We start from the raw sequence: 40,375 nt of genomic DNA, 5'->3' as shown, positions 1-40,375 counted from the left end.
CCAAATACAAACCCCCGAAGGGGGGCGAATACACGCCTAGGTGGTGGTTTTTGGGGGGGTTTTTTGCCAGGTGGGCAACTTGGGTGCCCCCCCCCCCCCCCCCGCCCTCCCCCCCCCCCCCCGCTTCGTGTCCTTGTGCGTGCTGACCTTCTTGTCGGCCTCCGTCCCGTCGGCCGTGGCCTTCTCCGCTGCGGCGGTCAGTGGCTGCTCGCCGCTGTTGTCGGCCACGTCGACGGCAGCCGTGCTCCGTTCCGCCACCGTCGTTCCTGCCTCCCCATCCGTTGCACGCTGTCCAGAGCCAAGACCAATTGTGCCCACAGTCCGGCGTAATGCACGACACACGGCGGCGGGCGATGGTTGTGCTCCGGTCAGCGGCCGAGCCGACCGCGCACCATACCGACCATGGCGGTCAGCTCCTCGATCCGCATCCGCTTCGCGGCGATGTAGAAGACGGCGATCAGGATCAGTCCACCGCCGGTCAGGGAGGCGAGCGATCCGAGGACGCCGTTGCCCAGAACCTGACCGATTCCGTAGGCGACGGCACCACTGATCAGGGCCGCGGGGATGCTGGCGCCGATCAGCCGGGTGTAGGTGCGGACGACGCGGGCGCCGTCCAGGTCGCCGCCGAGACGGCTGCGCAGGCGGCGCCAGGCGACACCGACGCCGACGGCGTAGGCCAGGCCGTAGGAGGCGGCCATGCCGGCGACGGCCCAGCGCGCGGGCAGGACGAAATAGCTGACGACGGAGGCCGCCGCGTTGACGGCGGCGACGATGACGGTGTTGTAGAAGGGGGTCCGGGTGTCCTCGTAGGCGTAGAAGCCCCGCAGGATGACGTACTGCGCGGAGAACGGGATCAGGCCGAGGCCGAAGGCCATCAGGACGAAACCGATGTTGGTGGCCGCGGCGCTGCCCGAGCCGCCGCCGAACATCAGGGTCGACATCGGGACGCCCAGCGCCAGGAAGGCGAACGCGCACGGCACGATCGCGACGGCGGAGGTGCGCAGGCCGTGCGAGAGGTCGTCGCGGACGGCCGAGATCTCGCCGTCGTGGGCGGCGCGCGAGATCCGGGGCAGCACCGCGGTCATCACCGAGACGGTGATGATGGCCTGCGGCATCTGCCAGAGCTGGAGCGCGAAGTTGTAGGCGGTGATGCCGGTGCCCTCGTGGCCCGCCTTGTCGGCCAGAGCGCCCGCCTTGGTGGCGAGCTGGTTGACGACGATCAGGCCGATCTGGTTGGCCAGGACGAAGAAGAACGTCCACTTGGCCAGGCCGGCGGCCTTGCCCAGGCCCTGACCGCGCCAGTCGAAGCGGGGACGGATCCGGAAGCCGGCGTCGCGCAGGTAGGGGAGCATCGCCAGGGCCTGCACCACGAGGCCCAGCAGGGTGCCGATGCCCAGCAGGCGGACGCCCTCGGGGGTGATGGTGCCGGCGTTGACCTGGCTCTGACTGAAGGGACCGAAGGCCCAGATGAAGGAACCGAAGGTGGCGATGATGATGATGTTGTTGAGGACCGGGGTCCACATCATCGCGCCGAACCGGCCGCGCGAGTTCAGGATCTGTCCCAGGACGACGTGGACGCCCATGAAGAACATGGTGGGCAGGCAGTAGCGCGCGAAGGCGACCGCCACGTCCATCTGGGACTGATCGGCGGCGATGGTGGGCGACATCATCGTGATGAAGAGCGGAGCCCCCAGCACACAGACCGTGGTGACGCCCGCCATCAGCACGACGACCAGGGTGAGGAGCCGGTTGGCGTAGGCCTCGCCGCCGTCGTCGTCGTTCTTCATCGCGCGCACGAGCTGCGGGATGAAGACGGAGTTCAGGGCACCGCCGCCGACGAGGATGTAGATCATCGTCGGCAGGGTGTTGGCGATCTGGTAGTTGTCGCTGAGCGTGCCGACGCCGATCGCGGCCGCCATGACGAGGTTCCGGCCGAAGCCCAGGATGCGGGACACCATCGTGCCCGCGGCCATCAGCGCGCTCGACTTCAGCATGCTCGCGGCGCGACCGCCGCCCGTCGCGGTGGGGGCCGGGGCGGGCTCGGACTCCGGGGCGGGCTCGGGGGCCGCCGGCTGGGCCGGCGGCGGGACGAACTGACCCGGGGGCGGCGGCACCTGCGGGCCGGCCGGTCGCTGGGGCTCGTACGGCTGCTGCTGGTCGCGGTAGAGGTGTGTGAAGGCGTCGCGCCGCGGGGGAGCGCCCGCGGGCGCGGGTGCTCCCTGGTCGACGAAGGCCATCGCCTGGGTCGCCGCGGCGTCGTCCACGTACGGGCGGCCCGGGGCCGGGGGCTGCGGCGGCTGCGGCTGGGACCACATCCGGGCGTCGGAGGCGTGCGGAGGCACGCCCGGCTGCTGGTAGCCGCCCGGCGGGGGCGGGGGCGCGCCGTGGTCGTACCGCGCCTCGGTCACCGGGTCCTGGGCGGACGGGTCGTGGCCGGAGTACGGGTCCGGGGCGTAGGCGTCCCGGAGGTAGGGGTCACGGGCGTACGGACCCTGGTGCGCCGGGCCGGGGTGGCCGGGGGCCGGCGCGGGCGGGTTCGGCGCAGGCGGTGCCGGCGGGTACGGATCCCGCTGGTCACCGCCCATGCCCTGGCCGCGGTCACCGTCGTACGGCGCGCTCATCGCTACCCCACCTCATCGTCCGCGGCCGCATGGCCCCACAACACGTCAATGTTCCACTTTCTCACCTGAGCCGGACCGGTCACCGTTTCGCGCTCCGGTTTCCGCCGCGGGATCACCCGGCTGCTCGGGCTCGCCGTCGCCGGATCCGCCGTCGCCGCCCGAGTCTCCCCCGGTTCCGTCGTCCGGCTCGCCACCTGCGGCGTTACGGGCCGCTGCCCGCTTGCGCTGCAAGTAGATGCGGAGCCCCGCGAGGACCAGGAGGAGGACGCCACCGGCGATGACCAGCAGCACCATAGGGGTGATGGACGTGACATGCACAGTGAAGGTCATCGGCTCGCCGTAGGGCTGGCCGTCGTCGGCGTACAGCCGGGCCGTCACCTGGACCGGACCGTTGGCGTTCGCCCGGGTCTCGAACTTCACCGACTGGCTGCGTCCGCCCTCGACGTGGATCTGCTGGGACTCGTCGTCGATCTTGAGGCGGTTGGGCTGGCTCGAGCTGAGGACGAGCCGGAGTCCCCGTACGCCCTGGAGCAGGCCGTTCTGCACGGTCACCGGGATCGTCGCGCTGCGTCCGGAAAGCGTCGCGTCGGACTTCTTGATCAGGTGCACCTGGCGGGTGAGCTGGTCCAGGTAGGACTGGACGGCGTTCCGGAAGTCGGCGGCGCCGCGCTCGTTGCCGCGCCACGACGTGGACATCGCCCGCATGATCGCGCTGCCGAAGGGCGTCACCACCCGGTCCTGGGAGGTGAGGATCACCTTGAAGCCGTCCAGGGTGTTCTGGGTCCGCTGGATCGCCTCGAAGGCCTCGGTCGGCAGCTCCTGGTCGCGCAGGGAGTCCGGGTAGGAGCCGGAGCCGGGCACCTGCTGGTTGGCGGAGGGGTCGGGCTTGGCCTTGGCCGCGTCCCCGAGGTCCAGCGGCTGGGTCCAGCGGCCGTCGGAGAGGCCCTTGAGCGCCGCCGCCATGGCCTGTGCCTGGCTCGCCGTCGGCATGCGCTGCGGGGCCACGACGATGCTGCGCTCGTTCTCCGGGGCCTGCTTGTTGACCACGAGGCTCTGCGCGAGGAACCGCTGGACGGCGAGCGAGGCGTCGTCGGCCTTGAGCATGTCGCCCTCGAAGGCCGTGGAGAGCCGCGCGTCGGCGACGATCGCCGTGTTGCCGCCGCCGATCTGGCGGGCCGCGGTGGGCGCGTACGGCGAGCCGCCGCCCTCGCGGAGGCTGTCGCTGCGGGCGATCACGTTGTGGGCGCCGGCCGAGGTGGCGACGTCCACGATCGAGGAGTCGATCGCGCCGTCGACGGGCCAGGCGAAGTCCGTGCGGGGCTTCACACCGAGGATGGTGTCCACGGTGGTCGAGGCGAGCTCCGTGGCCGACTGCAGGTGGCTCAGGGAGCCGGAGACGTCCTTGCCGTGGTGGGCGAGCGAGGCCAGGTCGGGGTCCCCGAACGGCAGCGCCACCACCTGGTGGTCCTTGACCGCGTCCTGGAGCTGGAAGAGCCACTGCTTGGCGACCGCCTGGCCCCGGCCGGGCGTGTTCTGCCCGCTCTGACCGGCGACCCGGTAGCTCTTGGTCATGGCCTCGACCGTGGCGAGGAGGTCCGGGTCGATCACCCAGGTGATCGGCAGGCCCTTGCCCAGCGTCACGAGCTGCTGGAGCCGCCCTCCGGGGGCCAGCTCGGCCGCCAGGTCGTCGTTGGGGAAGATCGGGGTCTGCTGCTGGTCCGACTCCGTCCGGGCGGTGAGGTGGGTCGCGGAGATCAGCGGCCACAACACCGTCAGCTGGGTCTTCTTGCCGTCGGTGCCGGAGGGCTGCCAGGGCAGCAGCGTCCGGCGGATGCCGAGCACCCGGTCGGCCTGGCCGCCGGACTGCCCGGAGAGGGTGACGCCGAGCTGGTAGACGCCGTCCTTGCCGAGGTTCAGGTCCTTGGCCGGGACGGTCAGGGTGAAGTCACGGCTGACGCCCGGGGCCAGCGGCTGGAGCTTCTGGCTGTGGTTCCCCCCGACCTCGGAGCCGTCCGAGCCCGGGGAGAAGGCGCTCCGGTCGCCGATGTCGTCGATGTCGCTGCGCGTGGTGATCTGCTGGCCCACCCGCAGGTCCACATGGGCGCCGGTGATCGTCGACTTCCCGTTGTTGGTGACCGTGCCCGTGATGGTCAGCGTGTCGTCCTGCTTGGGCGCGACGGGGGCCAGCGAGGTCACGGCGACCGTCACGGCGCGGGAGACGGAGTCGGCGCGCGCGCCGGGCGCGGCCGGCAGCTGCACCAGGCCGAGGAACATCAGCACCCCGGCGAGGAGCACCGCGACGTGCCGGGACCACCGGCAGGCAGAAGCGGGCGCTGTCCCTTGGAAGGCCTCCTGGACCTCTGCCGCCTCGGCCACGCTCGCCCGTCCCTCGTCGTTTCAGTGGTCGTCGGATGGTGCGTCCGTGAATGGTAACGAGGCCCGCTGTGGCGAAGTGCTGCGGACCGCATTACAAGATCGCTACCAGGGCCCGTTGTCCGGGCTGCGCCTGCTTTGGGTGGCCCGGTGGGGAGCGGCGCACAACAAGGAGGCCGCCGGCCGTGCGGACACGTACCCTTTCCTGTTGTGCCGAACGCCAACAATGACAGCCATACCCCCTCGTCGACGAACGAGCTCAGCCAGGTGCAGCGCCGTGCTGTGAGCGAGCTCCTGCGGGTGTCCCCCGTGGCCGACGACCTCGCCCGCCGCTTCCAGGAGGCCGGGTTCACGCTCGCCCTGGTCGGCGGTTCGGTACGGGACGCGCTGCTCGGCCGCCTCGGCAACGACCTGGACTTCACCACGGACGCCCGTCCGGAGGACGTGCTGAAGATCGTCCGTCCGTGGGCGGACGCGGTCTGGGAGGTCGGCATCGCCTTCGGCACGGTGGGATGCCGCAAAGCGAACTTCGACATTGAAGTCACGACATACCGGTCGGAAGCGTACGACCGGACCTCGCGGAAGCCGGAGGTCTCCTACGGCGACTCCATCGAGGAGGACCTCGTCCGTCGTGACTTCACCGTCAACGCGATGGCCGTCGCGCTGCCGGAGAAGGAGTTCATCGACCCGCACAACGGTCTGGAGGACCTGGCCGCGCGCGTCCTGCGCACTCCCGGGACCCCCGAGGAGTCCTTCTCCGACGACCCGCTGCGCATGATGCGTGCCGCGCGCTTCGCCGCCCAGCTGGACTTCACGGTGGCCCCCGAGGTCGTCACCGCGATGACCGACATGGCCGACCGGCTGGAGATCGTCTCGGCCGAGCGCGTCCGTGACGAGCTGAACAAGCTCATCCTGTCCGGCCACCCGCGTGAGGGCCTCAAGCTCCTCGTCGACACCGGCCTCGCCCGCCTGGTGCTGCCGGAGCTGCCCGCGCTGCGTCTGGAGCGGGACGAGCACCACCGGCACAAGGACGTCTACGAGCACACCCTGATCGTCCTGGAGCAGGCCATCGACCTGGAGACGGACGGCCCGGACCTGGTGCTGCGGCTGGCCGCCCTGCTGCACGACATCGGCAAGCCGAAGACGCGCCGCTTCGAGAAGGACGGCCGGGTCTCCTTCCACCACCACGAGGTGGTGGGCGCCAAGATGACCAAGGCGCGGATGACCAAGCTCAAGTACTCGAACGACCTGGTCAAGGACGTCTCGAAGCTGGTCGAGCTGCACCTGCGCTTCCATGGCTACGGCACCGGTGAGTGGACCGACTCGGCCGTGCGCCGCTATGTGCGCGACGCCGGCCCGCTGCTGGAGCGGCTGCACAAGCTCACCCGCTCCGACTGCACGACCCGGAACAAGCGCAAGGCCAACGCCCTCTCCCGGGCCTACGACGGCCTCGAGGAGCGCATCGCGCGGCTCCAGGAGCAGGAGGAACTGGACGCGATCCGGCCCGACCTGGACGGCAACGAGATCATGGAGATCCTCGGCATCGGCCCGGGTCCCCAGATCGGCAAGGCCTACAAGCACATGCTGGAGATGCGCCTGGAGTACGGCCCGATGGACCGGGAGGCCGCCGTCGCCGCGCTCAAGGAGTGGTGGGCGACCCAGCAGGGCTGACGTGCCGCACCGGTGGTGTTTCACGTGAAACACCACCGGTGACGGAAGGGTGAGGGGCGGTGTTTCACGTGAAACACCGCCCCTCGTCGTTGTGCGCGCCGGCCGTCTACGGCTTGTTCGAGGCCAGGCAGAGCACGAAGGAGTCGCTGCGCTCCCGCCAGGTCACCGCGGCGGCGACGCCCTCGACGCCCTCGCAGGCCGTATAGGCGGAGGACGTGCCCTTGACCTTCTTCAGCACCTTGTGGGTGGCGTTCGAGGCCGTGCAGTCGCGCTTCTCGATGGTCGGCTTGGAGCTGGTCCCGGTGTTCTGCAGGCAGTCACCGACCGCCAGCTTCTGGGTGTCGTCGCTCTTGCCGAAGAGCCACGCGGCGACGGCCACGATGAGGCCGAGGATCGGCAGCACGACCTTGCGCACGATCTTCATGGCCGAGCGGCGCGGCGGAGCCGGCGGCATCGGCGCACCCGGGAAGCCGCCGGGCTGGGGGTACGGGCCGGCGGGCATCTGGCCGTACGGAGCCGGCGGCTGCTGACCGTAAGGGGTGCCGGGCTGACCGTACGGACCGGGCTGACCGTACGCCGGCGGCTGCTGGCCGTACGGGCCGCCCTGAGGGGCGTGCGGATGGGGCGGGGGCGGCGGTGTGGTCACGGGAAGTCCTTATGAGGGGCGAGATCCAGTCGGCGGACGCAGCCCGTAAGTTATCCGGTGTCCATGACATTTCCGCTGTTCAGAATGGGTCTGTGGCCTTCATGTGACACTTATCGACGGCGGAATCCCGCCATAGCGGCAGCAATCGCCGCGTAGATCGCGGCCACCATCACCACCAGTGCGGCGGACCGGCCGTCCGGCGGCAGCATCAGGGAAGCGACCGCGGCCGCGCCGACGAAGGCGACGTTGAACAGGACGTCGTAGAGGGAGAAGACCCGCCCCCGGAAGGCGTCGTCGATCGACGCCTGGAGCACCGTGTCCGTCGTGATCTTGGCGCCCTGGGTGACGATGCCCAGGACGAAGGCCCCGGCGAGCGTGGGAACCGGCCTGAAGGGCAGGCCCAGGGCGAGTTCGGCGACCGCCGCCGTCGCCGCGCAGGCCGTCATCCAGCCCAGCCGCCCCAGCCGCTCGACCGCCCAGGGGGTGATCAGGGCCGCCGCGAAGAACCCCGCGCCCGAGACGGCCACCGCGAGACCGAGCAGGGCCAGCCCGCCGGAGTCGTCGTCGGACCACGCGTACCGGCAGAGCATCAGCAGAGTGACCGTCAGCGCGCCGTAGCAGAAGCGCATCAGCGCCATCGCGGCCAGCGCGCCCGCCGCGACCCGGCGTTCTGCCAGATGACGCAGTCCCCCGGCCAGACCGCGCGCGGTGACGGCCAGGGCCGTGCGCAGCCGCGTCCGGGTCACCGCGGCGTCCGGGCCCAGCAGCCCGGGCGCCATGCGCAGCGAGGCCAGTCCGGCGCACAGGTACAGCGCGGCCCCCAGCAGGACGACCGAGGCGTCGGACACGGTGCCGTGGGGCCCGGCGAGACGCACGGCGAAGGCGAGGCCGCCGCCGGCGGTGGCGGCGAGGGTGCCGGCGGTCGGGGAGAGGGAGTTGGCCATCACCAGGCGCTCGGGGGAGTCGAGGACGCGGGGGAGGGCGGCCGAGAGGCCGGAGAGGACGAAGCGGTTGACGGCCGTCACCGACAGCGCCGAGGCGTAGAAGAGCCAGTCGGGGACGCGGCCGACGATGAGCAGGGCGGTCCCGGTGGCCAGGACGGCCCGCAGCAGGTTGCCGTGGAGCAGCACCTGACGCCGGCTCCAGCGGTCGAGCAGGACGCCGGCGAAGGGGCCGAGGAGCGAGTAGGGCAGGAGGAGCACCGCCATGGCGGAGGCGATGGCCGCGGGGGAGGTCTGCTTCTCGGGGGAGAAGACCACATAGGACGCGAGGGCGACCTGGTAGGCCCCGTCGGCGGCCTGGGACAGCAGCCGGACTGCCAGCAGGTGGCGGAAATCGCGCAGATGGAGCAGGACGCGAAGATCACGCACAACAGGCATGCTCCACAGCCTCACACAACACACAGGTCCCCGGGTGGATTACCCGGGGACCTGTGATCAGGCGTTCTGCCGTGTGGCCGCGCTCAGCGCTCGGCTCAGCGCTCGACCTCGCCCTTGATGAACTTCTCGACGTTCTCGCGGGCCTCGTCGTCGAAGTACTGGACCGGCGGGGACTTCATGAAGTACGAGGAGGCGGAGAGGATCGGGCCGCCGATGCCGCGGTCCTTGGCGATCTTCGCGGCGCGCAGGGCGTCGATGATGACACCGGCGGAGTTCGGGGAGTCCCAGACCTCGAGCTTGTACTCCAGGTTCAGCGGGACGTCGCCGAACGCGCGGCCCTCCAGGCGCACGTAGGCCCACTTGCGGTCGTCGAGCCAGGCGACGTAGTCGGACGGGCCGATGTGGACGTTCTTCTCGCCCAGGTCGCGGTCGGGGATCTGGGAGGTGACGGCCTGCGTCTTGGAGATCTTCTTGGACTCCAGGCGCTCGCGCTCGAGCATGTTCTTGAAGTCCATGTTGCCGCCGACGTTCAGCTGCATCGTGCGGTCCAGGATGACGCCCCGGTCCTCGAAGAGCTTGGCCATCACGCGGTGCGTGATGGTGGCGCCGACCTGCGACTTGATGTCGTCACCGACGATCGGGACACCGGCCTCGGTGAACTTGTCGGCCCACTCCTTGGTGCCGGCGATGAAGACCGGGAGGGCGTTGACGAAGCCGACCTTGGCGTCGATGGCGCACTGCGCGTAGTACTTGGCGGCGTCCTCGGAGCCGACCGGCAGGTAGCAGACCAGGACGTCGACCTGACGGTCCTTGAGGATCTGGACGACGTCGACGGGGGCCTCGGCGGACTCCTCGATGGTCTGGCGGTAGTACTTGCCGAGACCGTCGAGGGTGTGGCCGCGCTGGACGGTGACACCGGTCTGCGGAACGTCGCAGATCTTGATGGTGTTGTTCTCGCTGGCACCGATGGCGTCCGCGAGGTCCAGGCCGACCTTCTTGGCGTCCACGTCGAAGGCCGCGACGAACTCGACGTCACGCACGTGGTAGTCGCCGAACTGCACGTGCATCAGACCCGGCACGCGGCCGTTCGGGTCGGCGTCCTTGTAGTACTCGACGCCCTGCACCAGCGAGGCGGCGCAGTTGCCCACACCGACGATCGCTACGCGAACCGAACCCATTCCGGTTGCTCCCTGTTTGTACTCGACGAAGTCCTGCGGAGTGCAGGACTCACTGGTCCGGGCCGTTGCGCTTGTCACGCCCGGCCCGCTCGCTCTCGATCAGCTCGTTCAGCCAGCGGACCTCTCGCTCCACGGACTCCATGCCGTGTCGCTGAAGCTCGAGGGTGTAGTCGTCCAGCCGCTCCCGGGTGCGGGCGAAGGAGGCGCGCATCTTCTCCAGGCGCTCCTCCAGACGGCTGCGGCGGCCTTCCAGCACCCGCATCCGTACGTCCCGCGAGGTCTGTCCGAAGAACGCGAAGCGGGCGGCGAAGTGCTCGTCCTCCCACGCGTCCGGACCGGTGTGGGCGAGCAGCTCCTCGAAGTGCTCCTTGCCCTCCGCCGTCAGGCGGTAGACAATCTTCGCCCGCCGTCCGGCCAGTGACGCCGCACGGGCGTCCTCCGGAGCGCTCCCCGGCTCCTCGACCAGCCAGCCGCTCGCCACCAGGGACTTGAGGCAGGGGTAGAGGGTGCCGTAGCTGAACGCGCGGAACACCCCGAGGGAGGTGTTCAGGCGTTTCCGCAGCTCGTAGCCGTGCATAGGGGACTCGCGGAGCAGGCCGAGGACGGCGAACTCGAGGATGCCGGAGCGTCTGCTCATGTTTCGCCTCCTTGTCCCCCACAGCCTAGTCCTTGTGATCCCTAATCCTTATTGGTCCCTTATGCCGACCTGATGTGTCGTGCTGATGTTCCGAGCTGATGTATCGACTCGATACATCCAGACGATAGAACGAGCGTCCTGCGGCGACAAGAGGGGGCACGGTGAACGAGGTCACATCACCGATTCGTGGGACACAACAGGCCTGATTTGGAGTGAACATCCGCAGTGGGTGGGATTTGGCCGTGCGTAGTCTGTGCGCCATGCAGACCACTGGGAACCGGGTGACGTCGTCAGACGTCCTCGTCCAGTACGCAGTGCGGCCCGTCGCTCAGGGGGACAGCCGGATCGCACATCGGGGGGAATGCAAGCCACCTGCCGCTGTCAGGCGATAGTGCCTGCCCGAGGAGTAACCGTTCGATGAGCGAGCACCGCCGCAAGCCGCCGCCGCCTCAGGGCGGCGGACGCGCCCCGGCCCGTCGCACGGCCCCGCAGCCGGCGTCCGGCCGTCGCGCCGTACCACCCAGCAACTCCCGCGCGCCCCAGCGCGGCTCCGCCACGAACGGGCGCAGACGCTCCCCGGACGCCGGATCCGGCGGCGGTGGCCGGGGGCGCAGGGACAACGGGCGTCCGCCCGTCAAGCGCTTCATCGACTATCCCCGCGCGGGAAAGAGCGGTGTCCGGCGCTGGATCCCGTCCTGGAAGCTCACGATCGGCATGGTCGTCACCTTCGCCGGCCTGGTCGTCGGCATCGTGGGTGTGGCCCTCGCCCTCGTGCAGGTGCCCAGCGCCCAGAAGGCCTCGGTCGTCCAGAAGAACGTCTACTACTGGTCCGACGGCAAGCAGATGGTCGTCGCCGGCGGTGGCAGTCTCAACCGGCAGATCGTGCCGATCGCCCAGATCCCGAAGTCGATGCAGAACGCGGTCATCTCCGCGGAGAACGCGAGCTTCGAGAAGGACTGGGGCGTCGACCCGATGGGCATCGCACGCGCCGTCGTGAAGATGGCGCAGGGCGGTGAGACGCAGAGTGGTTCGACGATCACCCAGCAGTTCGTGAAGAACACGTACCTGAGCCAGGAGCAGACGCTCAAGCGCAAGGCCACCGAGCTGCTCATCTCCGTGAAGGTGGGTGCCACCAAGGACAAGCCGTTCATCCTGGCGGGCTACCTCAACACGGCCTACTACGGGCGCGGCGCCTACGGCATCCAGGCCGCGGCGCGGGCGTACTTCGACAAGGACTGCGCCGACCTCACGCCCAGCGAGAGCGCCTTCCTGTCGGCCACGCTGAACGGTCCGAACCTCTACGACCCGTACGGCGGGCAGGGGCCGGCGGCCACGCCCGAGAAGAACACCAAGCGGGCCACGGACCGCTGGAAGTGGACGCTGGACCGTGAGGTCCAGGTGGGCCGGATGCAGGCCCTGGAGCGGGACAAGTGGGTCTCGCAGGGCTTCCCGAAGGTCCAGAAGCCGAAGCCCGCGACCAACCGCGCCGGCCAGATCGGCTACCTGACCGACCTGGCGGACAACTACATCGTCGCCCATTCCAGGATCAGCAAGGCGGAACTGGACAAGGGCGGCTATCAGATCTACACCACCTTCGACCGGGACAAGGTCAACGCGCTGTCCCAGTCGGTCGAGGAGGTGCGCAAGGCGAACATCAAGCCGAAGGCGCGCGATGTCGACCAGTTCGTGCAGTTCGGCGGCGCCTCGGTGGAGCCCAAGACCGGCAAGATCGTCGCCATCTACGGCGGCGAGAACGCCCTGGAGCACTTCACCAACAACTCCGACTACACCGGTGTCCAGGTGGGCTCGACCTTCAAGCCCTTCGTTCTGGCCGCCGCGATGACGCACGGCAAGCGCAACCCGAACCTGGGCCCGCAGCAGAGCGACAGCCAGCGCACACTCGTGTCGCCGGAGAGCGTCTACAACGGCAACAACAAGGTGACCCTGCGCGAGTACAACGGACGCGTCTGGCACGACCAGAACGGCGGGGAGTGGCACCAGCCGAACGACGGTGACGAGGACAAGGGCCTGGTCACCCTGCGCACCGCCATGCAGTTCTCGGTCAACACGCCCTTCATCCAGCTGGGCATGGACGTCGGCACCGACCTGGTGCAGGAGTCCGCTCTCAAGGCGGGCCTGGACAAGGACCAGCTGGCCTCGCTGACGCCCACCTTCTCGCTGGGCACCTCGGCGCCCAGCGCGATCCGCCTGGCGGGCGCCTACGGCACGTTCGCGGCCGGCGGCAAGCAGACCGACCCCTACTCGGTCGAGAAGGTCGAGAAGAACGGCCGGCCGGTCTACGAGCACGAGAAGAAGAGCGCTCAGGCCTTCGACTCGAACGTGGCCAACAACGTCACCGACGTGCTGAAGACCGTCGTGGAGTCGGGCACCGGCACCGCCGCGAAGCTCGGCGACCGCCCGGTGGCGGGCAAGACGGGTACGACCGACGGCAACCGCTCGGCCTGGTTCGCGGGCTACACCCCGCAGCTGTCGACGGCGATCGGCATGTACCGCGTCGACCCCAACGCCAAGAAGCAGGAGTTCCTGTCGATGCGCGGTGTGGGCGGCAAGGCCACCATCCACGGCGCGTCCTTCCCGGCGGAGATCTGGGCGGACTACATGGGCAAGGCCCTCAAGGGACAGCCCGTCCTGCCGTTCGACGCGCCGCAGCCGATCGGCGAGAAGGTCTACGGCGACGGGGCCAGCCCCTCCCCCAGCATGATGCCGTCGACGCAGCCCTCCACCTCGGCGTCCCCGCCGGCCTCCGCGTCGCCGTCGAAGTCCCCGTCCGCCTCGCCGTCCCCGAGCCGGGCCTGCAACCCGCTCGACCCCAAGTGCAAGCACGGCGGCCACGGAGGGAAGAGCGGCGGCACCACCAGTGGCGACACCGTGACGGGAGGCACCGGGGGCACCCCGTCACCGGATCAGACCGGACGCACGACGAGCGGTGGAGGTCTCTTCGGCGGCCCCGGGGGCTGAGCCGAGGCCGTTTATCTGATGAATCGAGCACGACCCTGCTGAGCAGGTCTTTTCGAGGGCCGTCCCGCGCCGACGCGGGGCGGCCCTCGACTTGTCCACAGGCTCCGCCGGGCCCCCGGCGGGTACGGCAGGATGTGGGCATGAGGAGCGCGCGGGACGACCAGCTTGTACGGCCCACCGTCGAGGACGAGGTGGCCGCCGCCGGTAGCGAGCTCATCGGCGGGCCGGTGGGGCGGCGGGCGCTGCTCGGCGCCGGCTGGTGGTCGCCGGTGCGGGTGATCGCGCTGCTGGCGATCGGGATGTTCGCGCTGGGGATGGTGCAGAAGCTCCCGTGCTACGACCACGGCTGGTTCTTCGGCGCCACCACGCAGTACACCCACGCCTGCTACTCCGACATCCCGCACCTGTTCAACGGCCGTGGCTTCGACCAGGGCCTGCTGCCGTACTTCGACCGCATCCCGGAGTCCCTCTCCGGCGGCATGGACTATCTGGAGTATCCGGTCCTGACGGGCCTGTTCATGGAGATCGCGGCCCTGTTCACGCCGGGCGGCGGCACCCTCCAGGACCGCGAGCGGATGTACTGGTTCATCAACGCCGGGATGCTGATGGTCTGCGCGGCCGTCATCGTGGTCTGCGCGGCCCGTACCCACCGGCGGCGCCCCTGGGACGCGCTGCTGATCGCCCTGGCACCGGCCTTCGCACTCACCGCCACCATCAACTGGGACCTGTTCGCGGTGGCCCTCACCGCGGCCGCGATGCTGATGTGGTCCCGCGGCCGGGCGGTCGCGGCCGGCGTGCTGATCGGCCTGGCGGCCGCCGCGAAGCTGTATCCGGCGCTGCTGCTGGGGCCTCTGTTCGTGCTGTGCTGGCGGGCCGGCCGGCTGCGGGCCTTTTTCGCCGCCGCCGCGGCCGCCGTGGCGGCGTGGCTGGTGGTGAACCTGCCGGTGATGTTCACATACGGCGGCGACGGTGTCCGGATCCGCGCGGGCTGGGCGAAGTTCTACACCTTCAGTCAGGAGCGGCCGGTGGACTTCGGCTCCGTCTGGCTCTTCATCTCCCAGCGCACGGGCGACCCGCTGAACGACGCCAACACCTACGCCACGCTGCTCATGGTCCTGGGCTGCCTGGCCATAGGGGCGCTGGGGCTGTGCGCCCCGAGGCGGCCGCGCTTCGCGCAGCTGGCCTTCCTGGTGGTGGCGCTGTTCGTCCTCGTCAACAAGGTCTACTCGCCGCAGTACGTGCTGTGGCTGGTGCCGCTGGCCGCGCTGGCCCGCCCGAAGTGGCGCGACTTCCTGATCTGGCAGGCCTGTGAGGTCCTGTACTTCCTGGGCATCTGGTTCTACCTGGCGTACACCGGCAGCGGCGACAAGCACCAGGGCCTGCCGGCCGAGGGCTACCAGCTCGCGATCGTCGTGCACCTGCTGGGCACGCTGTATCTCTGCGCGCTGGTCGTGCGCGACATCTGGATGCCGGAGCGGGACGTCGTCCGGCGCGACGGCTCGGACGACCCCTCCGGGGGCGTCCTGGACGGGGCGCCCGACATAGTCGTCCTCGGCTCCGCCCGCCGCGAGCGGCACGCGGAGCACGCCGGCAGCGCACGTGTCCAGTGGGGCACGGGGAGCCGCGAGCTGTAGCAGCGGCGACTCCCCGGCCCCGGATCACCGGGGGGTGGGATCAGTGGTCGAGGATCCGGTCGAACTGCGTCGTGGTGTGCCGCAGGTGGGCCACCAGCTCATCGCCGACCTGCGGCGCCGGGGCGTCGTTCGGCACGAAGAGGATGGAGACCTGCATGTGCGGGGGCTCCGCGAACCAGCGCTGCTTGCCCGCCCAGACGAACGGCGACAGGTTGCGGTTCATGGTCGCCAGGCCCGCGCGGGCCACGCCCTTGGCGCGCGGCATCATGCCGTGCAGCGCCTTGGGCGCCTCCAGCCCGACGCCGTGCGAGGTGCCGCCCGCCACCACGACGAGGTAGCCGTCGCCGGCCGCCTTCTGCTGGCGGTAGCCGAAGCGGTCGCCCTTGGCGACGGGCGTGACGTCCAGGACCGCGCCGCGGTACTGGGTGGCATCGTGGTCGCCCAGCCACAGCCGGGTGCCGATGCGGGCCCGGAAGCGGGTCTGGGGGAACCGCTGCTGCAGCTCGCGCAGCTCGTCGGACTTCAGGTGGCTGACGAACATGGTGTGCAGCGGCAGGTGCGCGCCGCGCAGCCGCTCCATCCAGGCGCTGACCTCGTCGACGCCGGTCGTGCCGTCGCCGCGGTCCAGCGGGAGGTGTATCGCGAAGCCCTCCAGGCGCACGTCCTCGATGGCCGCGTGCAGCTTGGGCAGGTCCTCCTCGCTGATGCCGTGCCGCTTCATGCTGCTCATGACCTCGATGACGACGCGCGCGCCCACCAGGCCGCGCACGCCCTCCACCGAGGAGACCGAGCGGATGGCGCGGTCCGGCAGGGGCACCGGCTCCTCGCCGAGCCGGAACGGGGTCAGCACCAGCAGGTCGCCGCCGAAGTAGTCCTTCATGCGGGCCGCCTCGTAGGTGGTGCCCACGGCGAGCGTGTCGGCACCCCAGCGCGCCACCTCCTCGGCGAGCCGCTCGTGGCCGAAGCCGTAGCCGTTGCCCTTGCAGACCGGGATGATCCCCGGAAACTGCTGGATAACGGACTGCTGGTGTGCCCGCCAGCGCGCGGTGTCGACGTAGAGCGTGAGCGCCATGGCCGGTCCCGGAACCTTTCCCTGTGTCTGCTGAGTGCGGTGGTCGTACCGCCCGCGGAACGGTTCCGCGGGCGGACTGGAGGATCAGCGGCGCGACATGTACATGTCGAGGGCCTTGTGGAGGAGCTTGTTGAGCGGGAAGTCCCACTCGCCGAGGTACTCCGCCGCCTGGCCGCCGGTGCCGACCTTGAACTGGATGAGACCGAAGAGGTGGTCGTTCTCGTCGAGCGAGTCGCCGATGCCCCGCAGGTCGTAGACGCTCGCGCCCAGCGCGTAGGAGTCGCGCAGCATCCGCCACTGCATGGCGTTGGACGGCCGGACCTCGCGCTTGTGGTTGGCGGAGGCGCCGTAGGAGTACCAGACGTGCCCGCCGACGATCAGCATGGTCGCGGCGGCGACGGCCTCGCCCTCGTGGACGGCGAAGTACAGCCGCATGCGGTTGGGGTCCTCGGAGTTGAGGGCCGTCCACATGCGCTGGAAGTAGCTCAGCGGGCGCGGGCGGAACTTGTCGCGCTCGGCCGTGATCTCGTACAGGTGCTGCCAGGTCGGCAGGTCCTCGTAGCCGCCCTGGACGACCTCGACGCCGGCCTTCTCGGCCTTCTTGATGTTGCGCCGCCACAGCTGGTTGAAGCCCTTGTGGACGTCCTCCAGGGAGCGGCCCTCCAGCGGCACCTGGAAGACGTAGCGCGGCTGGACGTCGCCGAAGCCGGCGCCCTCCTCCTCGCCCTGCTGCCAGCCCATCCGGCGCAGCTGGTCGGCCACCTCGAAGGCGCGCGGCTCGATGAAGGTGGCCTCGACGTCGCGCAGGCGCTTGGCGTCCGGGTCGGCGATGCCCTTCTTGATCGCGTCGGCGTCCCAGCGGCGGATCACCACCGGCGGGCCCATCTTCACGGAGAAGGCGCCCTGCTGCTTGAGGTGGGCCAGCATGGGCTCCAGCCAGTCGCGCAGGTTCGGGGCGTACCAGTTGATGACCGGGCCCTCGGGCAGGTAGGCCAGGTAGCGCTTGATCTTGGGGAGCTGGCGGTAGAGGACCAGACCGGCGCCGACCATCTGGCCGGTCTTGTCGAACCAGCCCAGGTTCTCGGAGCGCCACTCGCTCTTCACATCGGCCCACCCCGGCACCTGCATGTGACTGGCCGCGGGCAGGCTCTGGATGTATGCCAGATGCTGCTCTCGGCTGATTGTCCTCAGGGTCAGGCTCATGCGGGGCGCTCCTCGGCAGGTGTGTCCCCATGGTCGGGGCTCCGGCTCTCGCGCCGAAGCCTACTGCGACAGGGGAGCGCCCCGATTGGGCGTACTGCCCGCTATCCGATCACGCCCCCGAAGAGCCCCCCGTGCGCCATCCCCAGAAAGAAGCCCAAAGCGGACGCTCCGAGTCCGATGATCAGCAGGAATCGCTCGCCGGTGGTGGCCGAGATGAACTGTCCCCAGGCCCCGGTGAGGATGCCCACCAGCCCGCTCCAGGAGGTGAGCAGATGCAGCTCGGTCCACAGGGCGGAGACGGCGGAGAGCACGCCCAGGACGAGCGTCACGGCCGCGAGGGTGTTCTCGACGGGATGGGGCTTGCCGTCGCTGTTGAGGACGGCGAGCAGGGACCGGGGTCCGTGCTGCTGCCGAACCGCCTGTGTCATGGGGCCACCTCCTGATGGCGAGCGCGGTGTTGCGCCGGTCACACCTGGTGCGTCCAGATTGCGGGGCCCGGACGATCGATTTCAACCCGACACCCGTATGCGGGTACTCTGTACGGTCTGCACCGGTGTCTGCCCGGACCCAGCTGCGGTCCCCGGGGGCAACCCAGGGACTTCCGCTGATTGTCAGTGTCCGCCGATACCGTTGCTTACGCATCACGACCCTCCTGCCACGGATCGACCGTGGCCGCTGAGTCCAAAGGAGGTGGGTTCCACATGCGTCACTACGAGGTGATGGTCATCCTCGACCCCGATCTCGAGGAGCGCGCTGTCTCCCCGCTGATCGAGAACTTCCTCTCCGTCGTCCGTGAGGGCAACGGAAAGGTCGAGAAGGTCGACACCTGGGGCCGTCGTCGTCTCGCTTACGAGATCAAGAAGAAGCCCGAGGGCATCTACTCGGTCATCGACCTGCAGGCCGAGCCTGCGGTCGTCAAGGAGCTCGACCGCCAGATGAACCTGAACGAGTCGGTCCTCCGGACCAAGGTCCTCCGTCCCGACACCCACTGAGCCTGACGGTTCAGAGGTAATCGGGCTGCAACTCCACGAGTAGCAAAAAGCAGCCAGCAGCACACCCGCCGAGAGGTTCATTCCATGGCAGGCGAGACCGTCATCACGGTCGTCGGCAATCTCGTCGACGACCCCGAGCTGCGCTTCACCCCGTCCGGTGCGGCGGTCGCGAAGTTCCGTGTCGCGTCCACCCCCCGCACCTTCGACCGCCAGACCAACGAGTGGAAGGACGGCGAAAGCCTCTTCCTCACGTGCTCGGTGTGGCGGCAGGCGGCGGAGAACGTCGCCGAGTCGCTCCAGCGCGGCATGCGCGTCGTCGTGCAGGGCCGTCTGAAGCAGCGGTCCTACGAGGACCGCGAGGGCGTCAAGCGCACGGTCTTCGAGCTCGACGTCGAAGAGGTCGGGCCCAGCCTGAAGAACGCCACGGCGAAGGTCACCAAGACCACGGGTCGCGGTGGCCAGGGTGGCTTCGGCGGTGGCGGCAACGGTGGCGGCCAGGGTGGCGGCTGGGGCTCCGGTCCCGGCGGCCAGCAGGGCGGCGGCGGGGCTCCCGCCGACGACCCCTGGGCCACCGGCGCTCCGTCCGGCAACCAGCAGGGCGGCGGCGGAGGCGGCTGGGGCGGCGGCTCCGGCAACTCCGGCGGCGGCTACTCGGACGAGCCGCCCTTCTAGGCCCGCTCCGGCGAGCCCGGGCCGCCTCGCGGCCCGAGGGCGAAGCACAAAACTTCTTGATTCACAGGAGAGAGACAATGGCGAAGCCGCCCCCGCGCAAGCCCAAGAAGAAGGTCTGCGCGTTCTGCAAGGACAAGACCGCTTACGTGGACTACAAGGACACGAACATGCTGCGGAAGTTCATTTCCGACCGCGGCAAGATCCGTGCCCGCCGCGTGACCGGTAACTGCACTCAGCACCAGCGTGACGTCGCCACGGCCGTGAAGAACAGCCGTGAGATGGCGCTGCTGCCCTACACCTCGTCCGCGCGATAAGGGAAGGGTGACCAACTAATGAAGATCATCCTCACCCACGAGGTCTCCGGCCTCGGCATCGCCGGTGACGTCGTCGACGTCAAGGACGGCTACGCCCGCAACTACCTGGTCCCGCGCGGTTTCGCGATCCGCTGGACCAAGGGTGGCGAGCAGGACGTCGCGCAGATCCGTCGCGCTCGCAAGATCCGCGAGATCGCCACGATCGAGCAGGCCAACGAGGTCAAGGGCCAGCTCGAGGGCGTCAAGGTCCGCCTTGCCGTCCGCGCCGGCGAGGCCGGCCGCCTGTTCGGCTCCGTGACCCAGGCCGACGTCGCTTCGGCGATCAAGGCTTCCGGTGGTCCCGAGGTCGACAAGCGCCGCGTCGAGCTGGGCTCGCCCATCAAGACCCTGGGCGCCCACCAGGTGTCCGTGCGTCTGCACGCCGACGTCGTCGCCAAGCTCGGCGTCGAGGTCATCGCTGCCTGATCGCAGCTTGAGCGAGTCGGCTGAGCCGGCCCGCTGAGAGAGGGCCGCACCCCACGGGGTGCGGCCCTTTCGCGTATGCGGCCAGGCCGCGGTCGTTCAAGATCCCAGGTGTCCGCTGCCCACGTGTCCGCTGCCCACGTGCCCGCTGCCCACGTGCCCGCTGCCCACGTGCCCGTGGGCTCAGCCGCGTACCGCTCCCGTGACCAGCCAGCGGCCGGAGCGGGCCCGCAGCCACAGGGTGGCCATCCGGGCCGCCATCATCAGCGCCATCGCCCACCACAGCGCCGTCAGCGCGCCGCCCAGAGGGACGACGAGCAGCGCCACGGGCGCGAAGACGGTCAGCACCAGCAGCATCGCCTTGGCGAGGTACGGTCCGTCGCCGGCGCCCATCAGCACGCCGTCCAGGACGAACACCACGCCCGCCACGGGCTGGCACAGCGCCACCACCAGCAGGGCGGGCAGCATCGCGTCCCGTACGGCCGGGTCGGTGGTGAACAGCGGCACGAACACCGGCCGTGCCACCGCCACCAGCGAGCCCAGCACCACCCCGGAGGCGATGCCCCACTGGACCATGCGCCGGCAGGCCGCGCGGGCGCCGTCGGCGTCGTCGGCGCCCAGATGGCGCCCGATGATCGCCTGCCCCGCGATGGCGATGGCGTCCAGCGCGAAGGCCAGCAGGTTCCACAGGGTCAGCACGATCTGGTGCCCGGCGATGTCGGTGTCGCCGAGCCGGGCCGCGACGGACGTGGCGATCATCATCACGGCCTGGAGCGAGAGGGTGCGGACCAGGAGCGGGCCGCCGACCCGGGCGCAGGCGCGGATGCCGGCCGCGTCGGGGCGCAGGGAGGCGCCGTGCCGGCGGGCGCCGCGGACGACGACGGTGAGGTAGGCGGCGGCCATGGCCCACTGGGCGAGGACGGTGCCCCAGGCGGAGCCGGCGACGCCCAGGCCGGCGCCGTAGACGAGGGAGAGGTTGAGGGCCGCGTTGGCGGCGAAGCCGGCGACGGCGACGTAGAGCGGGGTGCGGGTGTCCTGGAGGCCGCGCAGCACCCCGGTGGCGGCGAGGACGACGAGCATGGCGGGGATGCCCAGTGCGCTGATCCGCAGGTAGGTGACGGCGTGCGGGGCGGCGGTCGGCGAGGCGCCCAGGAGGTCGGCGAGGGCGGGGGCGGTGGTCAGGGTGGTGGCCGTGACCGCCGCCCCGAGTATGAGGGCCAGCCAGACGCCGTCCATGCCCTGCCGGATCGCGGCCCGGGTGTCGCCGGCGCCGACCCTGCGGGCGACCGCGGCGGTGGTGGCGTAGGCGAGGAAGACGAAGATGCCGACGGCGCCGGTGAGCAGGGGCGCGGCGATGCCGAAGCCGGCGAGTTCGGGGGTACCGAGGTGGCCGACGATGGCGCTGTCGGCCATGAGGAAGAGGGGTTCGGCGACCAGGGCGCCGAAGGCGGGGAGCGCGAGTGCGAGGATCTCCCGGTCGTGCCGGCGGGCGCCGCGCCGCGCGGCTGCGGTGGCCTGGGCCACAGGTGCCCTCCAATCGTCCACAGGTAATCTGTGCATACAGCTTACGACCCTTACTTCCGGGCGTGTGGAGTGATCTTCTCCGTGCCGTTTGTCGTGATCTCGGCCCGGTCGGGAAAGTTTTTCTCCTCAACAGCCGGTGGATGACAAAACCGCAGGTCAGATGGGTGTGGGCGGAGTGAGTGTGTGTTTGTCCACAGTGCTTTCCCCCGCACCGTGCACAGGTTGGGGGGAGTTCTCCACAGGCTGGGGCCGCTCATCCACAAGCCCTGTGGATAACCAGATTGGCTGACGGTGCCCGCGGCCCTACCGTGGACCGGCGCCCCCCGTCCGTTCCCGACCCGCCCGGCAGCCCGCCGGAGGCTCACGGGACCGGCACGAACCCCCCGCGAACTCGACGCGCGACAAGCGGAGTCGGGCGTCTTTATTTGTCAGAGCCGTGCCGTAAGAAAGAGTGGCACGGCGAGGTCCGCGTCGCGGACGGGAGGAGGTGGCCCGGGGTGAGCATTCCCGAGCCCATGGACGACCCCTGGGGCGAGAGCGGCCCCGGCGACCGACTCCCCTTCCCCCGTTCCCGCCGGGGTGACGGCAAGGGCCGTGGCGAGCAGCACGACCGGGGCGACGAGGGCGGTTCCTGGGACCGCGGCGCCGGCTTCGAGCGGGTGCCGCCGCAGGACGTCGACGCCGAGCAGTCCGTGCTCGGCGGCATGCTGCTGTCCAAGGACGCCATCGCCGACGTCGTCGAGGTCCTCAAGGGCCAGGACTTCTACCGCCCCGCGCACGAGACGATCTACCAGGCCATCCTCGACCTCTACGCCAAGGGCGAGCCGGCCGACCCCATCACCGTCGCCGCCGAGCTCACCAAGCGCGGCGAGATCACCCGCGTCGGCGGCGCCGCGTATCTCCACACGCTGGTCCAGTCGGTCCCGACCGCGGCCAACGCGGAGTACTACGCCGAGATCGTCCACGAGCGCGCGGTGCTGCGCCGCCTGGTCGAGGCCGGCACCCGCATCACGCAGATGGGATACGCGGCCGACGGCGACGTCGACGACATCGTCAACAAGGCGCAGGCCGAGGTCTACGCCGTCACCGAGCAGCGCACCAGCGAGGACTACCTCCCGCTCGGCGACATCATGGAGGGCGCGCTCGACGAGATCGAGGCCATCGGCTCGCGCAGCGGCCAGATGTCCGGTGTGCCCACCGGCTTCACCGATCTGGACGCCCTGACGAACGGCCTCCACCCGGGCCAGATGATCGTCATCGCCGCGCGTCCGGCCATGGGTAAGTCCACGCTCGCGCTGGACTTCGCCCGCGCCTGTTCGATCAAGAACAACCTGCCGAGCGTGATCTTCTCGCTCGAAATGGGCCGCAACGAGATCGCGATGCGCCTGCTGTCCGCCGAGGCCCGCGTCGCCCTCCATCACATGCGCTCCGGCTCGATGACCGACGACGACTGGACCCGGCTGGCCCGCCGGATGCCGGACGTCTCCAACGCGCCGCTCTACATCGACGACTCGCCGAACCTGTCGATGATGGAGATCCGGGCCAAGTGCCGCCGCCTCAAGCAGCGCGCCGACCTCAAGCTCGTGATCATCGACTACCTCCAGCTGATGCAGTCCGGCGGCAACAAGCGCGCCGAGAGCCGTCAGCAGGAGGTCTCGGACATGTCCCGAAACCTCAAGCTGCTGGCCAAGGAGCTGGAGCTGCCGGTCATCGCGCTCTCGCAGCTGAACCGTGGTCCCGAGCAGCGCACGGACAAGAAGCCGATGGTCTCCGACCTCCGTGAGTCCGGTTCCATCGAGCAGGACGCCGACATGGTCATCCTGCTGCACCGCGAGGACGCCTACGAGAAGGAATCCCCCCGCGCGGGCGAGGCGGACATCATCGTCGGCAAGCACCGTAACGGCCCCACGGCCACGATCACCGTGGCCTTCCAGGGTCACTACTCGCGCTTCGTGGACATGGCCCAGACCTGATCGCGGGACGCCGGGCCCGGGGCGGTCGGCAGGCCGGCGGGATATTCGCGGGCCCGCTGATCATCGCCTGGTTAGGGTGCGGGCATGACCGACGCCTGTGATCTCCTGCCCGCCACCCGTCGTGCCCTGCTGCACCGCCTCGCCACCGGCCAGGCGGAGGGCCGTACCCCCGCGCTCGTGGGAGCGGTGATGCGTGAGGGGCGCATGGTGTGGTCAGCGGGGCGAGGGGCCGTCGGTGAGGACGTGCCAGGGGCGGACACGCAGTTCCGGATCGGATCGATCACCAAGACCTTCGTCGCCGTGCTGGTGATGCGGCTGAGGGAGGAGGGGCTGCTGAGCCTCGGCGACCGCCTCGACCGCCACCTCGACACCCCCGAGGCCGGCGATGTGACCATCGCCCAGCTGCTGTCGCACACCGCGGGGCTGTCCGCGGAGCCCGCGGGCCCCTGGTGGGAGCGCACGGACGGCGCCCTGCGCCCCGAGCTCACCGACGTCTTCGGCGCCCGCGCCCGGCGCCACGCGCCGGGGGAGCTGCACCACTACTCCAACCTCGGGTTCGCGCTCCTGGGCGCGGTCGTGGAGCGCCTGCGCGGGCAGGACTGGTACGCGGTGCTGCGCCATGAGGTGCTCGAACCGCTGGGCATGCACCGTACGACCCTGCTGCCGGAGGCCCCGTACGCCGAGGGCTGGGCCGTGCACCCCTGGGCGGACGTGCTCCTTCCCGAACCCGCCGCCGACACCGGGCGGATGGCGCCGGCCGGGCAGCTCTGGTCCACGGCCGCGGACCTCTGCCGCTTCGCGGCGTTCCTGGCGGATGGCGACGACCGGGTGCTCGGCGCCGCGTCCCTGGAGCGGATGCGGACCCCCGCCACACAGCCGCAGGGCGTGGAGTGGACCGATGCCTATGGCCTGGGGACCTTGCTGACCTGGCACGACGGCCGCCTCCTGCACGGCCATGTCGGCACGATGCCGGGCTTCGTGGCCACCGTGTGGGTGAGCCGCGCCGACGGCGTCGCCGCGGTGGTGCTCGGCAACGCGACCTCGCAGCTCGGCATCCCCTCCCTCGCGGCGGACCTGGTGGCGACGGTCGCCGAGCACGAGCCGCGCGTCCCCGCGCCGTGGCGCCCGCTGACCGGCGTGGACCCGGAGCTGCTGGCGCTGACCGGCCCCTGGTACTGGGGCGCCGCGCCCTTCGGCCTGCACCTGGCCGCCGGCCGGGAGCTGCGGCTCGCGCCCCTCGGGGACGGCGGTGGGCGCGCGGCCCGCTTCCGCGCGGAGGAGGACGGCACCTGGACCGGACTGGACGGCTACTACGCGGGCGAGACCCTGACGGTCGTCCGGGCCCCTGACGGGACGGTGAGTCATCTGGACATCGGCACCTTCGTCTTCACGCGCGAGCCCTACGCGCCCGGGGACGTGGTGCCGGGAGGTGTCGACACCGCTGGCTGGCGGTAGTCGGATTGTCGGACAGTGGTCGGATGCGGACGTAGAGTCGAACAGGAGACTGGAGGCGCCGGACATACGGCGCGACACCCCTGGAAGGCACCGTGACTGCGAACACCGCACCGGCCCTGCTCGACCTGGCGCCCCTCGGCGCCGGTCACTTCGCCCGTATCGAGGACAAGGTCGCGGCGCTGATGCGCACCCGCGAGACCGTCGTCGCGATGCAGGGGGAGGCCCTGCTGCCGCTGGAGGCGTGCATTCGCTCGGCCGTCCGGCCCGGCAGCACCGCGCTCAACATCATCACCGGCCCCTACGGCGAGACGTTCGGCGGCTGGCTCCGCTCGTGCGGCGCCGATGTCGTCACGGTGGCGGCGCCGTTCACCGGAGCGGTCACCCCCGGCCAGGTCGCCGAGGCGCTGCGCGCCAACCCGGCCATCGACTTCGTCAGCCTCGTCCACGCCGAGGCGGCCACCGGCAACACCAACCCCGTCGCCGCGATCGGCGAGGTCGTCCGCGAGCACGGCGCCCTGCTGATGCTGGACGCCGTCGCCTCGGTGGGCGCCGAGCCGCTGCTCACCGACGAGTGGGGCGTGGACCTGTGCGTCATCGGCGGCCAGAAGGCCATGGCGGGCCCGGCGGGCGTCTCGGCCGTGTCGGTCAGTGCCCGTGCCTGGGAGCGGATCGCCGCCAACGAGCAGGCGCCGCGCCGCTCGTACCTCTCCCTCCTGGACTGGAAGGAGCGCTGGATCGACGGCGGCCGCACCGCGCTGCCGCACGCCCCCGCCCAGCTGGAGATGCTCGCCCTTGAGCAGGCGGTCGACCGCATCGAGGCCGACGGCCTGGACGCGGTGATCCGCCGGCACCGCGCCGCCGCGGCCGCCACGCGCGCGGGCGTACGCGCCCTCGGCGCCCTCTCCCCGTACGTGCTCCGCGACGAGGACGCCGCCCCGGTGGCGACGACGCTGCGTGCCCCGGACGGGATCGACGCCCGCGACGTGGTGGCGGCGACCCTGGCGGCCGACGCGTCGGTGCCCGTCCAGGCGGCGGCCGGCGCGTTGGCCGAGAAGATGATCCGCGTCAACCACTACGGCCTGGACGCGGACCGCGAGGTCGTCGTCGCCTCGCTGGAGGCGCTCGGCGAGGGCCTGCGGGCGCTGGGCGAGCCGGGTACCGACCCGGCCGGGGCCCTGAAGGCCGGGGGCGAGGCCTGGGACGAGGTGATCGCGGGCTGAGCGTCGCCCGGCGCTCCGGCCGGGCCCTCTTCCGGCAGGCTCTTCCGTCACGGCCGCTGCCGGTGCGTCACGCACCGGAAGCGGCCGTTTCGCGTTTTCCGCACCTTTGTTCCCGTTATGTCGTGTGGAACTCCTCGGCCACACGCACGGATAAAATCGGAACCCACGTCCCGTTTCGTATCCCGCCCTCCGGAGGTCCCGCGCATGGCCCGGCGCAGGAGCCCGTCTCCGCCCCCACCCGCCTCCTCCGCGCTCCGCTCGGACGCGCGGCGCAACCGCGCGCTCGTCCTCCAGGCGGCCCGATCGGCCTTCGAGGAAGTGGGGTTGGCGGTCCCCCTCGGGGAGATCGCCCGGCGTGCCGGCGTCGGCACCGGGACCGTCTACCGTCATTTCCCTTCCAAAGACGCCCTGTTCAGGGCGACCGTGGGGGACCGGGTACGGCTTTTCACCGACACGGCGCGGGAGTTGGCGCACACCGACGAGCCGGGAGAGGTCTTCTTCCGCTATCTCGGGGCGGTCGTCCGCCTGTCGGTGCGGAACAAGGGCCTCTGCGACGCCCTGGAGGGCAGTTTCGAGCCCTCTCCGGGCATCGAGGAGGACTTCCGCGCGGCGCTGGCCGTCCTCCTCGAACGGGCCCAACAGGCCGTCGCCGTACGGAAGGACGTCACCATCGACGATGTGACGGGCCTCCTGATGGGGTGCCTGTCGATGGAGCAGCGGCGGGGTCCGGGGGTGGCCCCGGGGCGGATGACGGCACTGATGTGCGACAGCCTCCGACCGGGCCGTCATGTGACGAAACTACCCCCGACCCCGGCCGCCCGGCGTAACGAAACGGGCTGTGCGGAGTGCGGCGGGCCGGTGCGGGTCGCGCGGACGGGCCGGCCCGCCCGCTACTGCGGTGGCGCCTGCCGGCAGCGGGCCCACCGCGAGAGGGCCAGGGCCGCCCGGGCGGCCGGCGCCTGACGGCGGGCCGCCGCGAGGCCGCCGGCGCGTCCGGCGCGTCCCGTCAGGCGTCCCGGCGCGCGGCGACGACGAGACCCCCGGCCGTCGCGAGGCCGATGACCACGACGGCGAAGGTGGTCGCCCCGGAGGTGAGGCCCACGGCGTCGCTGAGGTAGCCGGCCGCGACGGGCAGCAGGCCCGCGGGGAGGTAGCCGCTGACGTTCAGCGCGGCGTTGGCCTCGGCGAGGCGCTCGGCGGGGACGGTGGAGTTCAGCAGGGAGAGACCGCCGAGCTGGCCCATGCCCTGCCCGGCACCGGCCAGGACGGCCGCGGCGGCGAGCAGTGTGACGGACGAGGCGCGCACCGCGCCCACCAGGACGATCATGCTCACCACGGTGCTCGCCGACGAGGCGAGGAGGATCGCCCGGACGCTCAGCCGTCGTACGGCGAACTGCACGCCCGTCGAGGCCAGGAACATCACGAACGCCAGCGAACCGGCCACCGCACGGTTCGCCGTGCCGAGCAGGCCGGACAGCAGGGACGGTCCGAGCGAGAGCACGAAGGACGTCGCGGTGATGCCCGGCGCGAACGCGGCCGCGCCCGCCAGCAGCCCTCGGCCCGCGCCCCGCGGCACCTTCGGCAGCCGCACCCACGCGCCGCCCGCGCGCCCTGCGGCGGGACGCGGCAGCGGCATGCGCAGGACGACGGCGAAGGCCAGGGCCAGCAGGGCGATCTCGACGAGGAAGACGGTCGTCGTCGGGGCGGGCAGCGTCTCCGAGAGCACGCCCGCCAGCAGCGGTCCCAGACCGGCGCCGAGCACCATCGCGCTGGAGGCCAGCAGCGCGGCCGGCCGCCTGCGGGCGGGGCCCGCCAGGTCGGTCACCGCCGCCATGCCGGCGGAGACCACCGCGCCGACGGCGATGCCGCTGAGCAGACGGGCGGTGATCAGCGCGGCGACGGAGTCCGCCGTCGCGAAGATCACGCACGCCACGGCGGCCAGGCCCAGCGCGGGCAGCAGGACGGGCTTGCGGCCGATCCGGTCCGAGACCACGCCCGAGACCAGCAGCGAGCCGACGAGCCCGGCGATGTAGGAGGCGAAGACGATCGTCAGCGTGCCGCGGGAGAAGCCGATGTCGCGCTGCCACAGCACGTACAGCGGCGTCGCCGCGTTGGACAGGACGAACACCGCCGTCACGGGCCAGGCCGCCAGCCACATCCAGTGGCGGGCCGGGGGCGCGGTCTGTTTCGGCGCGGTCTGTTGTGTGGTGCTCGTGGGCCGGGTGGTCATGGTGGGCACGGAAAATCCCCCTCGCCGTCGCGTCCTGTACGAGATTTCTCGAACTTAGCACGCTGTACGATTGAAGTCGTACAAGGAGTTGATGGAGAGAGACGGGGAACACTCATGACGGCCTTCGATGTCCGGCCCGTTCCGGCGGGCGCTCCCGAACCGCTGGCCGAGCCGGCCGTGGGTGAACTGCGGTTGGAGGCGGTGCTGGCCGTGCTGGGCGACCCGCTGCGCCTGCGCATCGTGCGGAAACTCCTGCTGGAGCGTGAGGAGTTCGACCACCCGTGTGGATGGCTGGGGCTCGACCGGCCCAAGTCCTCGCTCACGCACCACTTCAAGGCACTGCGGGAGGCCGGGGTCATCCGGCAGCGGCAGTACGGCCTCGAACGACGCAGTCATGTACGCGTCGAGGAACTGGAGGCCCGTTTCCCGGGGTTGCTCGCCCTGGTGGCCGACTGGACGCCGCCCGGGGCGGACTAGCCCCGGAACGCCGGGCGCCGGGAGGCCGGATCGGGCATCAGGAGGGGGTGAGGCGCTCCACGGCCGCGACCAGGGGGGCCAGCTCGGTGCGCCCCGACGCGTCGTGGAGGGCCTCGCGCAGCGCGGTGTCGTTGGTGGGGCGGGCCTCTTCCAGGAGCACGCGGCCGGCGTCGGTGACGTCGGTGTAGATGCCGCGGCGGTCGGTGAGGCAGAGGTAGCGGGTCAGCAGGCCGCGGTCCTCGAGGCGGTTGACCAGGCGCGTCGTGGCGCTCTGGCTGAGCACCACGGCGTCGGCGACCTCGTTCATGCGCAGGTGGCCGCCCTCGCCGTCGTGCTGGCGGCTGAGGACGTCGAGCACGGAGAACTCGCGCACGCTCAGCTCGTGATGGGCCTGCAGGGCCCGCTCCAGATGGGCCTCGATCCGGCTGTGCAGGGCGGACAGGGCGCACCAGCCCTGCGCCAGGCCGGTCAGGGCGGGGTCCGGCGTGCGGGACATGGGCGAGCCCTCCTTCACCGTTCGAGTCGCTTTGGCCGTTCGAATCGCTCCCCACCAGGATATCTCCCCGTCGCAATAGCCCGCGCTTGCAAGTACATGCGTCTGCAATTATTGTGGAGGCCGGTAGAAGTCTGCCGCAAGGATCGCGGGCGGACTTCGCCGTACCGACCCCCACCCCCAAGGACCCCGTCATGCCCCTCGCCCTGCTGGCGCTCGCCATCGGCGCCTTCGGCATCGGCACGACCGAGTTCGTCACCTCGGGCCTGCTCCCCGAGATCGCGGACGAGTTCGGCGTGTCCATCCCCACCGCCGGCTTCCTGACCACCGGCTACGCCCTCGGCGTCGTCGTCGGGGCGCCGATCCTGGCCGTCCTCGGCGGCCGCGTTCCGCGCAAGACGATGCTGAAGGCCCTGATGGGCCTGTTCGTCGTGGGCAACGCGCTCTCGGCCGCGGCCCCGGACTTCTCGCTGATGCTCGCGGGCCGGATCGTCGCCTCGCTCGCGCACGGCGCGTTCTTCGGGATCGGCGCGATCGTCGCCGCCGGGCTCGTCCCGCCGCGGAAGAAGGCGGGTGCCATCGCGCTGATGTTCACCGGCCTGACCACCTCCACCGTGGTGGGCGTGCCCATGGGCACCCTGGTCGGCCAGAACGTCGGCTGGCGCGTCACCTTCCTGATCATCGCCGGGCTCGGCGTCCTCGCCGTCCTGGGCATAGCCGCCCTCGTGCCCCGGCAGCCCCGTCCCGAGCGCACCCGGCTCAGCGGGGAGACGGCGGCCTTCCGCAACCCCCAGGTGTTGCTGGCCATGGCCATGACGGTCCTGGGCTTCGGCGGCGTCTTCACCATGAGCACGTACCTCGCCCCGATGATGACCGACGTCGCCGGCTACGCACCCTCGTCCGTCACCTGGCTGCTGGTCCTCTTCGGCGTGGGCATGCTCGTCGGCAATCTGGTCGGCGGGCGGTACGCCGACCGCGCGCTCATGCCCATGCTCCTCACCGCCCTCGGTGGGCTGGCGGTGCTGCTCGCCCTGCTGCCGTTCACGGCGCACGACAAGATCGCGGCCGCTCTCACCATCCCCCTCATCGGCGCCTTCGGCTTCGCCACCGTCCCGCCGCTGCAGAAGCGGGTGCTCGACCAGACCTCGGACGCCCCCACCCTCGCCTCCGCCGTCAACATCGGCGCCTTCAACCTGGGCAACGCCATGGCGGCGTGGCTGGGCGGGCTCGTCATATCCGCCGGCGCCGGCTACACCGCCCCCAACTGGGTCGGCGCCGCCATGGCCGCCTCCGCGCTGCTGCTCGCCCTGCTCTCCGCGTCGCTGGAGCGGCGCGCGACAGCCCGCTCGGACGGGCGCGTGGTCGCCGGGGGATCGCCCGCGGCCCCGGCCCCGGCCACGACGTCGGCCACGACCGGGCAGGACACCGTGCCGGCCGGTCGCTGAGCGGTGCGCCTACGCTCGGCGTCATGAGCAGACTGCACTTGTTCGACCTGGACGGGACGCTGATCCGCGGTTCGGCGGCCGCCGTGGAGATCTCCCGGCAGCTGGGGCTGGAGGCGGAGACCGGGGAGCTGGAGCGCGCGTTCGCCGCGGGGGAGCTGACGCCGCCCCGGTTCGCCCAACTGGCCGTGGAGCTATGGGGAGAGCTCACCGAGGCGCAGGTGGCGGCCGCCTTCGAGGGCGCCCCCTGGCTGGCGGGCATCCGGGACGTCTGGGGGGAGATACGGGCGCGGGGCGAGCGGTGCGCGGTGATCTCCCTGTCGCCCGGCTTCTTCGTCGAGCGCCTGCTGGACTGGGGAGCGGACACGGCCCACGGCTCGCGGTGGCCCGCGGTGCCGTTCCGGGACCCGGTCGATCCGGCGGGCATCCTCGACGCCTCGGCCAAGGTCCGCATCGCCGACGAGCTCTGCGCGCGGTACGGGCTCGGTCGCGCCGACTGCGTGGCGTACGGCGACTCGATGTCGGACGCCCGGCTGTTCGCGGCCGTGCCCGTCTCGGTCGCGGTCAACGCCGACCACCACGTACGGGACATCGCCTCGCACACGTACGGCGGGCGGGACCTCAGGGAGGCCTACGCGCTGGTGGCCGACCGGCCATAGGGAGCCGGTCCGTGCGTCCGCCTGCTTACCGGGGGGCCGGGAAGGGGCGCAGCCTAGCCCCAACAGGACGGGCGGCGCCGGGACTTCCGCTAAACCCGCGTGCTGCCGGGCGCCGGGTGGAATGCTGCGCGTGCCGGCACACCGAGATGTTCGAGGCGAGGCGACGCGACCATGAACGCTCCCACCACTCCCTCCGCCCCGGGCCGTGCGACGGGTGACGCGGGTGAGCGGGGCTGGTTCGCCCCGCCGGGCGGCCCGGGGGCGGCGCGATTACCGTCGGGCGACGCCCCCGGGCCCTCGCCCGCCGCCTCCCCACCGTTCCCGGCCTCCCCGCCGTTCCCGGCCTCCCCACCGTTCCCGGACGCCCCGCCGTCCCCCGGTGCCCCGCCGTCCCCCGGTGCCCCGCCGTCCCCCGGTGCCCCGCCGTCCCCCGCCTCCCCGCCGTCCCCCGCCTCCCCGCCGTCCCCCGCCTCCCCGCCGTCCCCCGACGCCCTGCTGATCCGCCGGACGCTGGACGAGATCGAGCCGATCGCCGACCAGGTCACCTCGTACTTCTACGCGCTGCTGTTCGTACGGAACCCCGGTCTGCGCGAGCTCTTCCCCGCCGCCATGGACACCCAGCGCGACCGGCTCTTCAAGGCCCTGCTCACCGCCGCCCGGTATGCCGACGACGCCCCCACCCTCACCGCGTACCTCTCCCAACTCGGCCGGGGCCACCGGAAGTACGGCACCGAGCCGGCCCACTACCCCGCCGTCGGCGAATGCCTGATCGGCGCCCTCTCCCGTTACGCGCGCGACTCCTGGGACGAAGCGGCCGAGGTCGCCTGGGTTCGGGTCTACACCACGGTGTCCCAGATCATGATCGACGCGGCCGCGGAGGCCGGGCGGACGTCCCCGCCGTGGTGGCGGGCCGAGGTCGTCACCCACGAGCTGCGCACGCCGGACATCGCCGTCGTGACCGTACGGCCCGACCGGCCGTACTCCTTCCGCGCCGGCCAGTACGCGAGCCTGGAGACCCCATGGTGGCCGCGGGTCTGGCGGAACTACTCCTTCTCCTGCGCGCCGCGCCCGGACGGGCTGCTGTCCTTCCACGTCAAGGCGGTCCCGGCCGGCTGGGTCTCCCGTGCGCTGGTGCACCGCGCCCGCCCCGGCGACGTCGTCCGCCTGGGGCCGCCCACGGGCTCGATGACCGTCGACCACGGCACGGACAACGGCCTGCTCTGCCTGGGCGGCGGCACCGGCATCGCGCCCATCAAGGCGCTGGTCGAGGACGTCGCGCGGCACGGCCGCAGCCGTCCCGTCGACGTCTTCTACGGCGCCCGCCACAGCGATGACCTCTACGACATCGACACCATGCTCCGGCTGCAGAAGTCGTACCGCTGGCTCATGGTCCGGCCGGTGGTCTCCGACGGTCCGACCCTCGGTCTGAGCGGCCAACTTCCTCAGGTCGTCCGCAAGTACGGCCCGTGGAACGCGTACGACGCCTATCTCTCCGGGCCGCCCGGCATGATCCGCAGCGGTGTGGACAGCCTGCTCGGCATCGGCATCCCCGCCGACCGCATCCGGCACGACTCGCTCGACGAGCTGACGGCGTCCGCGACGTAGCCCGGGCCCGGGCGGCCGGCGCCGCGCGACCCGGATCTCCCGCACGTCACCCCAGGTCGGCCGCCAGCAGCGCGACGACGCCCTCGACGTTGGCGTGGAGGTAGGCGCGCAGCGACGGCGGGACGACCTCCACCGAGTCGATGCCCGCGCGGGTGAAGGGGATGCGGACGACGTCGTACGTGCCGACCGGCTCGTCGACCTCGGGGCCGTGGCGGCGGGCGAGGTCCATGGTGGCCAGCCGGCAGACGAAGAAGTGCTGCACCTTCACGCCGTGCGCCGCGTGGTGTGTGGAGTGCGAGACGGTGTCCACGAAGGCGGGGACCACGTCGACGACCTTAGCCCCCAGCTCCTCGTCGACCTCGCGGTGGAGCGCGGCGACGACGGTGGGGTCCTCGGGCTCGACGCCTCCGCCGGGAGTGATCCAGTACGGGGGATGGCCGGGCTTGGTGCGCTTGATCAGGATCATCTCGAGCGTGCCGGAGCCGGGCTCGCCGTCGAGCAGGATGGCGCGGGCGGTGCGTTTGACCACGGGCCGTTCGGTCATACGGGACATCTGCCGCACGAACCCCGGCGTGAAACCCCTTCTCACCAGGAAACGGCAGCGCGCAGCAGCCACTCGTGCGCCCTGGCGAGGTGGGGGAGGGCCAGTGTGCCCGCCCGGACGACCAGGAAATAGGTGCGCAGCGGCGGTACGGGCGGGTCGAGCAGGGCGACGATCTCGCCGCTGTCGAGGGCGTCGCCGCACAGATAGCGCGGCAGGACGCCGATGCCGGCCCCGGCGGCGACGCAGGAGAGCACGGCGCGCAGATCGGGGGCGATGACGGCGCCGGCGGCGGTGGGCTTGCTGTCGAAGACGGCGGCCCAGTAGCGGGTGACGAAGGGCAGGCTCTCGTGCACCTCGACGACGGGGAGGTGTTCCAGGGCGTGGACGCCCTTCTCGCGGACGACGGCCGCGCCGCCCAGCCGGGCGGCCCAGCGGGGGCCGGCGACCAGGACGTGCTCCTCGTCGCAGAGCGGAGTGGCGGCGAGCAGCCGGCCGCGCGGGCGGGAGGTGGTGACGACCAGGTCGTGGTGGCCGGCGGCGAGGCCCTCGAAGAGGTCCTCGGCCGTTCCGTGGGCGGTGCGCACGGCCAGCCCCTGGCCGATGAGCGGGGTGAGCGCGGGCAGCGCGCGCAGGGCGGTGAACTCGGGGGGACCGGCCAGGTGGAGGGTGCGGTTGGCCCACTGGTCGTCGAGACCGGCCTCGGTGATCTCCAGCAGGGCGTCGACATGCGGGGCGATCTTGTGGGCGAGCTCGTCGCCGATGGTGGTGGGCAGCACGCCCCGGGCCCGGCGCAGGAAGAGGGGGCGGCCCAGCTGCCGTTCCAGCGTCCGGATCTGGCTGGTGACCGCGGGCTGGGAGAGGCCGAGGAGGGCTGCGGCGCGGGTGAAGGAGCCGGCCCGGTGCACCGTGACGAACGTGCGTAAAAGGGCCAGGTCCATGCCGTCTCCCCTTGCTCGCCGCTACCGGCCGTAGGGGAACTATAAATAAGTCGATAGGTCTGTGTCGCTGGCGTGATTGGACACTGACGCTGAGTCAACTAGCCTGGGTCGCGCGGTTCTTGTCGCGTGTCGTCGCCGCGCGGAGCCGTGGCGGCTCGAGCCAAGAGGGGGGAGGCTCGAGCCGTCCTCGTGCCCGGGCCCGGGGCTCGCGGCCGTCCGGCCCGTGCCCCCGGGCGGCCCGTCGGGCGAGGCGGCTCAGTCCTCCTCGTCGGGCAGGATCAGGTGCATCGCCCAGGCCACGACCGAGACGATCACTCCGCCGACCAGGGCCGGCCAGAAGCCGCCCACGTGGAAGGCCAGGTCCAGCTTCTCCGCCAGCCACGAGGTCAGCAGCAGCATCAGGGCGTTGATCACCAGCGTGATCAGGCCCAGGGTGAGGACGAAGAGCGGGAAGGACAGCAGCTTCACCACGGGCTTCACGATGAAGTTCACCGCGCCGAAGACGAGCGCGACGAGGAAGAGCGTGACCACCTTGCGGGCGGTGTTCTCACCGGACAGCGTGATGCCCTTGAGCAGCCAGATGGCTACCGCCAGGGCCGCCGCGTTGGCGATCGTCTTGACTACGAAATTCTTCATGGTGAGATCGTTGCAGACGAGCGCGCTCGATGAAGATCCGCTCGAAGGCCCGGCCACGGGGCGGTGACCGCGTGGTGGTCGGCACGGCGATGGACGGACCCGAGGGACGGACGACGGATGAAAGCGTTCCGGCTGGACGAGCTGGAGGCCGAACGGGCCGCCAACGAAGGTGCCTACCTGCAGTTCCTACGGGAGCGGAACATGTCCGTCGGGCTGTACGCGCTCGACGCCGGCGACACCGACCCGCAGGGCCCGCACACCCAGGACGAGGTCTACGTCGTGATGAGCGGCCGGGGAGCGATCACCGTCGGCGAGGAGACCTCGTCGGTGGGGCGCGGCAGCGTGGTGTACGTGCCGGCCGGGGTGGTCCACCGCTTCCACCACATCAGCGAGGACCTGCGGATCCTGGTGGTCTTCTCCCCGCCGGAGAGCTGATCCCCGCCCGAGCCCACGCCCGCGCCCGAGCCCCCGACCGAGCCCACGCCCGTGCCCTCGCCCTCGCCCCTGCCCCCCACCCGTTCCCCGGCCGGTCCCCCGCGAACCCGTAGGGGGCGGTTCAGGGGAGGACGGGGGCCGTGAGCGCCCCGCCGGACCACCCCGTCGCCCTAGCATCGAATGCAGGCCGGGGCATTCCGCTCCGGGCGGCCGGAAGATCTACGGCGAGGCATTCGCCGGCGCACTTCTTGCGGCCGTGATGTGACGAGGCCGCGTGAAATCACGCGCGAAGCGGAGAGCAGGGATCGAGATGACCGAGAAGGGGATATTCGCCGGGATGCCGTGGTGGGTGAAGTGGGTCGCCGTGCCGGTCCTCGTCCTGCTGGTGTTCGGCAGCCTGATCATGAGCGTGCTCGGCTTTGTCATCGGCCTGCTCTTCAAGGCGCTGCTGCTGGTCGCTCTCGTCGGTGGCCTGATCTTCGTCGTCAAGAAGTTCACGTCGTCCTCGTCGTCGAGGGGCGACTGGTAGGGGCAGGTCATTCCGGGCGCGACGAGCCGCCCGGAACGTCCCCACCGGCAGGCGGCGTCGCCCACGCCGCCGTGCGGTGTCCGCTCGGTCAACTCAACGAAGCGGAAGGCGGGGAGTTATCTCTCCCGTCAACATCCCTCCGTCAACGTGAACGCGAAGCCCGGGGGCGGAAACGGTAATCCGTGCGCCCTCGGGCCGGTTTGGCCAGTTCTCTGCTGGTCCGTGCCAGCAAATCCCCCGTTACGACTCCGCCCCGTAGTCGAGTCGCTACGCTCCAGAGTCGGAGAGCTCGTATGCTCACCCTCGGTCTCCATGAGTAACTGGAAAATCACTCCTTGTGATCCACTGGGCGTTCTTGTCAGACTATGGCGTCATTGGGGCCATCAGGCTTCAATCCCTGCCAAACCGACGAAGACGGGGCATTGGGCGATGCGCGACACAGTTCAGGCAGAAGTGGTCATGACCTTCCTCGTCTCCGAGGAGCTGTCCTTCCGGATCCCGGTGGAGCTGGGCTACGACAGCAGCGATCCCTATGCGGTGAAGTTCACCTTCCACCTCCCCGGCGACGCCCCGGTGACCTGGGCCTTCGCCCGGGAGTTGCTGCTCGACGGGCTGAGCCAGCCGTCCGGCGAGGGCGATGTGCACATCGCCCCCGCCTCCTCCCAGCACCTGTCGGACGTCTTCATCCGGCTGCAAGTGGGTGGGGAGGGCGCGCTGTTCCGGGCGGGCGCGGCCCCCCTGGTGGCCTTCCTCGACCGGACCGACCGCGTGGCCCCCATGGGGGAGGAGCGCTCGGTCGCCGACTTCGACTACGAGCTCGCCGCCGCGCTCGACAGCATCCTCGCGGGCAATCCCGAGGGGCAGAACGCCGGTTAGCCGGCCGGCCCGGCCCGGCGCCCTCCTCCCCGACCGGCGGCGCACTCGCCGGGGTCCGGACCTCCGGCCCGCCCCCGTCGCGCTACTTCGCGCGCCGGCGCCTGCCGCCGCGCGCCCTGCTCCGCCCCCTGCCCGCCGCCCCCTTGCCGGTGCTGTGCCGGTCGGCGCTGACGACGAGCGCCGCCAGCGCGGTCGTCACCGGGACCGACGCCACCAGCCCGATGCTGCCGACCAGCGTGCGGACGATCTCCTCCGCGACGATCTCGCTGGTCGCCACCCGGTCGACGCCGCTGTCGGCGATCGAGAACAGCAGCAGCAACGGCAGCGACGCGCCGGCGTACGCCAGGACCAGCGTGTTCACCACGGACGCGATGTGGTCCCGCCCGATGCGCATCGCCGAGCCGTACAGTTTGCGCCAATTCGCGGTGGGGTCCGCCTCCTTCAGCTCCCACACCGCGGACGTCTGAGTGACGGTGACGTCGTCCAGCACGCCGAGCGAGCCGATGATGATGCCGGCCAGCAGCAGACCGCGGATCTCGATGTCCGGGTAGAGGCCGTGCACCAGCCCCGTCTGGTCGTCGGTGTTGCCCGTCAGATGCGCCCAGTCGATGAAGACCGACCCGAGCAGGCCGATGACCAGCAGGGACGTCAGCGTGCCGAGGACCGCCACGGAGGTGTGGGCATTGAGGCCGTGGCACATGTAGAGCGCGATCAGCATGATCGCGCTGCCGCCCACCACCGCCACGAGCAGCGGATCGGAGCCCTGCAGGATGGCCGGGAGGATGAACAGCGTCAGGATGCCGAAGCTGATCGCCAGCGCCACGAGCGCGAAGACGCCCCGGAGCCGGCCCACCACGACCACCGCGAGCGCGAAGATGCCGGCGAGTACGGCCATCGGCACTGTCCGGTTCACGTCGGTCACCGAATAGCGGAGCGCCTCCGGCGCCTTGGGGGCGTAGGCCAGGACCACCTCCTGTCCGACGCTGTAGCGGCGCGAGGCGTCCGGCTGCACCATCTCCATGAAGGTGAGCCCCTTGTCCTTGCCCGAGGTCACCTCGACGGTGGTCTTCTCGCACTTCCCCTTCGCGGGGACGGGGGCGCCCGGTGGGGGCTGCTGGCCGGGCGGTGGCTGCCCGCCGCGGGGGCAGTCGAGTTCCTCGATCTTCACGACACGGCCCGACTCGGTCTGCTGATCGAGACCCAGTCCGGTGTGCGGGTGCGCCGGGGTGCCGCCCGGCCACAGGATGATCAGACCGGCCACGACGGCGGCCGCGAAGGGAATGAGAACGGCCGTGATCACCTTGCGCAGCCGCGCCGAGGCGGGGGCCGTCGGACCGTGGCTGTGCGAGTGGGAGTGCGCATGGCTGTGCGAGTGACGATGGGGTGCCTCTTTGGTGCTGGTCACGGGGGCATCATCGCAAGCCCCCCTGTTCCTGCCGCCGGGATAGGCGCTAGCGTTGTGTCACCTTTGCAATCGCGGGAGCTCGGAGCACCGGGCTGAGAGGGCGCTGATCCCCGTACGGATGGATGTACGGATTCCGCTGCGCCGACCGCCGAACCTGTTACCGGGTAATGCCGGCGTAGGGAGTTACTGGTCTCATGACCTCGCAGGATGCACGCATGTCTGCCACCGGATCGACTTCGGAGATCGGCTGGCACAAGGACTATGTGACGGGTTCGCGGCCGGATCTGCGGGTTCCGGTGCGACGGGTGCACCTCACCAACGGGCGGGACGTCCAGCTGTACGACACCTCCGGCCCGTACACCGATCCGTCCGTCGAGACGGACGTCCGCCGCGGCCTGGCGCCGCTGCGCGAGAACTGGATCATCGGCCGCGGCGACACGGAGGAGTACGCCGGGCGCCCGGTGCGCCCCGAGGACGACGGCATCAAGCACACCTCGCCGCGCGGCGGGCTGCGGAACCTCGACGCGGTCTTCCCCGGCCGCCCCCGGCTGCCCCGCCGGGGCCGCGACGGCGCCGCGGTGACCCAGTTGGCGTACGCGCGCCGCGGCGACATCACCCCGGAGATGGAGTACGTCGCGCTCCGCGAGAACGTCTCCCCGGAGGTCGTCCGGGAGGAGATCGCGGCCGGCCGCGCCGTGCTGCCGGCGAACGTGAACCACCCGGAGATCGAGCCGATGATCATCGGTAAGCGGTTCCTGGTGAAGGTGAACGCCAACATCGGCAACTCCGCCGTCACCTCCTCCATCGAGGAGGAGGTGGAGAAGATGACCTGGGCCACCCGCTGGGGCGCCGACACGGTCATGGACCTCTCCACCGGCCGCAACATCCACACCACCCGCGAGTGGGTGCTGCGCAACTCTCCCGTCCCCATCGGCACCGTCCCCCTCTACCAGGCGCTGGAGAAGGTCGACGGCAAGGCCGAGGAGCTGACCTGGGAGATCTACAAGGACACGGTCATCGAGCAGGCCGAACAGGGCGTCGACTACATGACCGTCCACGCCGGCGTGCTGCTGCCGTACGTGCCGCTGACCGCGCGCCGCAAGACCGGCATCGTCTCGCGCGGCGGTTCGATCATGGCCGCCTGGTGCCTGGCGCACCACAAGGAGAATTTCCTCTACACGAACTTCGAGGAGCTCTGCGAGATCCTCGCCTCCTACGACGTGACGTACTCGCTCGGCGACGGGCTGCGCCCCGGCTCGATCGCGGACGCCAACGACGAGGCGCAGTTCGCGGAGCTGAGGACGCTGGGCGAGCTGAACACGATCGCCAAGCGGCACAACGTGCAGACGATGATCGAGGGCCCGGGCCATGTCCCGATGCACAAGATCAAGGAGAACATCGACCTCCAGCAGGAGATCTGCGAGGAGGCGCCGTTCTACACGCTCGGCCCGCTCACCACGGACATCGCACCCGCGTACGACCACATCACGTCGGGCATCGGCGCCGCGATGATCGCCTGGTGGGGCACGGCGATGCTCTGCTACGTCACGCCCAAGGAGCACCTCGGGCTGCCGGACCGCGACGACGTGAAGACCGGCGTCATCACGTACAAGATCGCGGCCCACGCGGCGGACCTCGCCAAGGGTCACCCGGGCGCCCAGGAATGGGACGACGCGCTGTCCGACGCGCGGTTCGAGTTCCGCTGGGAGGACCAGTTCAACCTGGCCCTCGACCCGGAGACCGCGCGCGCCTTCCACGACGAGACGCTGCCCGCCGAGCCGGCGAAGACCGCGCACTTCTGCTCGATGTGCGGTCCGAAGTTCTGCTCGATGAAGATCAGCAGGAGCATCACAGAACGGTTCGGCGGTGACGAGCCCGCCGCGTCCGAGGCGGAGATCGCCGAGGGCATGCTGAAGAAGTCGGCGGAGTTCGCCGCCGCCGGCAACCGCGTCTACCTGCCGATCGCCGAGTAGGCCCGAGGGGGGGGAACGATCCTGGGGGGGGGGGGGGGGGGGGGGGAGGGGGGGGGGGGGGGGGGGGGGGGGGGGGGGGGTGGGGTGTTTTGTTCTTGTGGCCGGTTTTTTGGCGGGTGGGGTCTTTG

The 40,375-nt window shown here is 71.0% G+C and carries 35 protein-coding genes; 19 read left to right on the top strand and 16 right to left on the bottom strand.

Features of this window, described 5'->3' with window-relative positions; translation table 11 throughout:
- Positions 1-368: 368 nt before the first annotated feature.
- Together murJ and AC07BS_RS24410 are read right to left on the bottom strand one after the other, a co-directional pair.
- Positions 369-2,621, bottom strand: a complete 2,253-nt coding sequence (murJ, locus tag AC07BS_RS24415) for a murein biosynthesis integral membrane protein MurJ (protein ID WP_478934458.1) — start codon at positions 2,619-2,621, stop codon at positions 369-371.
- 45 nt (positions 2,622-2,666) lie between these two features.
- The gene (locus AC07BS_RS24410; protein WP_478645189.1) at positions 2,667-4,997 is read right to left on the bottom strand and encodes a DUF6049 family protein; all 2,331 of its coding nucleotides are present in this window, start codon (positions 4,995-4,997) and stop codon (positions 2,667-2,669) included.
- A 207-nt stretch (positions 4,998-5,204) separates the two neighbouring features.
- Here AC07BS_RS24410 and AC07BS_RS24405 point away from each other — a divergent pair, with 207 nt between their 5' ends.
- A complete protein-coding gene (locus AC07BS_RS24405) occupies positions 5,205-6,665 on the top strand; it encodes a CCA tRNA nucleotidyltransferase (protein ID WP_478645192.1) in 1,461 nt (486 codons plus the stop codon).
- A gap of 106 nt (positions 6,666-6,771) precedes the next feature.
- Here AC07BS_RS24405 and AC07BS_RS24400 read toward each other — a convergent pair whose 3' ends face one another.
- The 4 genes from AC07BS_RS24400 to AC07BS_RS24385 form a co-directional block, all read right to left on the bottom strand.
- Positions 6,772-7,311, bottom strand: a complete 540-nt coding sequence (locus AC07BS_RS24400) for an LppU/SCO3897 family protein (protein ID WP_478645195.1) — start codon at positions 7,309-7,311, stop codon at positions 6,772-6,774.
- Between the two features lie 110 nt (positions 7,312-7,421).
- Complete coding sequence (locus AC07BS_RS24395) at positions 7,422-8,690, bottom strand: MFS transporter (protein WP_478934455.1); 1,269 nt, start codon at positions 8,688-8,690, stop codon at positions 7,422-7,424.
- Positions 8,691-8,785: 95 nt separating this feature from the next.
- The gene (locus AC07BS_RS24390; protein WP_478645200.1) at positions 8,786-9,868 is read right to left on the bottom strand and encodes an inositol-3-phosphate synthase; all 1,083 of its coding nucleotides are present in this window, start codon (positions 9,866-9,868) and stop codon (positions 8,786-8,788) included.
- Between the two features lie 49 nt (positions 9,869-9,917).
- Positions 9,918-10,505, bottom strand: coding sequence for a PadR family transcriptional regulator (locus AC07BS_RS24385; protein ID WP_478645203.1), 588 nt, complete (start codon positions 10,503-10,505; stop codon positions 9,918-9,920).
- 417 nt (positions 10,506-10,922) lie between these two features.
- On the opposite strand from AC07BS_RS24385, the gene AC07BS_RS24380 reads away from it, so the two are divergent.
- Both AC07BS_RS24380 and AC07BS_RS24375 read left to right on the top strand, forming a co-directional pair.
- Positions 10,923-13,484 carry a transglycosylase domain-containing protein gene (locus AC07BS_RS24380; RefSeq protein ID WP_478934453.1) on the top strand — a complete coding sequence of 854 codons (2,562 nt, stop codon included), beginning with the start codon at positions 10,923-10,925 and terminating at the stop codon, positions 13,482-13,484.
- 140 nt (positions 13,485-13,624) lie between these two features.
- Positions 13,625-15,118 carry a glycosyltransferase family 87 protein gene (locus AC07BS_RS24375; protein ID WP_478934451.1) on the top strand — a complete coding sequence of 498 codons (1,494 nt, stop codon included), beginning with the start codon at positions 13,625-13,627 and terminating at the stop codon, positions 15,116-15,118.
- A 40-nt stretch (positions 15,119-15,158) separates the two neighbouring features.
- On the opposite strand, the gene AC07BS_RS24370 is transcribed toward AC07BS_RS24375, so the two are convergent.
- From AC07BS_RS24370 to AC07BS_RS24360, 3 genes are all read right to left on the bottom strand, one after another.
- Positions 15,159-16,190, bottom strand: a complete 1,032-nt coding sequence (locus tag AC07BS_RS24370) for an alanine racemase (RefSeq protein ID WP_478645211.1) — start codon at positions 16,188-16,190, stop codon at positions 15,159-15,161.
- 84 nt (positions 16,191-16,274) lie between these two features.
- Complete coding sequence (locus AC07BS_RS24365) at positions 16,275-17,393, bottom strand: lipid II:glycine glycyltransferase FemX (RefSeq protein WP_478645212.1); 1,119 nt, start codon at positions 17,391-17,393, stop codon at positions 16,275-16,277.
- Between the two features lie 101 nt (positions 17,394-17,494).
- Positions 17,495-17,821: a hypothetical protein gene (locus tag AC07BS_RS24360; protein ID WP_478645214.1), complete on the bottom strand. Its 327-nt coding sequence runs from the start codon at positions 17,819-17,821 to the stop codon at positions 17,495-17,497.
- A gap of 273 nt (positions 17,822-18,094) precedes the next feature.
- Here AC07BS_RS24360 and rpsF point away from each other — a divergent pair, with 273 nt between their 5' ends.
- From rpsF to rplI, 4 genes are all read left to right on the top strand, one after another.
- Positions 18,095-18,385, top strand: a complete 291-nt coding sequence (rpsF, locus tag AC07BS_RS24355) for a 30S ribosomal protein S6 (protein ID WP_351966160.1) — start codon at positions 18,095-18,097, stop codon at positions 18,383-18,385.
- A gap of 84 nt (positions 18,386-18,469) precedes the next feature.
- Complete coding sequence (locus AC07BS_RS24350) at positions 18,470-19,057, top strand: single-stranded DNA-binding protein (RefSeq protein WP_478645217.1); 588 nt, start codon at positions 18,470-18,472, stop codon at positions 19,055-19,057.
- A 77-nt stretch (positions 19,058-19,134) separates the two neighbouring features.
- Positions 19,135-19,371, top strand: coding sequence for a 30S ribosomal protein S18 (gene rpsR / locus AC07BS_RS24345; RefSeq protein ID WP_004950692.1), 237 nt, complete (start codon positions 19,135-19,137; stop codon positions 19,369-19,371).
- A gap of 18 nt (positions 19,372-19,389) precedes the next feature.
- The gene (gene rplI, locus AC07BS_RS24340) at positions 19,390-19,836 is read left to right on the top strand and encodes a 50S ribosomal protein L9 (RefSeq protein ID WP_478645221.1); all 447 of its coding nucleotides are present in this window, start codon (positions 19,390-19,392) and stop codon (positions 19,834-19,836) included.
- 180 nt (positions 19,837-20,016) lie between these two features.
- Here the strand turns inward: rplI and AC07BS_RS24335 are convergent, their stop codons facing one another.
- Positions 20,017-21,393, bottom strand: coding sequence for an MATE family efflux transporter (locus tag AC07BS_RS24335; RefSeq protein ID WP_478934447.1), 1,377 nt, complete (start codon positions 21,391-21,393; stop codon positions 20,017-20,019).
- Positions 21,394-21,854: 461 nt separating this feature from the next.
- On the opposite strand from AC07BS_RS24335, the gene dnaB reads away from it, so the two are divergent.
- The 4 genes from dnaB (at position 21,855) to AC07BS_RS24315 (ending at position 26,968) form a co-directional block, all read left to right on the top strand.
- Positions 21,855-23,330, top strand: a complete 1,476-nt coding sequence (gene dnaB, locus AC07BS_RS24330; protein WP_478645226.1) for a replicative DNA helicase — start codon at positions 21,855-21,857, stop codon at positions 23,328-23,330.
- An 84-nt stretch (positions 23,331-23,414) separates the two neighbouring features.
- Positions 23,415-24,785, top strand: a complete 1,371-nt coding sequence (locus tag AC07BS_RS24325; protein WP_478645229.1) for a serine hydrolase domain-containing protein — start codon at positions 23,415-23,417, stop codon at positions 24,783-24,785.
- A gap of 92 nt (positions 24,786-24,877) precedes the next feature.
- Positions 24,878-26,005 carry a pyridoxal-phosphate-dependent aminotransferase family protein gene (locus tag AC07BS_RS24320; protein ID WP_478645232.1) on the top strand — a complete coding sequence of 376 codons (1,128 nt, stop codon included), beginning with the start codon at positions 24,878-24,880 and terminating at the stop codon, positions 26,003-26,005.
- 204 nt (positions 26,006-26,209) lie between these two features.
- Positions 26,210-26,968: a TetR/AcrR family transcriptional regulator gene (locus AC07BS_RS24315; protein WP_478645235.1), complete on the top strand. Its 759-nt coding sequence runs from the start codon at positions 26,210-26,212 to the stop codon at positions 26,966-26,968.
- A gap of 43 nt (positions 26,969-27,011) precedes the next feature.
- Here the strand turns inward: AC07BS_RS24315 and AC07BS_RS24310 are convergent, their stop codons facing one another.
- A complete protein-coding gene (locus AC07BS_RS24310; protein WP_478645933.1) occupies positions 27,012-28,235 on the bottom strand; it encodes an MFS transporter in 1,224 nt (407 codons plus the stop codon).
- A gap of 114 nt (positions 28,236-28,349) precedes the next feature.
- Here AC07BS_RS24310 and AC07BS_RS24305 point away from each other — a divergent pair, with 114 nt between their 5' ends.
- A complete protein-coding gene (locus AC07BS_RS24305; protein WP_478645238.1) occupies positions 28,350-28,712 on the top strand; it encodes an ArsR/SmtB family transcription factor in 363 nt (120 codons plus the stop codon).
- A 37-nt stretch (positions 28,713-28,749) separates the two neighbouring features.
- On the opposite strand, the gene AC07BS_RS24300 is transcribed toward AC07BS_RS24305, so the two are convergent.
- On the bottom strand, positions 28,750-29,208 hold the full coding sequence (locus tag AC07BS_RS24300) for a MarR family winged helix-turn-helix transcriptional regulator (protein ID WP_478645239.1): 459 nt from the start codon (positions 29,206-29,208) through the stop codon (positions 28,750-28,752).
- A gap of 191 nt (positions 29,209-29,399) precedes the next feature.
- On the opposite strand from AC07BS_RS24300, the gene AC07BS_RS24295 reads away from it, so the two are divergent.
- The 3 genes from AC07BS_RS24295 (at position 29,400) to AC07BS_RS24285 (ending at position 32,911) form a co-directional block, all read left to right on the top strand.
- Positions 29,400-30,650, top strand: coding sequence for an MFS transporter (locus AC07BS_RS24295; RefSeq protein ID WP_478645242.1), 1,251 nt, complete (start codon positions 29,400-29,402; stop codon positions 30,648-30,650).
- A 23-nt stretch (positions 30,651-30,673) separates the two neighbouring features.
- Positions 30,674-31,306 carry an HAD family hydrolase gene (locus tag AC07BS_RS24290; RefSeq protein WP_478645244.1) on the top strand — a complete coding sequence of 211 codons (633 nt, stop codon included), beginning with the start codon at positions 30,674-30,676 and terminating at the stop codon, positions 31,304-31,306.
- Positions 31,307-31,477: 171 nt separating this feature from the next.
- Positions 31,478-32,911 carry a globin domain-containing protein gene (locus AC07BS_RS24285; RefSeq protein ID WP_478934442.1) on the top strand — a complete coding sequence of 478 codons (1,434 nt, stop codon included), beginning with the start codon at positions 31,478-31,480 and terminating at the stop codon, positions 32,909-32,911.
- 46 nt (positions 32,912-32,957) lie between these two features.
- Here the strand turns inward: AC07BS_RS24285 and AC07BS_RS24280 are convergent, their stop codons facing one another.
- From AC07BS_RS24280 to AC07BS_RS24270, 3 genes are all read right to left on the bottom strand, one after another.
- Positions 32,958-33,455, bottom strand: a complete 498-nt coding sequence (locus AC07BS_RS24280) for an NUDIX domain-containing protein (RefSeq protein ID WP_478645248.1) — start codon at positions 33,453-33,455, stop codon at positions 32,958-32,960.
- Between the two features lie 41 nt (positions 33,456-33,496).
- Positions 33,497-34,393, bottom strand: coding sequence for a LysR family transcriptional regulator (locus tag AC07BS_RS24275; RefSeq protein WP_478934440.1), 897 nt, complete (start codon positions 34,391-34,393; stop codon positions 33,497-33,499).
- A 255-nt stretch (positions 34,394-34,648) separates the two neighbouring features.
- Entirely contained in the window at positions 34,649-35,029 is a 381-nt protein-coding gene (locus AC07BS_RS24270) for a phage holin family protein (protein WP_478645252.1), read from the bottom strand.
- Positions 35,030-35,146: 117 nt separating this feature from the next.
- Here AC07BS_RS24270 and AC07BS_RS24265 point away from each other — a divergent pair, with 117 nt between their 5' ends.
- The 3 genes from AC07BS_RS24265 to AC07BS_RS24255 all read left to right on the top strand — a co-directional run bounded on the left by AC07BS_RS24265 (position 35,147) and on the right by AC07BS_RS24255 (position 36,869).
- On the top strand, positions 35,147-35,464 hold the full coding sequence (locus AC07BS_RS24265) for a cupin domain-containing protein (protein WP_478645255.1): 318 nt from the start codon (positions 35,147-35,149) through the stop codon (positions 35,462-35,464).
- Between the two features lie 310 nt (positions 35,465-35,774).
- Entirely contained in the window at positions 35,775-35,993 is a 219-nt protein-coding gene (locus AC07BS_RS24260; protein WP_478645256.1) for a DUF5326 family protein, read from the top strand.
- A 429-nt stretch (positions 35,994-36,422) separates the two neighbouring features.
- Positions 36,423-36,869: an SsgA family sporulation/cell division regulator gene (locus tag AC07BS_RS24255; protein ID WP_478645258.1), complete on the top strand. Its 447-nt coding sequence runs from the start codon at positions 36,423-36,425 to the stop codon at positions 36,867-36,869.
- 82 nt (positions 36,870-36,951) lie between these two features.
- Here AC07BS_RS24255 and AC07BS_RS24250 read toward each other — a convergent pair whose 3' ends face one another.
- On the bottom strand, positions 36,952-38,274 hold the full coding sequence (locus AC07BS_RS24250) for a YibE/F family protein (RefSeq protein WP_478934437.1): 1,323 nt from the start codon (positions 38,272-38,274) through the stop codon (positions 36,952-36,954).
- Between the two features lie 194 nt (positions 38,275-38,468).
- Between AC07BS_RS24250 and thiC the strand changes: the two genes are divergently transcribed.
- Positions 38,469-40,247, top strand: a complete 1,779-nt coding sequence (thiC, locus tag AC07BS_RS24245; RefSeq protein ID WP_478934435.1) for a phosphomethylpyrimidine synthase ThiC — start codon at positions 38,469-38,471, stop codon at positions 40,245-40,247.
- Positions 40,248-40,375 lie beyond the last annotated feature (128 nt).

This window comes from Streptomyces sp. NPDC044063, from assembly GCF_056434285.1.
The sequence above is the reverse complement of the archived record's forward strand: the minus strand, read 5'-3'. Positions and strand labels throughout refer to the sequence as shown.

Coding starts and splice junctions, on each gene's coding strand:
- murJ (WP_478934458.1), bottom strand. CDS start 2,621: ATGAGCGCGCCGTACGACGGTGACCGCGGCCAGGGCATGGGCGGTGAC.
- AC07BS_RS24395 (WP_478934455.1), bottom strand. CDS start 8,690: ATGCCTGTTGTGCGTGATCTTCGCGTCCTGCTCCATCTGCGCGATTTC.
- AC07BS_RS24390 (WP_478645200.1), bottom strand. CDS start 9,868: ATGGGTTCGGTTCGCGTAGCGATCGTCGGTGTGGGCAACTGCGCCGCC.
- AC07BS_RS24385 (WP_478645203.1), bottom strand. CDS start 10,505: ATGAGCAGACGCTCCGGCATCCTCGAGTTCGCCGTCCTCGGCCTGCTC.
- AC07BS_RS24380 (WP_478934453.1), top strand. CDS start 10,923: ATGAGCGAGCACCGCCGCAAGCCGCCGCCGCCTCAGGGCGGCGGACGC.
- AC07BS_RS24375 (WP_478934451.1), top strand. CDS start 13,625: ATGAGGAGCGCGCGGGACGACCAGCTTGTACGGCCCACCGTCGAGGAC.
- AC07BS_RS24370 (WP_478645211.1), bottom strand. CDS start 16,190: ATGGCGCTCACGCTCTACGTCGACACCGCGCGCTGGCGGGCACACCAG.
- AC07BS_RS24365 (WP_478645212.1), bottom strand. CDS start 17,393: ATGAGCCTGACCCTGAGGACAATCAGCCGAGAGCAGCATCTGGCATAC.
- AC07BS_RS24360 (WP_478645214.1), bottom strand. CDS start 17,821: ATGACACAGGCGGTTCGGCAGCAGCACGGACCCCGGTCCCTGCTCGCC.
- rpsF (WP_351966160.1), top strand. CDS start 18,095: ATGCGTCACTACGAGGTGATGGTCATCCTCGACCCCGATCTCGAGGAG.
- AC07BS_RS24350 (WP_478645217.1), top strand. CDS start 18,470: ATGGCAGGCGAGACCGTCATCACGGTCGTCGGCAATCTCGTCGACGAC.
- rpsR (WP_004950692.1), top strand. CDS start 19,135: ATGGCGAAGCCGCCCCCGCGCAAGCCCAAGAAGAAGGTCTGCGCGTTC.
- rplI (WP_478645221.1), top strand. CDS start 19,390: ATGAAGATCATCCTCACCCACGAGGTCTCCGGCCTCGGCATCGCCGGT.
- AC07BS_RS24335 (WP_478934447.1), bottom strand. CDS start 21,393: ATGCACAGATTACCTGTGGACGATTGGAGGGCACCTGTGGCCCAGGCC.
- AC07BS_RS24325 (WP_478645229.1), top strand. CDS start 23,415: ATGACCGACGCCTGTGATCTCCTGCCCGCCACCCGTCGTGCCCTGCTG.
- AC07BS_RS24315 (WP_478645235.1), top strand. CDS start 26,210: ATGGCCCGGCGCAGGAGCCCGTCTCCGCCCCCACCCGCCTCCTCCGCG.
- AC07BS_RS24310 (WP_478645933.1), bottom strand. CDS start 28,235: ATGACCACCCGGCCCACGAGCACCACACAACAGACCGCGCCGAAACAG.
- AC07BS_RS24305 (WP_478645238.1), top strand. CDS start 28,350: ATGACGGCCTTCGATGTCCGGCCCGTTCCGGCGGGCGCTCCCGAACCG.
- AC07BS_RS24300 (WP_478645239.1), bottom strand. CDS start 29,208: ATGTCCCGCACGCCGGACCCCGCCCTGACCGGCCTGGCGCAGGGCTGG.
- AC07BS_RS24295 (WP_478645242.1), top strand. CDS start 29,400: ATGCCCCTCGCCCTGCTGGCGCTCGCCATCGGCGCCTTCGGCATCGGC.
- AC07BS_RS24290 (WP_478645244.1), top strand. CDS start 30,674: ATGAGCAGACTGCACTTGTTCGACCTGGACGGGACGCTGATCCGCGGT.
- AC07BS_RS24285 (WP_478934442.1), top strand. CDS start 31,478: ATGAACGCTCCCACCACTCCCTCCGCCCCGGGCCGTGCGACGGGTGAC.
- AC07BS_RS24280 (WP_478645248.1), bottom strand. CDS start 33,455: ATGACCGAACGGCCCGTGGTCAAACGCACCGCCCGCGCCATCCTGCTC.
- AC07BS_RS24275 (WP_478934440.1), bottom strand. CDS start 34,393: ATGGACCTGGCCCTTTTACGCACGTTCGTCACGGTGCACCGGGCCGGC.
- AC07BS_RS24270 (WP_478645252.1), bottom strand. CDS start 35,029: ATGAAGAATTTCGTAGTCAAGACGATCGCCAACGCGGCGGCCCTGGCG.
- AC07BS_RS24265 (WP_478645255.1), top strand. CDS start 35,147: ATGAAAGCGTTCCGGCTGGACGAGCTGGAGGCCGAACGGGCCGCCAAC.
- AC07BS_RS24260 (WP_478645256.1), top strand. CDS start 35,775: ATGACCGAGAAGGGGATATTCGCCGGGATGCCGTGGTGGGTGAAGTGG.
- AC07BS_RS24255 (WP_478645258.1), top strand. CDS start 36,423: ATGCGCGACACAGTTCAGGCAGAAGTGGTCATGACCTTCCTCGTCTCC.
- thiC (WP_478934435.1), top strand. CDS start 38,469: ATGACCTCGCAGGATGCACGCATGTCTGCCACCGGATCGACTTCGGAG.